Genomic DNA, 57,671 nt, shown 5'->3' with positions numbered 1-57,671 from the left:
ACCTGCTGGGGATCGACACCACTGCGCTGGAGTGCCTCCCTGGCTGCGATGACACCCAGGTCGATAGCTGACACATCGGAGAGTGAACCCTGGAGGACACCCACAGGGGTTCTCGCGCCCGCGATGACATAAATATCTTGCATGTATCACCTCTCTGTGTTTACAAAGCACCATGCTCATCTTTCCTAATGCAAGATCAGGAGACCTCTTGTGTAAGAGAGGGCGTTCCTCATCCTAGTTGAGCACAGGAACGCTGACTCCATTGCACAACAGGTCTCTGGAACTCGCACTAAGTCTAGCACTTGAAGTCAGATACCCCCGGCTGAAACCTGGGGCTTGTGCCTGGATTCCACCGCAATTCAGCATACCGGCGAAGGCGTGCTGCTTTGGCTTCGCTATCCGACACATCAGGGGCAAATGACAACTGCCCCGTGCTCACCCAATCCTGTCGGATGAGCAACGTCCGCATCGCAAGGTTTCTGGCACCCACCAGATCGGCATGCAAGGTGTACTGACAGTTCTGACAGATAAACAACAAACCTTTGTTGGGTCGATTGCCATCGCAGGTATGCCCACACTTGGGGCAGGCTTTGCTCGTGTAATGAGCATCCACCTTGATGGCCATGCTTTTGTGGAGCAAGGCTTTGTAGGCAATCATGGCATGCAACTCGGCAAACGACCACTTGGAGGACGTGGCATTGGCTTTGCGCTGCTTGCGACTGGCTTTCTTGCCATGTTTGCGCCTGGTCCGCTCACGGATATGGGTCAGATCTTCCAGGCCAATCAGGCTACCAGGATGGGTGTGTACGATGCGTTTGGAAACGACATGATTGGCGTCTTGCTTCAACCGTCTCTCTCGTCCGCTGATTCGCACCAGTCGGCGGGTAGCGGAACGAGTGCCTTTGTGTTGAAGGCGCTTTCTCAGCCGTGCGTAATGATGCGACCTGGCCACCAGGCGTTTGCCCGAATGGAAGGTTGCCTCTCCGGTCGACGTCGAGGTGACGGCCAGATAGCGCATCCCAACATCCACGCCCACCACCTGTTTGTGGGTCTCTGGCGTTGGGTCCGCGCTCTCGTGCTCCAAGGAGACCAGCAAATAGAACTGTTTTTGGGGCTTGTCATACCAGAGTTTGGCTGAGCCAATCTCGGCCTCTTTCTGGATGAGAGCGACATGCTGATTATAGCCAGTATACTCAACCACGACACGCCCCTCAAGCGTCAAGATGCTGACCTGCTGCCCTTTCTTGAAGCTGTAGTCCTTGCCATACTGGTAGGTCAGGGTAGGAGATACAAAGGTGGGAGGCTGGTCCAACCCTTTGTAGCGCTTCCTGGTCTTGCCTGCCTGCCGGGCCTGCGCATTCTGCTTGACCTTTGTCCAGAGAGTCTTGTAGGTGGCTCCCACCTGGCGAGGAACGGAGCAGGCCATTTGGGAGGGCAGATGAAAACGGGTACGGATCTCCTGGTAGGTTCCTTCTTGCAAGCGAACAGCGTTGCTCATCTTGCCGTGTGCGAAGGCGTAGCGACTGACGGCATTGAGCGCGTCGCGATAGGAGAGCTGGGTCGCACGCAAGAGCTGAAACTGTGCTGATGTGGTATGAAGTTTGATTTTGGCTATTATCACCGTTTTCATGACTGAAGTATAGCTGGATATTCAGCCACATGTCAAGGAGAGAGAGCGGATGAAGCATACAAGCATGATCCCTGCCTCCCTCCTCACAAAAGGAAGGTGGCATTCCTCCCCGCTGAAAAGACGGGGGCATCATACCACTGGTTTGGTGAATTCTATGCAAGAATGGGCTTCTCAGGAAGGGTAATAGGACACAAAAATTGTGTATACTTACATATGAAGCGTGCCTAGCATTTAAGTATACAAGGAGGGATACGATGAAGGCTGTGACAAGTCTACCGCAGGGATATACCCCGTGTGGTGAGGTGAATTTCGCGAAAGATAAAAAGCTCGCCTGGATACTCAATGGCGTTGGTTTGCTGCTCTTTATCTTGTTCGCCCTGGCTTTTGCCTATATTGCTTTCTTATTTCATCGGGAGAGCTTGGGCCGGAGTGCATCGGTGACGATTGGCGGCTGGCAGTTGTTGGAGGGCATTCTGGCGATGGCATTTACCGTGTTTGGTTGTATGCTTGTGCATGAGTTAATACATGGAATCTTCTTCTGGGTGTTTACGCGAGCCTGGCCACACTTTGGCTTTAAGTGGATCTATGCCTATGCCTCGGCGCCAGAATGGTACATTCCGCGTACGCCGTTTCTCATTATCGGGCTGGCACCTTTTCTCCTCGTCACGCTCATTGGCGTTGCTGTACTGCCTTTTGCCTCACTGGGTCTCAGCCTATTTCTCTGGCTTCTACTGACACTAAATGCGGCGGGCTCTGTCGGCGACTTCTATGTGATTATACGCTTGCTCTTCGCGCCCTCTCCCCTGCTGGTGCATGATTATGGAGATGGCATGACCTGGTATCGTGGTGTCTAAGCACCTCTAGTGCTCTACGCTTGACTTTATTCACCCATTTCGAGTACCATTGCTATAAGCTATTATGCGTAACATGTGTTACGTGTGCCACTCAATGAATGAGGTGTAGCGAGAAAATGCCCGAGCATGATGCGATGCGCTGGTTACAATTGACGTACAAAGTACCGAGCGAGCCGTCCCAGAAGCGAGTGTGGGTATGGCGACGCCTGCAAAACCTGGGCGCATATGCCTTGCAGAACTCGGTGTATCTCTTGCCGCATTCGGAAGAGGTGGAGAAGCATTTTACGCAGCTTGCCCACGACATTCAAGAATTGGGGGGCGAGGCCAGCCTCTTCTCCGTGGTCGCGCTGGATGAAGCCGACGAGCGACGCATCTTGCAGGCCCTCTTAGATGCACGTAACAGTGAATATTCTGCTGTGGTACAGACCTGTAGTCAGTTTTTCTCACATGTGGCGTCTGCGCTACAGGAGCCACAAGAAGAAACTTCCCCTTCACACGAGACCCTGAGCGATCTCCTGGAGAAGGTTCACTCCCTCTTTCGCTCTGCTCGGAGGCATGATCTACTAGGAAATATGACTGCCACCAGGCGCGCCATGGCCGCCGAAGCCTTGATGCTCTGCGAACAACTCTTCCGCGTCTCCCTTGAGCGCGATCATGTCAAAGCTCGGCGTGTGCTGGAGCGCTATCAGGATACGATCTCTCCCTTGCCAGATCCAACTCTGACAAAATTGCCATAATGTAAGTCATCCCGGCATTGCTTTTCCGCCGTCGTTTGGGTACAATTGCTGTAATGTTACAACCGATTACGAGCCTCAATCGTATCATTTGTACAGAGGTTACTTATCACCCTGAATAGATGTTCACTAAGGGGAAAAAGATGCAAAAACAAATACCATCGCGCAAAGCTGGCGCTAAAGCGGTCGCTCTTGATCGCAGCAAAGAACTCAAACGTTACTATACCTATGTGCTTATTGCGACTCTTCTATGCGCAGCATTCGCCCTTAGTCTCTACGCGATCTTTGGTCTTTAAACCGTCTTAAGACTGGTTGCATACAACGCTGGCACTCTGACTGCAAAGAGGGGGTGCCTTTTTCTATGTCCAAAAGTGGGAAGTGTTGTTGGGTGCGTAGACGCTTCTGTGTGCAAGACATCCACCTATGAGATACAATAGGCTATGCATGTATGCACATCTTCTCTAATTAAGTGGAAATGCCTTTAGTCTGGCGAGGAAGCGATGCGTTCACCCAATTCCAGGCCCGGCAACTCAATCAAGGCACGCCCCTCACGTGAGGCTGTACCTCGACGGTTGATTGTAACTGCTGGGGTGGCGGCCTTTGCGGTCTGTGATTGGTCGCTATGGGTCCTCTTGCGTGATGGCCCGTGGGGACCTCCTATGCGCCTGGTGCTGGGGAATGAACTGGTTTCTGATGCTGTAGAGCGAACCCTGGAGGCAGTGTTACTCTGGCCGCAGGATGCTTCGTTAGTACAATTGAAGGCGGATTGGCAGGAGCAGAAGGTGCAGGTGTGGGGAAGCGATGAGCAGGGGGCTGGTATTACGCTGATACATAGTATTTTGCTGCGTGCCAATCGGGATCAGCTACGCCCAAATCTACACCAGCAGCCAGTTCCAAGCCTGCATGTGAGTTGGGTGCCTGTGGTGGAGATTGAGACGGGAGAGCGCGAGCTAGATCCAGAGGTGCGCCCGGGTTTGCTCAGTGCCCTCTATACATTGCGATCCTATGTGCAACGTGAGCCAGAGGTGATCCTGCGTTACCTGGCTGATATGGATAAAATGAGTATAGGGGTATCGCCAGAGGAGTGGTGGCAACAGGAGGGGCGCAAAGTAACTGGCGGTCGCGAGACACTACAACTCAACGTCATTCGCGAGCCGGAGAGTGGGGATGGAATGTTGACCCTTGCCGAGGCCGCTTTGCTCTATCGCGCCTTCTTCCCACCCGACGAACCTATTGACCTCTCAAACCTGCGGCGTCGCTTCCTGGCCACTAACCGCTTGCTCCCAGGGGATGAAGAGCGTCCCGTGCGTGGACGAGAGATGGATTGGCGGCGGGTAAGCCGGGCGTACCGTTATCTTGCGCAAGAAGTTGAAAGAGAAGGATAAGATATGGCGAAAGTAACCACCGGGACAGGCGATGCTGGGTATACCGGCCTATTGGGGGAGCAACGTGTGCCGAAATATGATCCACGTCCTGATACCTTTGGGACCGTCGATGAGGCAACGTCAGCTCTTGGCCTGGCCCGCGCCGTCGCGCAAGATCCACATGTGAAAGCCATTATTTTTCAGGTGCAGCAGGAACTTTATCTCCTGATGGGAGAACTGGCGACGCCTCCGGAGAACTATGAGATCATGGGGCTGAAGATGACGATTGAGCATGTCCAGCGTCTCGAACTGGTTGAAGAGGCGTTGAAGCGCGAGGTCGAGATCCCCAACAAGTTCATCATTCCAGGGGACACGTTGGATGGGGCCGCGCTGGATCTGGCTCGCACGATTATTCGCCGCGCCGAGCGCATGGCGGTCAAACTCCTGCACGATAATGTTATTCAGAATGGCGAGGTGGTGCGCTATCTCAATCGCCTGTCAGATATGATCTTTATCCTGGCGCGCTATATTGAGGTGAAGTCCTCGCTCGCGCAGAAACCTAAAGAGATGAATGATCCCATCGCATAGCCTCCTGTGAGGTTAATGAGAACATAAGTTGAAGCTGGAGAGGGGCTAGACGTGTCTGTTTTACATGCGACGTGGCAAACGGTCGAAGAAGGGAAACTCTTCCTCTGGGGAGAGCGCTCGCAACTCCGGTCAGAGGTGGAGGCGACAAACTCTGATGCCGCACCTCTCCATCCATTTTGCTCATCGGCACAGGAACTGCGTGCCCAATTTGAGATGATTTTATCGCAACGGGGAAGCCTGGAAGCCTCAGATGATGTGATGACTGTGCGTTTGCCTTCGACGAGCAAATACCCTCTTCCTTCGCCCAGGCTTGTGCTAGAAACACCTATTACAAGTAAAAGCAAGCCGCAGTTACGCGACTGGTTGGTAGAGGCGCTCTCTCTTGATGACACTCATGCCTGTGATATGTTGCTTGCCCTGCCCGAGCAGCCTCCCGCCTCTGGCGAGTATCACAGCTATGGCAGCGATTTACGCTTTTGGATGAAAGCGGCCCAACTGGCCCTGGAACTGGTACAACGCCAGAGCTTTTTGCCCTCTCTAAAGGTTCCCGAACCCGCCAGGGCGTCGAGCCGGGATGGTAGTAAGCAGGCTGTAAAGATGAAAGCCGCAGCTTCCTGGTCGCTGGCGCTCATGCCAGAGGATCAGGAGCGCGTGGCGCGCCTGGCACGCGCTATGCCACCTGCCTGCCGCGCGTTTCGCGTGACTGGTACGATGCAGCCAGTAGAGATTGATCCGCAGGAGCTTTTACTCAATTTCTTACAGCGCAGCGTCGACGCGCTAGTACGAACCTCAATGGAAAAGATGGAGGACCAGGGGCGTCTCCCACGGGGAATGTCTCTCTCGGCCCAGTGGGTACAGGCGCTTGCCTCGTCACATGGAGGGGAACTGGCCGCCTCCGAAGAAGACTTGCAGGCTTTTACGGACGCTGTCGTAACCTGGTTGCGGCCCGTGGTGACTCGCGCCGAGTTTCGCCCCTTTCGTACCTGTTTCCGTCTGGAGCAGCCAGGGGAAGAGGGTACGGGCGACCAGGAGACGCAGGAAGGGGAGTCAGACCAGGCGACAGACTCCTGGAAGCTGAGCTTTCATTTACAGGCCAACGATGATCCCAGCCTCTTAGTCTCTGCCGAGCAGGTCTGGCAGGCGCGCGCTGGCTCCTCTACCTTTCTCAACCGCGCCTTTCAGCATCCTCAAGAAGCTTTGCTGACGGATCTGGGGGTTGCCATTCGCCTCTTCCCGCCTTTGGAGCGAGGGCTGCGTTCCGCTCGCCCCACTGAGGTAGCGTTAAGCACGGAAGAAGCCTACCATTTTCTCAGTGATGCGGCCCCTCTCCTGAAACAGAGCGGCTTCGGGGTGCTGGTGCCATCCTGGTGGGGAAGCCGTGGCGCTCGCCTGGCAGCTAAACTGCATGTGAAGGGCAAAGAGTCAACCGCAAAAGAGAGTAGTGGCTTCCTGACGCTGGATAGCTTGTTGCAATATAACTGGCAGATGTCATTAGGGGGAGAGATACTCAGCGAGCAAGAGTTTCTCGAATTAGTAAGCTTAAAGCAGCCTCTGGTCAAGGTGCGGGGTCAATGGATCGAGCTACGGCCAGAGGAGCTGGAGGCGGCGAGTGAATTCTTCGCGAAGAAGCTTATGCGTAAAGAGGAGCTGAGCCTGCGCGACCTGCTGCGCTTAGAGGCCGGGGCCGAAGAGCAGCAGTCCTTTGGCGTATCGCATGTTGAGGTTGAGGTTGAGGGTTGGTTGGATGACACGCTCAAACGCCTACAGGGGAAGGAGCAGTTGGAGGTGGTGGAGATTCCCACCACATTCCAGGGACAACTGCGTCCCTACCAGGTTCGTGGTGTCTCGTGGATGGCCTTCCTCAAGCGCTTGAGCCTGGGTGCTTGCCTGGCGGACGACATGGGCCTGGGAAAAACCGCTTCGCTAATTGGTCTCTTGCTCTACGAGCGGGCGCATCTGCCCCAGGGCGCGCGGGCCTTGCCGACGCTGGTCATCTGTCCTATGTCTATTGTGGGCAACTGGCAGCGTGAGGTCCAGCGCTTTGCTCCTTCGCTCTCCGTGCATGTCCATCATGGAGCTGAGCGGCTCTCTGGCGAGGAATTTGTGCAGGAAGTGCGCCAACATGATGTCGTGTTAACAACCTACGCCCTGGCGTTACGCGACCAGGAATTACTCAACCAGGTAGCGTGGGAGAATACTGTCCTTGACGAGGCGCAGAATATCAAGAACGACGAGGCGAAGCAGACGCAGGCCATCAAGAAGCTGAAGTCGCGCTATCGGCTGGCCTTGACGGGCACGCCCGTAGAGAATCGCCTCTCTGAACTGCGCTCCATCGTTGAATTTCTCAATCCTGGCTACCTTGGCTCGGCGCAGGACTTTCGCCAGCGCTTTGTTCTGCCGATTGAGCGCTATCACGACACGGAGCGTTCGCAAGTGCTCAAGCAACTTGTACAGCCCTTTATCTTGCGCAGGGTCAAGACCGATAAAAGTATTATCCAGGACCTGCCAGAGAAAATGGAGATGAAGGTGCTCTGTAACCTGACGCAGGAGCAAGCCTCGCTCTACGACGCGGTCGTCAAGGAGATGCTAGAGAAAATCGACGATGCTAAAGGCATTGAGCGCAAGGGCATGATCCTTTCGGCCCTGTTACGTTTGAAGCAGGTCTGCAATCATCCCGCGCATTTTATGGGGGACGAGAGTGCTCTGGGCAAGCGTTCGGGCAAAGTATTGCGCCTGGAAGAGATGCTGGATGAGGTGCTGGCGGAAGGCGATAAGGCCCTGATCTTTACGCAATTCGCCGAGATGGGCCAACTATTGCGCCGGCACTTGCAAGAGCAACTGGGGCGTGAAGTCCTCTTCCTTCATGGCGGTACGCCGAAGAAGGTGCGTGATCAACTGGTAACGCGTTTCCAGGATGAGCGCGACGACGCTCCGCTCTTTCTCTTGTCTTTGAAGGCGGGTGGCGTTGGACTGAACCTGACGGCGGCCAATCACGTCTTCCACTTCGACCGCTGGTGGAATCCCGCGGTGGAGAACCAGGCGACGGACCGCGCGTTTCGTATCGGGCAGCAGCGCAATGTCCAGGTACACAAGTTTGTCTGTGTGGGGACGCTGGAGGAGCGTATCGACGCCATGATTGAGAGCAAGAAGGCGTTGGCGGAGAACATTATTGGCAGTGGTGAGAACTGGCTAACGGAGATGTCGACCTCGCAATTGCGTGAATTGTTTGTGCTGGGCCGCGAGGCCGTAGGAGAGTGAGAACTGCTCCAATTTTCGTATGCAAATGTATGCAAGCACACACCCACACAGAATTTCGTTGTTGCTGCTTCATTCGTAGATGCCTCAATGTGACCGGCACATTTTTGGTCTTACCCCGCGTCCACAGCCCAGTTTACGTCTTCGTCCGAGCCAGTACCGGAGACGGCTTGATCAATGAGCCCGATCAAGTGGAGGGCTTCACGCAGGATATTCAAAGCTGCGTTCTGATCTCTATCCTGCCCGAATTGATAATACGCACATGTGGGGTTCTGGCAGAGGAACACACGGTCCGACAATTGCATGGTTTCCCACTTCCAGTCGCAGCAATGGCAGGTTTTACTCGATGGAAAGAAGCGGTCCACTTTGATCACCTGCCCTCCTCGCTGCTCGACCTTGCTGGTCAAAAGCGATAACAGTTTCCCTAATGCAGCATCAGAAAATGACCGAGCCAGCGTGCGATTTTTCAGCAACCCTTTGAGATGAAGATCCTCAATGCCAATGATCCCGTACGAGTTGGCGAGTTTGGTGGTCAGCTTGTGGAGCACATCATCGCGTAAACAGGTAATCCGATAATGGAGCCGTGCTACCTGTCTGCGTGCTTTCTCCCGATTTTTTGATCCCACCTTCCTGCGATGGAGCCGCTTGTTTGCCCGACGGAGTTTCCCCAGAGCCGTTTTGAGGAAAGCTTGGTTCTCGATTCCCTCTCCCGTACTCAAGGTCGCCAGCCGGTTGAGGCCCACGTCGATCCCTATGGCTGCTGGTTTGTTCTCCGGCAGGGTCTCTGGCATTTCGACCTGGATGGACACAAACCACCAATCGGCTGTTTTGGTGATCCGTGCTCCCGTCACTTTGCCCACAAAGCGCAGGTTCTCTGCCATATTCACCCATCCGAGCTTGGGAACCCAGATGCGGTGATCACCGGGTTCAAACTGATCGTTGGCGAGGTAGAAACTCGGCTTACTGCGCTTCTTGCTTTTGAACTTCGGGCGGCGGGCACGACCTTCAAAAAACGCCGTAAATGCCTTGCCCAGATCGAGAAAGGGCTGATCAGAGGCGTTCTTGGTGACCTCCCACGTCCAAGGGAATTGCTCGCGCCGAATCGCATTGAATTGTTTCTTGAGTGTCAGTACCCTACGGCTAAAGCCGAGGGCTTGGAGTTGTGTCTGAACTCCACCGCAATTCAGCATACCTTTTCAGGCGTGCTGCTTTGGCTTCATCGTCCGACACATCAGGGCGTACTGACAAGAGGCCCGTTCCTATCCAGTCTTGCCGGATAAGAAGCGTTCGCATCGCAATATTCCTCGCGCCAACCAGATCGGCATGGAGCGTGTACTGACAATTCTGACAGACGAAGAGCAGGCCCTTGTGTGGACGATTCTCTTTGCAGGTATGCCCACATTTGGGGCAGGCCTGCGAGGTAAAGTTGGCATCCACCTTGATCGCCATACTTCGATGCAAGAGCGCTTTATAGGCGATCATACTGTGCAACTCAGAAAAAGCCCATTTGGAGAAGGTACGATTGGCTTTTCGCTGTTTGGTACTGGCTCGCTTGCCTTTCCGTCGTTTGGTATGCTCGCGAATGTCTGTCAGATGCTCCAGTCCAATCAAGCTTTGAGGATATTGCTTCACAATCCGTTTACTCACGACATGATTGCAGTTTGCTTTCAACCGTCTCTCTCGTCCACTGATGGCAACGAGCTTTCTCGTTGCAGAACGAGTGCCTTTCTTTTGCAGACGCTTTCTCAGTCGTGCATAGTGATGGGATCTAGCAACAATGGAGGGGTCAGCATGGAAGGTGCAATCGCCTTGCATTGTCGCCGTGACGGCAAGGTATCGCATCCCCACATCCACGCCAACGACTTGCTTGTGTGTTTCGGGGGTAGGATCAGCCATCTCAACTTCCAGGGAGACAAGGAGGTAAAATTGCTTCTTGGCTTTGTCATACCAGAGTTTCGATGCACCGATCTCCACACCACGCTGGATCAATGCCACATGCTTATTGTAGCCAGTATAGGGCACAACGATACGTCCATCGAGCGTGAGAAGGCTCACGTGCTGCTCTTTCTTGAACGTGTAGTCCTTCTTATACTGGTAGGTCAACGTGGAAGAGAGAAACGTAGGAGCCTGATCAAGCCCTTTATACCGTTTCTTGGTGATACCTGCCTTACGATGAGCAGCATTGTTCTTCACCTTTGTCCATAAGCCTTTATAGGTGGCACCAACTTGGCGAGGAACAGAACAGGCCATTTGCGAAGGGAGATGAAAACGGAGGCGGATCTCATCGTAGGTGGCATCTTGCAAACGAATAGCATTACTCAACTTGCCATTCGCAAAGGCGTACTGGCTCACATAGTTGAGAGCATCACGATACGCCAGTTGCGTTGTACGTAATGCCTTGAATTGCTCGGGCGTTGTATTCAATTTGAGTTTCGCTGTTAATACCGTTTTCATACTCTGAATTATATCATAGTTTCATCTACCTGTCGATAATACATGAGCAGATGAAAGCATGTCTACGGCGTATTCCACCCAAGCCACCGACAAAGGAACGTCGCATTCCTCCCCATGCCTGAAAGGGCAGGGGCATCCTGCAGCGTGTTTGGTGAAGGCAGTGGGTTTCTCCCCGGCCTCATATTGGCGGTTCCACTCAGCCAACGCCCAGTTCCAGACAAAGCGAGCAACCCCGGCGGCACGAGCAAGGTAGTTGGTCTGCTCAGGTGTGGGATTCAGTCTGATCTTATGGGCGCGAATCATGCGGTTCTGCTCTTTCTCTTACCTAAATATTTTCTTAAGTATAGGACAAACGTTCTCATCTGTCAAGAAGCCCGAATGCGTGGCGTCTTGCCCACGGTTGATCTCTGTTTCCAAAAAAAGTGGGAAACAGTTGCATTCTCTTTTCAAAAAACTCAAATGTATTAAATTCAATCTGCGTTCTAAAAAATAGAGTAGGATTTTCCTTTTCGCCAACAATATCTATCCTGGGCCTACTCTGAAACGAATAATCTGTTCCATTCGTGAAAGAAGTACGCCCCTTCCCGGCGATCGCGATAGAAAGGACCACGAGTCAATGCAAGCACCCGATACCCCATCTTCCCAGGAGGACCCAGGACTTGTTAAAACAATTCTCATTATCGAGGCGGTAAATAACCTAAAGGGTTAGCAGTTTACGTAGCATAGGGCCTGATAGGCCAGCAATTTTCTACTTGGTTTGCTTGATCTGTTGGACGTTCCCAATGTGGCTCGTCAGATGCACACTTTTGATGCTCGTCCCAGCTGCGCCCTTCACCTTTTCCTTCTCCCTTTGGAGAACATCACATTGTCCTGAGCAGCTAGCAGATCTCGTTCTTTGGCCAGATCATTTCCTGTGCTATACTGGGTACTATATGTGATGCAAACACATCCTCGGACGCCCATCTTGCCTCATCATTCCAAAGATCGTCCGTCTTCCATACACCATCTACTACTCGCCAGAGACCGTAGGAGTAGCTAGCTCAGGAGAGCCATACTTATGCATTTGCATCAACCCCTGGAAGAACTAGGTATCTACGAGGCCATCATTGCTTCTTCCAATGATGCCATCGTTAGTAAAACACTTGAAGGTATCATTACCAGCTGGAACCCAGCAGCCGTATCACTCTTTGGCTACACGGCCCAGGAAGCGATTGGACAATCGGTTCTGCTCATCATTCCCGAGGAATTGCACGCTGAAGAAAAGGAAATCCTTGCGACATTGCGTCAGGGCAAGCGCATTGAGCATTTTGAAACCGTTCGGCAGCGCAAAGATGGCACCAGGATCGAAGTTTCTTTGAGTATTTCCCCCGTCAAAGATCGGAACGGTACCATTGTTGGGGCGACAAAAATTGCCCGTGATGTTAGCGAACGCCGCCAGGCAGAACGCGCTCGCCTCCATCTTGCTGCTCTGGTGGAATCAGCCGATACGCCCATCATTGGGAAAACGAGTGAGGGCATTATCACCAGTTGGAATCGAGCGGCGCAGCACCTCTATGGCTATAGCGCTCAGGAGGTGGTGGGCCAATCAATCACCCTTATTTTCCCGGTTGATCGTCAGGATGAATTTATTACGATCATGGAGCGTATTCGCCAGGGAGAACGGGTCGAGCTCTATGAAACGGTCAGGCAATGCAAAGATGGCACGCGTGTGTCGGTCTCCGTCGTTGTTTCTCCTATTTATGACCATGCGGGTCTGCTCATCGGAGCCTCTGACATTGCCCATGACATCACTGAACGCAAGCGCGTCGAGGCCCAGGAGCAGATACTTGCCCAGCTCAGTCAGGTATTGGCCTCCACTCTTGACTACCAGGAAACGCTGACTGCGGTGGCACACCTGGCGGTCCCGCGCCTGGCAGATTGGTGTACCATTGAGCTGGTGAATGCGGCGGGACACCTAGAACTGGCCGAGTTCGCGTCTATCGATCCCGAGCAGGTGCGCTGGGTGCGCACCCTACGCGAGCGCTTCCCCATCGATCCTGATGCGCCACGAGGGGTAGCTCAGGTGCTGCGCAGCGGACACGCAGAACTTTACCCCGAGATCACCGATGACCTGCTGGTAGAAGCGAGGAGGAACGAGGAGGAGTTGGCGCTGGCACGGCAGATTGGTCCTACCTCCGCGATGCTGGTTCCCCTGGTCGCACGAGGGAAGATCACGGGGGTGTTCTCCTTGATAACCACCACATCCGGTAGACACTACAACGCGCTTGACCTCGCTCTGGCGGAAGAAGTGGGACGGCGCATCGGTTTAGCCCTGGAGAATGCACGGCTCTATCGAGAAGTCCAACAGAGCCGCGACCAATTTGACATTATTCTGCAGGGCGTAGCGGACGGCATTATTGTCTACATGCCCGATAATCGCGTCCTCTATGCCAACGAGGTCGCGGCCCAGATGAGTGGGGCGGCCTCGGTCCACGAGCTGCTGGACCAGCCAGACAAGATCCTGCTCACCACCTCCCCACTCATTGATGAGCAAGGACATACATTATCTCCCGAGGCGCTTCCTCACCGCCGAGTTCTGGCCGGAGCACAGGAAGCGCAGGCCACACTCAGGGTTCAAGGAACTGAACGTTGGGTGCAGATCATCTCCCGTCCAGTACGCACACAGAGTGGTGCTGTGGCCATGGTCATTTCCATTTGGCATGATATTACCGAGCGAATGCGGGTTGAGCATCGCAAAGACGAGTTTATTAGTATGACAAGCCATGAACTCAAAACGCCGATCACCAGCTTGAAAGGATTTACCCACGTCCTGCAGCGCCGCCTGACAAAACAGGGAGACGAGCAAGGCCTCTCCTACCTGGCACGCATGGATGCCCAGCTCGATAAGCTTACCAGGCTTATCAGCGACTTGCTCGATATCTCGAGGATGCAGGCTGGCAAGCTTGCATTGCGCATCGAAGCTTTTGAGCTGGATGAACTGCTCAACGAGATCGTGGACAATGTGCAGGCGACCACCACGAGCCATCAGCTACGTATCAAGGGACACACAGGAGCACAGGTGATAGGTGATCCAGATCGTCTGGGGCAAGTGTTCATCAATCTGCTGACCAACGCCATCAAGTATTCTCCAGGGGCTGAGCACATCATCATCCATCGTTTCCACGAGGGGAAGCAGGTCATCATAAGCGTCCAGGATTTTGGCATTGGTATTGACCAGAGCCATCATGATCGCATCTTTGAGCGATTCTATCAGGTAGGCCCTGAAGAGAAAACGTATCCAGGGCTGGGTATTGGCCTCTACCTGGCTCGGGAGATCGTCTCGCGCCATCAGGGTCGCATATGGGTAGAGAGCCGCAAAGGGGCTGGGAGCGCCTTTTTTGTCGCGTTGCCACAGATGGAGCCAAAAGAGCATACGGGGCCAGCAGACTCAACAGAGAGAGAAGAGTAGGAAGTGAACGATGCCACACACAACGCAACGTATTCTCATCGTGGATGATGACCCGGATATTCTCGAGTTCCTCCACATCATCCTGGAAGAGGAGGGCTATGAGGTGGTGACGACAGACGAAGGGGACTTCCTTATGCAACTGCACAACAGCGAATTTCCCCACCTTATTGTCCTGGATGTCTTGCTTTCAGGCAAAGATGGGCGCGATATTGTGCGATGGCTGAAGAGCCAACAGGAGACTCGAAAGATTCCTGTCCTGATGTTCTCAGCGCATCCTAGCGCTGAGCAAACAGTACGACAAGCGGGAGCGGATGATTTCCTGGCCAAGCCCTTCAACATTGAGGCATTCCTGGCAAAAGTCGCTCACCTCACCTGCTGCGCTTAGAGGCCGGGGCCGAAGAGCAACTGATATATGACGCGGGATTTTCGGCAAACTGGCGTTGGAGTTCCTGTGTTGACCCAGAAGCCAGAAGCCAGGTGCCTTCAAAGGCCCAGTAAACGTGTTCTAAGACAAACAGTAGTGCCCAGGCACACGCAGCGTAGCCTGTCCACACGATTCGCCGTGATGGCAAAGAAGAATGACTTAATAACGACATGTTGTCATGTCTGGTTTTTCATATTACGCAGCAGATTTCTTGAGCCTACGCTACGTCTCCAAAAATGGCACGAGCTTTTCCACTAGGAGTGAATTTGTCCTACTTTCATTGAGATATGAAATGCGTGTATACTTGCCATGAGGGAAAAGATGAAAAAGCCAAAAGAGCCTTTACGCCCGCGTACAAACGAGAAGCGCTCGTTGGTAGGGTGGGCGATGGTCCCAGTGCAAGATGAAGCTCTGGTTGAGAATGCCTTGTGGTCTGCGGATGTTTTCATCGCAATCGAAGATGTGGAGACCTCTCAAAACATTTAGAAAGGCAAAGTAAGAACATGCCCAGGCGCAGATCATCTTATGGCAGTAGGCCATACCGCTATGATGACGACGATGAAGGATACTCTGGCTATGGATGGCGTGCTACTACCCCTATACGCAGTGAGCAGGGCATTAAGGCGAAGAGCAAGCGTGGGCAGATCGGGACCCACTGGTGGTCAAAACGCTGGCTTGAGACGCTAGAGGCCCTGGGAATAGGGTCACGCCTGGCTCGTGGGCGCAGCTATGCCCGCTCGGGCCAGGTGCTCGCGCTCGAAGTCAAGGCGGGCTGTGTGACGGCAAGCGTGCAGGGAAGTTCTCCCCGCCCCTATAAAGTGGCGATTTATCTTTCTCCCCTCAGTGACCAGGATTGGGAGCATATTCTCGACATCATGGCGCAAGACGCCTTGCTGGCAGCGCGCCTGCTCTCAGGAGAGATGCCCCAGGAGATCGAGGCGCTTTTTGTACGTGAGCGGATCTCGCTCTTCCCCGAAGTAAGCGATGATCTGAGCACGAGCTGTTCCTGTCCAGACCCGGCCAATCCCTGCAAGCATATCGCGGCGGTCTACTATTTACTGGCAGAGCGGTTTGATAGCGATCCCTTCATGTTGTTTACCCTGCGCGGGCGTAGCAAGGAAGCGGTCGGGGGGGCGTTACAGCAGCGCCGCAGCCAGGTGGAAGAACTCTCTCAGGCTGAGGATTTTCTCCTGGTTGCGCAAGCCACACCACTTCAGCCGCTAGAAGAACGCCTCGATACATTCTGGCAAGAGGGAGAGGAGCTTGAAGATTTCGCGCCCCGTCCAGCTCAATCGCCAGATCCCAGCCCCATGTTGCGCGAGCTGGGAGATGCTCCCTATACCGTCGTGGGCGAGAATCTCACCAACTGGTTTGAACGCATCTATGTGAAGGCTGCTCAGTATGCGCGCGACCGATTGGAGAACGAATAAGCAGGAAAAGAGGGGAGGTGTGATTGGCAAGCGGACGCTTGCCAATCACACCTCCCCCTCTTTTCCTGTGGCAAGCTGAACTAATGAGCCCATTGGCGCGAAATTGTGAAGTAGCTCACTGTAAAAATGTGAAAAATCAGGAATAATAACTCACAGGGTACTTGACCCTGGACTAAATGATGTGGGGAAGGGGCAATTTGGTGTTGGTCTCAATATATGAATAAGCGTCAATATAATTCTTGATTCGAAACAAACATATGGCAACTTGCATTGTAGAAGGTAGAGGCCTAGAGCACAGCATCATCGCTGATGCGCGAGGGACGATGAACGCGGTATTCAATGAGCCTCAACTTGTCGAGGAGGCGTGCCAGGGGTCTATTCCAGCCTTTGAGGCTCTGGTAATGTACTATGAGCCTAAGATTCGGCGGATGCTCTATGGCATGACTCACGATGAGCAATTAACCCAGGATCTCTGTCAGGAGACGTTTTTAGCGGTTTACCGTGCTTTACCACGTATGAGTGGGGCCGATTTACGCTTTGCTCCCTGGTTGTATCGCATTGCGCTCAATCAATTGCGGAGTGAATGGCGGCGTAAGAAGCATGTAACGGTAGTCTCGCTTGCTTCGTCTGTAGATTATGATGAAGAATCTGGTGAGGGGAATCTTGAAGATGCGGCTCTCATGGCTCCTCGTTTTGAGGACAATGTTGTGGAAATGGATATGGTCAGGCGCGTCCTGGCGCGTTTGCCATCCAATTCCGCGCTCTACCTGCTGCTTGATGCTGAGGGCTTCTCCTACAGTGAGATAGCGGATATGATGCAAGATACATTGGCAGCGGTGCGCAGTCGCCTTTCGCGTGCGCGCCATGCTTTTCAACGCCTGTATGCTGGTCTCGATCAGGAAGGAAATCATGAAGGACGGTAGGCCCAGTGTTGTGGATGGGAGTCAGGTGCCTTGCCCCTGGAGTAAGGACTGCGAGCGCCTGGCGGATGTTTTGGATGGAGAATGGATCTCTGAATTTGAATTGGTACATGATGGCGATGTAGATGCGCAGCTTCTGCAGCATCTTCGCGCGCATCTTCCTCATTGTGCCTCCTGTCGCGAAACCCTTAAGCAGGCCCGGCGTACGCGTGAGCTTAGGCGAGGCATGTTGCGCGAATATTTAGCGCGCGCGGAGCAAGAAGTTCCCTCAACGGTTGGCAATATTTTCCAGGCCGTGCGTGCCGAGTCACGACAGCAGGCGAAGGGCGCTCCCATAGCTCAGCCTCCTCATTTATTGCCAGCGAAGTCTGCACAGACAACTATCTCTGATCTCCCCTTTCCTGCTCCTTCCAGGCGTCGATCTTTCAACAAGGCATTAGCCCTGGTTGCGGTTGCCGCCGTGATCATTCTTTCCTTTGGTCTCTTTAGCCGCCTGGCCTGGCTGCGTACGGGAACGCTCCAGAGCACATCCAATACCTTATCCGCTACTCAAACCGCAGACAGCGGTGTGGTATTGCCACCCGCTCCCGCACCCAACTTGAGCTTCTCCAGCGACTGGTCTTCGGCTGTCGCACTTGTAGCACAGAGTGGGAAGCAGCAGATTGCGGTCTTCGACCCGCTCAGTGGCAAACAGCGTGTAATAACGAGCACAAGTTGTGATAATGCTCAGGCAGACGCAATCGCGCATAGCGGCAAGAATATGCTTTATCATTGTTACGATGGGCAATACACTGTCTATCGCCTCTTGACGGGCCAGGCCTATCGGCTTGAAGGAGGGCAGCGCAGTAGTGGTGGTGAGTATAACGCGGTCTGGTCGACGAATGATCGCTACCTTTTCGCTATGACGCCTCACACTCTCATGCGTGTCGATATTGCTCACAACAAAGTCGAACACCTGCCTTATAGCATTAGTGCTACACGTTTGCTTTTCTATTATCAAGATAATCTGTACTTCTCCCTGGTGCAGGGAGGGAGAACGCAACTCAAGCGCATTGACCTGGTGAGCGGCGCGCAACAGGTGGTAGTGCAATCCACTGCGGAGCGGCCACAATTCTGGCTCCGACCAGACGGTCAGGCTATTTACTACACGTCGGCCTCTGCTGGCCGGGTTGGCATATATGCCGTGGGAATTGATGGTGGAAGCAGCTATCTCTTCTCACAGGACCAGGGGCTGGTGGGATTCGACCAGGATAATGCTCCTATGACCATACGCAATATTCAGGGGCAATGGCAACTGGTCAAAATTGACGTTGTCACCCAGCAGGTGAAGGCGCGTATCCAGGATATCGCTCCAGGGGCCAATGCTATTCCATTCGAAAATGTGCTTCTCTCCCCCTATGCGCATTATCTTCTCACCGGCGGCCAGTATGCCAGTAACGCACAGCGTTACTGGCTAAGTGATCTTACCACTGGTGGGGCTCAGGAAGTATTCCCGTGGTCGCAACAGGCCAACACCTCCACAGTGTCTTCCACCTGGCTGGGCTGGAGTAAAATGCAGCCATGAGGTTGAGGTTGCATTCTGCCTCTTAGAATGCCATCTCTTCTGGAACGCGCTGGCGCCAGGTACGGATGGAGGTGATCCCAGCTTCGCGTAAGAGCGGCTCTATATAGTGATGGGCCTGCGTGACCTGCGTGGGATTGTGCGCGTCAGAGCCAACGCTGATGGCGGTATGATGTTTCGCGCAGGCCCGCGCCAGGCGGCGGACAAGATTGATGTAGGTCAAGGTGTCATAGCCATTGATCTCAAGTGCGACATCATACTCTGCTGCGTCAGCGGCCAATTGCTCCAGCTCTTCGTCCAGGTTAGCGGGCAGATAGGGATTGGTGGAGCGCATACGCACGGGATGGCTGACGACACTGAAATAGCCACTTCTGACAGCGGCACGCAGCAAGGTATAGTACCTGGACCAGAGGCGCTCTCCCTCGGCACGTTTGAGGTCGTGAAGGCTCTCAAAGAGGACTCCATCGACTTCATGGACTGAACCGATGAGAAAATCCCAGGGCAGGCCCTGAAGGGTGCTCTGGATAACCTCGTTCTGCTCGGGTATAAAGTCGATTTCCAGGCCCAGGCGCACCTCGACATCCCTGTTTTTCCCGGCAGCCTGGACCTCCTCTACATAGTCTGCATAGGCGAGTATCGGCCCTTCCAGAGGCATATGCAGCAGATGGGGATGGGCTTCGCGCATCTGGAAGACGTGCTCTGAGAGTCCCAGAACGCGTATGTCTTTGTTTCTGGCTGCCTCAACCATCTGTTGAGCTGAGCTACATACAATATGGTTATGAAAATCGCTGGCGATACTCATGCAAACCTGCTACCTTTCTCATACTCGAACATGTGTAAACACTTCCGAGCGGTTAGTTGTTCCTGTTTCTGCGCCGACAGCCATCGCACGAGAACCTTTGGATCAGCCCTCTCGTTTCGGTCTCACACCGGCTCCACAGGCATTTAACGTCACGGTCGTAGCCACTACCCAGGACGGCCAACGTGAGGCTCTGCTCGTTGGCGAAGCATTTCCATTGCGAACCAGGCCAGGTTCAACGCGGCATTGAGATCCCGGTCGATCACCAGTCCACAGATCTGGCACTGATAGGTGCGGTGTTTGAGCGGCATGCGTTTCTTGACATGCCCGCAGCACGAACAGCGTTTGGTGGAAGCAAACCAGCGCGAGGCGATGAAGAGATTGCCCCCGGCGTTGGCGACCTTGGTCTTCAAGAATTGCAACAGTTGCCCCATCGCTGCATCGGCAACGGCTCTGGCGAGCTTCCGGTTGGCCATCATCCCCAGGATGTTGAGGTCTTCGATGCCGATGGCTCCACAGGTGCACGCCAACTCGGTCGTGAACTTGTGCTGGACATCCCGCCGGATGTTGGCGATCTGCTGATGCTTGCGCGCGACCTTGAGCCGTTGCTTCTCATAATTCTTGCTGAACAGGTTTCGCTTGCTTTGAGGGTCTTTCGTCTTCTGTTTCTTACTGAGCTTGCGCTGCAGCTTGCCGAGTTTCTTGAGATGGAGCGCGAACGGCCTTTGGTTCTCAAGCCGTCGTCCATCGCTCACCACAGCAGCTTGCTTTACGCCCACATCCACTCCCACCACTGGTTCGGGCGTTTTGGGGCGTTCCCGTGTGATATCTACTTGAATGGAGACGTACCAATGGCCTGCTTCACAGCAGACCGTCGCCCCCAGGATCTTGACGCGTTCGCACACGACGTGCTTGCGCTTGTTGCGCTGCTTAGTGGGAGTGTTGGCCTTCCCCTTTTCGACGAAGCGCAGCTTTTCTGCCAGGTTGACCGTTCCTAGTTTGCGCAGCAGCTTGCCTCGGTCCTTCTTCGTTTGGCGTTGATTGAGGATGAAGCGCCCTAAGCCAGGAATGGAGATCCAGTGACTGCCAACCGTGAATTTATCGTTGGAGAGGTAGAACGACTCGTGCGACTTCCCCTTTTTCTTGTACTGGGGGTAGTTCGATCTGCCCGCGAAGAAGTTGTCGTAGGCATTTTTGAGGTCATCGAACGCACCTTCTACCACACACTTCGTTACCTGATAGGTCCACGGATATTCTTGCTCCCGGATCTGGTTGAATTGCTTCTTGAGTGCGAGGGCATGTGGCGGTTTGAGCACGCGCAGCTCTTCGGGAACGGTTTCCTGCTCAGTTTTATACGCTTGGTACTGCTTTTCCCACTGCTCCCGTCCCCAGTTGTAGATGAATCGCCTCGTGCCACAGGCTCGTTTGAGGTACTCCACCTGTTCGGGGGTGGGATTCATCCGGATCTTGTGCGCGGTTTTCATCCTTCAGCGCCTTTTCTCCCGCTTTGCGGGAATGCCGCAGGCCAGACAATCTCGACGAAAAACAGTGGAGAATGCTCATCACATCCTGGACAAGCTCTTGCTCTGGAGAGAGCGTCTCCGTGTTCATCACGACCAATTCCGTGTGGTGGGTCTCGCACAGATGCTTGAGCAGAGCAAAGCGCGCCAGCCAATCCTGGTGAGCAATGAGCGCACGCTCCACTTCTCCTGCCACAATGGCATCCACCAGAGCCAGAAACCGTTTGCGCTCAACATCGAGACCCCCACCGATCTCCATCATCCAGTCGTTCACCACCAGCTGCTTGGAGACCGCATCGCTCGAGAGCGCTGCCCGTTGGTTCTGCAAGTCCGGTCGTTGAGCAGGACTCGACACCCGGCAAGAGGCTCTCGTTCGGCGAGCGCTGGCCGCTGAGGAAGGTTGAGCGCCGTGGCCAGATCGGCCTCATGATACTAGCGACGCCCAGAAAGCGTTCGTTTGGCTTTGAGCCTGCCTTCCCGGCCCCAGCGCTGCAACGTTTTCATGCTGACACCCACCTGCTTGGCAAACGGTGCAACTAAGGACACATAATAATTTTAAGGCACTTTCGCACCCTTTTTCAATACCTGGTATATATCTCCTCTTATGCCTCAGGCAGCACAACGGCGATATTGAGCCCATCCGTGTAGTCCTCATCCATGGCAAGCGCGATAGCGCGCAGGCGTGGATGCTTGAGCGTTTGAAGATTATACTGGTAAAGACCAGCCACCCCCTGGTCGTCAAGCGCACTTTCGCTGAGGGCTTGTCCCGCGCGTATGCAGTTATCGGCAACGATGATGCTTCCAGGGCGACTGAGGCGAATGGCCCAGTCCAGATAGTGTGGATAGGAGGGCTTGTCTGCATCGATGAAGACCAGGTCAAAAGGGGCCTCATCTACCAGCTGGGGCAGCGATTCATGGGCGCTGCCAACACGTACCTCGGCTCGGTCGGCGACCCCTGCCTGTTCAAACGAACGCTGGACCACCTTAGCATGCGCGGGACTGACTTCCAATGTAATCAGGCGACCAGTTGGAGGAAGTGCTCGCGCCAGCCAGATGCCGCTGTAGCCAGCCAGGGAACCTATTTCCAGAATTTTCTGAGCGTTGCAGGCTGCTGCTAAAACCTGGAGGAGCTTGCCTTGGAGCGGATTAATGTGAATGGCTGGTAGTCCTGCCTCCTTGGCTGCGGTGATGGTTGTGCGCAGCGCCTCGTCCTCGGGCGCGAAGAGTTGAACAAGATTTTCTTCGACTTCATGTCGTATACGAGCTTGCTGCTGGAGTTCAGTTTCTTGTTGCATTGGGTATAAAAATCCTTTTTATGAAATAGTCACTGGGCGAGAGGTGCATATGTTAATGCACGCTATCGTTATATCACAGAATGTGGTCTTCCTTTCAGGCTGGTTGGGTGGTGGGGCTAGTTATGCTCCTGCATAGGGTGCTCCTTTGGTGTAACTGTATCCATCGCATCTCTGAATGGGCCGACAGTACTGGTATCCCACACCGGCTACACGGGTACCTGGCTTCGTCGTGATGTCGAAGGATCCCGTTGCCCGAGCCTGCACGCGCCCAACATGGGTGCCTGCCGTCTTCAGTGGCTCTGGCACCACTGCCCGGACTAAGTCGCCGGTTTGATAGCCATGATGCACCTTCTGTCGTTGGCGGTGGCGAATCGGGAACCCATGTTTGTCTGTCCCGCACATTTGCCGGTTGCCGTGCCCGCTGGCCTTGATACACAGCGGCACGATCCCTTCTGCATGAATGGTCTCAGGTGTCGATCTGCCCACGCAGGCTGCATCAAGCCAGTGTATTTTCGCCAGCCCTCTCTTCGTTCTATTGAACTTCGTGAGCCCACCGCTGCCACACTCTATCGGCAGGCCGAACGGTTTCAATCGCTCAAAGAGCGCCCATCGCGTTGCATTGACGGCAGTCGCATCTTTGAGCGGTGCCTTCGCCTGAGCCACTATTCTGGCAAGCAGTTCCGGCTTTTTCTTGAGAAACACTGCAATATCCTGCGTGCCCTTTTTCTGATTACATGGCCCGCAGGACAGCGTGAGATTTGAGGCTCTCTCGGTGCCTCCCTTCGCCTTTGGCTGGATGTGTTCTATCTGCAGCGGCACATCGGACCTGCCGCAGTAGGCACACGTGCGGTGCCACTTGTCGAGCAGGTATTCTCTGAGCTCGTATCCTGCCAGCGTTCCCTGCTGATACTCTGCCCCGCACATCTCAGGGTTTTCCATCTGCTGGAGATCGAATTTGACCAGTTCCATGCTGATCGCGCTGACCGGGCACAGCTTTTGGAGGCGGTGTACGAGGCTCTTGATATTGCTGATCCGACTCTGTAACGAGGGCGGGAGCCAGCCCCGTGGTCTGCGCCGATTGCTGAAACGTGGTTTTCTGTATCTGGTCTGGCGGTTCCTGCGTGAGCGGCGCACCCCTCGGCGCGATTGCAGAGCACCCTTGATCGCATGTCCGCGATGAGAGAGGTCGGCGGCAAAAACCACCTGACCGGACTGGTCATTGACCAGGGCGATGCCAGTGGTGTTGCTCCCTGGATCAAGCTTGAGCCTGAGCGGGGTCAATAATGGCTGCTCTACGCTGGTCTTGAGCACAATCGTGAAGGGATAGCGTTTGAGCACGGCAGCTTTGCCCGATGAAAGCAAGATGCGTGCGCGACCTGGATGCACTGGGTTCAAAGGGTGCCGGTCGGTATCGACAACGAAAACGTAGGACATACGATGGACTCCTTTTGCTCGTTCCCGAGCCTCAACGCGGGGCAAGCCCCTTGTTGGTAATGGTGGCCTCGACGATGTTCTCAGGCGGCACATCCGACGAGCACTGGGTATACCCACGCCCTGTTTAACCCGCCGGTTGTAGAGCTGCACGCTGGCCTCGCACGCGCAGGTACGATCTTTGACACTCCCTGAGAACGGAGCCCCATCAACGTTGATGCACGCATCAAGGTTGGTGGCTGGGTCTGGTCATGTTCGGGCCTACAGACACCGGTGAGGATGCCTGCAAGCCCCGGCATGCATGCCGGGGTCCATGACATGGAAGCATTTGCCCAGGGTGGGTAGTCGAAAGGCTGGCTGGGGCGTTATAAGTGCGTATATTCTAGAGACGTTAGTAGTTGCTCGATTGTGAAAAGGTCACGCGTGGCATGGCTGCTGGCAAAGAGGTCTCGGGCCTGGTGAAGAGCGGCCAATGCCTGCTCTGTTGTGCTCTGGGTCAGGCCTGGCTGAGGGGAGCGTTGGAGCAGTGAGAAGCCGTGGCTGGCCAGGGTTCGGGCATAGTCCAGGCGTAGTTGATGCTCCTGACAGAGTTGTAGCGCCTGTGCAAAGTAGTGATCACTCTGGGCATAATTCTGGCGTGTACTCTCGATCTGTCCAAGCAGGCAATAGGCACGCTCAAGAGCGGTCTGGATCTGATTATCCTGGGCCTGTTCTAGTATTGAGTGTGCTAGCCGGGTGGCTGTGCCCCAATCGCCACGCACGAAGTGCAGCTTTGCCAGGAGAAAGTTACCCTCCAGAAGCATTTCACGTTCGATCTCCTCTTGATTCTGGGGGGTGACCGCGCGCTGTAGTGTTTGGGACACCTGGCGTAGCAGGCGTTGTTGTTGTGGCGTAGAGGGTGGTTGTGGCTGCCCTGGGTGAAAGGCGTTGGCCTGATGTAGGCGCAGTTCGCCTAGCTTGAGGAGCGCATAGCGAGCGTTACGTGTACTTTTGATGCCGCGACTGATACGCAGCGCTTGTAGCAGATAGGTACGTGCCCTATCCAGGTCCCCTTTATCGATCTGAATGCCTGCCATTTCAAGCGTAAACCAGCTGAGGTTATCGTCGTTCTTAACTTGCTCGCATGTGGCGATACAGCGGAGCAGCAACTGCTCGGCCTCCAGCAGATCTCCATTCTGATGTGAAAGCTCGCCAAGGTTGCCCAGGCCCAGGGCGACGATGGGCAGCTCTTCAATGCGTTCGGCCAGCTCAACCGCGCGTCGCAAGTACTTACGCGCTTCATTATGCTCACGCCTGAGCATATAGACGGCGCCAATATTGTTGCAGGTGACAGTCTGGTGGGAGACCAGTCCGGCCTGTTCAAAAATCTCAAGCGATTGAAACAGGTGGCACAGGCTTTCCTGAGTATCTCCCATGCATATTTCGACGGTACCCAGCCGCTCATAGGCGTAACCCAGCTCGACTGGATCACCGCTTAGCGCGCGCTCAATGCGGGTCTGTGGTTGCACTATCTGTGGCGCTTCGGAGGCTGTTGAAGGCGAATAGGGATATATACCGGGCAGCCAGTAGCCATCATGCTGCCTCTGCCCCGCCAGTGGAATTGCCGCTGAGAGAATCTCCAGAGCTTCTTGTAGTAAGCGCTGAGCTTCCTCAAAATGTCCGAGTAAGCGTAGCAGGGCCGCGTACTGCGATTGAAGACTTGCCCAGGTTATTCCGCTAATAATGCCTGCTTCTTGCATCACAACGCGTCCTCGAATAAAGGACTCCTGGGCCAGGCGATAATTTCCGGAGGATGACCAGGTATAGCCGATCATGCGCCAGAGGAGGGCGCGAATCTGAGTTTCCTGGTAGGCCTGGTCTGCTTGTGGCATATGGGAGGGATAGGCACGTTGCATAAAACTATAGTCGGTGCGGATCGAGAGCATGCTATGATAGCATGCACGTGCGATCTCATAATTCCCTAAAACCAGATTGCACTCGGCGATACGCTCAAGGACGCGGCACACACGAAGCGGGTCTTCAACCGCTTTCTCCAGAGTGTGCGAGGCGATATGGCCTATCTGGTGCACAATGTCTTCGGTCTCGGCCTCATGAATAGGCATATAGGCAATGGCATAGAGAACCTGGCGATAAAAGTTTTGCGCCTCGGGATAAGCTGCCAGGGCATAGGCGTGATGGCCAGCTAACTCAGCATAATGGCCAATCTGCCTGGTCTCGCCGCCACCACGTATAAGATGGTAGAGAATATCGGCCGCCAACTTCTCCTGGGGGGCCATACTATTGGCGCTCTTAATCGCTTCAACCGCGCGCCGATGAAACTGCGCTCGCCGTGCCGCTGAGAGGCGCTCATAGAGATGATTGATGATAAGCGGATGCCAGAAGTGATAGGTAATATGCGCCCCATTCCCCTCTTCCGTCAACAGTCCCGCCTGCAATGCCTCATCGAGGAGATCTAGAATCATGTCCTCACTGTGCTCGCTTGCCATTGGTAGCAGCAGATTCAGCTCAAAGGAGCCACCAAGCACTGCGGCCCTGTTAAGCAGTGAACGGCAGTTGGTGCTTAGCCTATGGAGGCGGCGTTCAAGGACGGCAGAGATGCCCTCTGGTAGGGCTGAGCTAGCGAGCTCTCCTCTGATGTCCTGTTGCAGCGTAGGCTGCAAGGAGGCTCCTTTGAGGAGGGCGTCTGGTGATCCTGAGAGGGCGTGTTTGCTTATGGGAATAGTTACGAAGCGAGCAAGCTCCTCGGCGAAAAAAGGATTGCCGGCTGCCTGCTGTTGAATCGTATGCACCAGGTCACGAGGCAGGTAGGAGACAAGCGTTCCGATCTGGTCGCTAGAGAGTGGGGCGATCGGGAGATTGACCAGGGCCTGTTCCCGGCAGAGGTCCGCATTCATCGTCCGAATTTTATGCTGGGCGGTGAGCTCTTTGTCGCGACAGGTAGCGATGACGAGGATATGCTGTTGGCGGAAGTGATGAATAAGATATGTGAGCAGGTCCAGGCTACTATCGTCCGCCCAGTGAAGATCATCCAGGACCAGGAGGAGCGGTGCCACCTGGCTTAAGCTCTCAAGGAGGTGTAAGGTGGATTCCCACAGGTGCAGGCGATCCTGTTCAAGTGAAATCGCCGAGGGTGGCGGACTGGGATTGGTGAGAGGCGTAATCTGTGAAAGCTCAGGCAGGAGTGTGCTGAGCTGTTCCAGGTGTAATGAGAGTTTGAGAGGCTCTGAGGTTGCTGGTTCAAGTATATGATAGGGGGAATCTGCATAGATGGGAGCAAGCTCTGGAATGCTTTGCAGGAGTGTGCGGAGCAACTCGATCCAGGGGCGATAGGGAATCGTAATTTCTTGTTCAAAGGAGCGGCTCCAGGCGACGGTCCAGCCCTGAGTGTAGGCTTCCAGGCTTAGCTCCTCTGCCAGGCGGGTCTTCCCAATACCAGCCTCGCCTTGAAGCATGAGGAAATGTGGGACACGCCGTAGTGGTTGAGTCTGTGCGAGAGGAAGGGAGGATGCCTCTACGAAGACTAACTGCGGTTCTGCGCTTGTAATGGCGTGCATAACGTTGCGCAGTATCTCCTGTTCGTGTCCGCGGCCAATTAAGGGACTTCGATTGTGGCGGCTCAGCTGGAAGGATGGGCGCGCAAAATGTAAGGTCGAGGTAGCTGTGAGCGTATGGAGTACATGGGCCATGGTGGCTGGCTCTTGCTGGGGAGCCGCCTCTGGCCTGGGTATGCCTGGTGTAGAGGAAGCAGGTACCGCAGGCATGGGGGGAGGGGTGTTCCCAGCAAGGAGAGGAACTTGCCCCTTGAGAAGGGCCTCATAGAGCTCTGTAGTCTCAGGGAGTGGCTCGCCCTCATATTCATTTTCTAATAATTTAACATGCTGAATATAGGCTTGTAGCGCTTCCCCACGGCGATCCATATGTGTAAGCAAGATCATCAGGCGTTGTAGCGCGATCTCATTGGTCGGTTCGACGGTGCGTAAACGGTCCAGCGCCTCAATGGCATTGATGGGCTTTTCTTCTGCGATATAGAGTTGGGCCAGGCGTAGCAACATACCTACCCAGGTCCGCTGTAAAGCATCCCGCCGCGGCGTGGCCCACTCAGAATAGAGTTCTTCCAGTAAATAGCTCCCTGCATAGAGGTTTGCGGCCTCTTCTAGCCGTTGCAGAGCTATCTCCTGGTCTGTGGCTGCGCTGGCCTCCTTGACGCGCTGCTCAAAGGCCTCGGCATCAACCCAGATGCGCGAGCTATCGGCAAGCTCTAAAATGTCGCGTTCGAGGCGGAGCATACGCGAAGTGGCGGGGCGCTCCAGGTCAGGCTCCAATATCTGGCGTAGCTCATGAACGGCACCATTGAGGCGATTCGCGGCAATCTCAGCCTCCAGGTCAGGCCAGAGATGATATCTGATCTGTTCGCGATGCATTCTACGACCTGGGCTGCTCAGCAGATAGCCTAGCAGGGAGCGTGCGCGTTTACGATGCCAGGTACGGCTCTCTATTGGTTCCCAGGCGTCACCTTGTTTACGCATGATGCGATACTGCCCAAGCAGATATACCCGAAGAACTGGTTCTGCCTGGGATAGATCTAAGGAAGATGGAAGAGCAGGGGTCTCTAGTGGAGCGTCCTTTGCATGTGCGAGCTCTAATGCGATCTCTGGTGGCAGTTTCGCGCCGATATAGCGGCTGACTGTACGCCCTTTTTCACTCCAGTAGGCATACCAGTAGGGGCCGTGACCTGCACCTTCTCGGCATTTCCGGCAGCGTTCTTTTCCACACCGCGTGTACTGTTGACGATATGTCACTTTTCCGCTGGGTTTTCCACTCATAACAAATTGTTCACTTGCGATCTGCCGTAATGGCAAGTAGAGTGATGCAATACAAGGACAGGTGTGTCGCTGTGGGTAAGGGATGCATTAGCTATTATATCCTAAGTCATCCTTTCTCACAACAACGTAGCTAAATATAGCAACAATGCGTATAGGCATAAATGACGCTTTTGTTAGCAGTGTATAAATGTACCTTCTCCTGTGCTAAGATAGGGGTGTAGAAAGAGAAGGATGTTTGTACTGATTGCTTACTCTAGATACCGCAAACCGGCGGGCAATGTGGAATAGGTTTGTATGGCAACGCTTGAAGGGTCTGTAGAAAATATCGTCTTTCGTAACGAAGATAACCACTATATGGTCGCGCGTTTTCGTCTCAACAGCAACAAATTATTTCGGGACGATTTGACAACCATTGTGGGCGTCTTGCCTGGCGTACATGTTGGCGAGTTGTTATCGCTTGAGGGGGAGTGGGAGCACGATCCGCGCTATGGGCGCCAGCTGCGTGTGACGAACTTTACCCAGCGTCTCCCCTCATCGCCTGAGGGTATTCTCCGCTACCTGAGTTCGGGCCTGGTCAAGGGCATCGGGCCAAAGAAGGCGGGCTTGATTGTTGATCACTTTGGCGAGCAGACACTGGCCATCCTTGAGCAGCAGCCAGAGCGTCTCGGCGAGGTGAAGGGTTTGAGCCTGCGTGACCGCAATCAGATTATCCATACCTGGCTGGAGCAGAGCGAGATCAAGGAACTACACCTCTTTTTGCAGTCGCACGAGGTCTCCATCAATCTAGCAACACGTGTGTATAAGCAATATGGCCGCGAAGCGATTCAAGTAATTCGCGCGAATCCTTATCAATTATCTGAGGATGTGTATGGCATCGGGTTCCGCACGGCGGACGAGATCGCCCTGAAACTAGGGCTACCTGCTGATAGTGTCGCGCGCCTCGCCTCGGGCCTGAAATATGTGCTGGCCCAGGCCGCCAATGAGGATGGGCACTGTTTCCTGACCGAGCGTGATTTGCTGTTGCGGGCCTCCGATGAGTTGCGTATTGCGCCAGAAACGCTTGACCATGCTCTACAAGCCTCGCGCGACGACAAGGATCTCTTTCTTGAACCCGCTCACCAGGATCTTCAAGCCGCGAAGCACTCAACAAACCATGAGAGCCTGCTTGAGGAATCATCAGCTTCCCAGGCTCACGTCTATTACGCTCCCTTCTGGTATGCTGAAAATGGCTCTGCGCGCCTGTTGAAGTTTCAGATGCAGGCGCCCAGTCACCTGCCACCGGTCTCCCAGCAACTCTGGGAGAACGTCTTCCAGTTGCTCAAACAGCGGCGCAATATGCTTCTAACGGACACGCAACGCCAGGCGGTACAGCAGGCCTATACACAGAAGGTTTCCATTCTGACTGGTGGCCCTGGTACTGGCAAATCAACCTCTATTCGGGCGCTGCTGATGCTGCTCCGCAATCGAAAAGTTGATGTGGCTCTGGCAGCACCCACGGGCCGGGCTGCCAAGCGCCTGAGCGAGGCGACTGGCACCCAGGGCACAAGTCTTGAGGCCAAGACGCTGCATCGCCTGCTGGAATATACCCCGCATGATAATAGCTATCAGCGCAACGAAGACCATCCCCTGCCACATCAATTTGTGATTGTCGATGAGTTCTCCATGGTCGATATCTTGCTGTTCTACCATCTCCTCAAAGCCTTGCCGCGCAACGCCCATCTCCTGCTTGTTGGTGACGCGGACCAACTACCATCCGTGGGGCCAGGCAACGTGTTGCGCGACCTGCTCAAAAGCGAGGTTATTCCCGTGGTGCGCCTGACGGAACTCTTTCGCCAGGCGCAGCAAAGCAAGATCATTGTAGGCGCTCACCAGATCAACAATGGGCAGATTCCCTCGCTTAAGGTCGAGCCACACAGTGACTTCTTTTTTATGCACGAGGAGGACCCGGCACGTGGTCAGAACCTGCTGATTGACCTGGTAAAGCGCCGTTTGCCTGCGCGCTATAACTTTCACTCCCTGACAGACATCCAGGTGCTCTCTCCCATGTACAAGGGAGCCATGGGCGTCACCTTGCTCAACGAGAAGCTACAGGAGAGCCTGAATCTCAACACGCATGTCCAGGTTGAATGGGGAGATCGCGTCTTTCGTATTGGTGACAAGGTCATGCAGACGCGCAATGACTATGATAAGGGCGTTTTCAATGGCGACGTGGGCTGGATACGCGCCATCGATAAGGAGAACTCCACGGTCAAAGTTGAGTTTGTAGAGGAGGCAGGACCGCTTTTTGTCAGCTATGCCTTTCATGAGTTGGATGAAGTGGTGCTGGCCTACGCGGTGACCGTGCATAAGAGTCAGGGGAGTGAGTATCCCGTGGTGATTTTGCCGCTTTATCGTGAGCATCGTATGCTGCTCCAGCGAAATTTGTTATATACAGCAATTACGCGTGCCAAGCGATTTTGTGTCATCATAGGACAGCCGCAGGCGCTGGAGATGGCAGTCCGTAACGACCGGGTGGCACTACGGAACACCGCTCTGGCCGAACGCCTTGAGCATCTCTTCCGGGGTACACATAACGACTTGTTTAATTCCGAGTTGGATAGTAGAATATAACGAGTGTCCATTTTGTTATCCCTGGTAATGTATGGACGTTATCGGGCATGCTTTGAGACGTTTCATCCTATGGCAACCATTGTATTCTCATGCAGAAACTAACCCCCATTTGGGGGCACGCGCCACTCTCGTGGCTAGCGCTCCGCGCTCAGGGTTTCTGAGAGGAAGCTTGAAGCGTTTGCTATAGATTTTATAGGTATTTTGAGGAAGGGTTTGACATATGTCAGGAACAGAACAGACTAGTGCGGCTGTAAATGCGGCCTCCGGGTACGCGCATCCAGAGGTATTGGTTGAGACAAGTTGGGTTGCTGAGCATCTAGAGGATGACTCAATTCGCATTATCGAGGCTGATGAAGATGTCTTGCTGTACGAGATTGGTCACATTCCAGGGGCGGTGAAGCTTGACTGGCATGTGGATGTGCAGGATAGACTCTCGCGCGATTTTGTTGATCAGCAGGAATTTGAGCGCTTGATGAGCCGCTGGGGCATTACCAATGATACCACGATTGTGCTGTACGGTGACAAGAACAACTGGTATGCCTGCTATTCATTCTGGCTCTTCTCGATGTATGGGCATACGAAGATGAAGATTATGAACGGTGGCCGCACAAAGTGGGAGGCCGAGAAGCGTCCTCAGACCAAAGCGGTGCCGCAGATAACTCCTTCTACCTATCATGCGCAGCCTGCCGATGAGACACTTCGTGCCTATCGCGAAGATGTGCTGGCTGGCCTCAAAAATCCTGGACGTCGCCTGGTGGATGTACGTTCACCACAGGAGTACACGGGCGAACTTATCCACATGGTCAACTATCCCCAGGAGGGAGCGCAGCGTGGTGGACATATCCCTGGTGCGAAGAGCATTCCCTGGGGCACAGCAGCCAACGCCGATGGCACCTTTAAGTCAGCTGAGGAGCTACGCCAGATTTATGGCAGCAAGGATGTCACACCCGATGCCGAGGTCGTGACCTACTGCCGCATCGGTGAGCGCTCCGCCTATACCTGGTTCGTGCTGACCAGGCTGCTGGGCTATCCTCGTGTACGCAACTATGATGGTTCCTGGACCGAGTGGGGAAATCTGGTGCGCTCTCCTATCGAGAAATAGAGCAGTAAGCCGATAACAAGAAGGTATAGGCCATAAATTATTGCAGGGAGTAGCGATAGCCAGCAAAGTGGAGAGGGCCGCGTCTCTCCCCCAGAGGCAGGTATCGCTGCTCTTTGCGTTGCAAGATAGATGCAAGGAGCAGGCAACCCAAAGAGCCTGTTTCAGTCCCAAGGAGGCTTCCTACATGGATCGTCAAGAGGCGATTGAGTTTCTGCTTGATCACTACGAAAATCCGCGCCACAATCATGCTGTAGAGCAACCAGATGTTAGCCTGAGTGGCGGTAATCCTGGTTGTGCCGACGTGATCACTATGCAAGCTCGTTTTGGGCAGGATGGCAAGCTGGAGGATATTGGCTGGGAGGGCGAGGGTTGCACCATCAGTCGGGCCGCAGCCTCGTATGTCACTGAGCTGGTTGAGGGGTTGACCCCTGAAGAGATTGAGGCCCTTAGCTTTGAGGACCTGATGGATCAGCTTGGGCGCGAACTGGTCATGACGCGCCCGACCTGTGCTACTCTGGCGCTAGGAACACTTAAGAAGGGCGTGCATGAGTATCATATGCGCGAGCGGGCGAAAGAGTAGCCTGTTTGCAGCGCACTGCTACAAGCAAGAAGCATAATCAAAAAAGGCACGATTCACTGAGGAGGAGAGGGCGGATGACGAATGTGGATGAGTCGTGCCTTTTGGCGTTAGCTTATAGTTCATACTCTAAGCGCCATTGTGCAAGCAACTGCAATGCCTGTTGGAGGAGTTGCTGGTGCTGGAGATCATTGAGCCAGCGACTCACGCCTGAGGGATGAGGAAGGGGCAAGAAGAGAGTGCCATGATGTTCGCTATAGGTGCCAATGAGATCTTCGAGCTTCGTTTTTCCAAAAAAAGTTTCAATCGCCATGGTTCCCACCAGGAGCACGACGCGTGGCTGAACGAGGCGCAGTTCGGCGTCGAGAAAGGGGCGACAAAGCTCAGTTTCCTGGCGCGAGGGCTTGCGGTCGCCATTGCCACGGGGATTTTTCCCTGGATCACAGTGTGTGAGTGAGCTCAAATACGCATGCTCATAGAGATAGCCCGCGGGGAAGCCTGCTTGCTCTAGCCAGCGTTGGAGAAGAAGACCTGCCGGACCACTCCAGGGTTTATTATTGGCGACTGAGCGGTGTCCAGGAGCCTGTCCAATGACGAAGACCTGGTCGGCTACCCGACCGCTGACGATAGGTTGGGCGCAGGGAATATAGCCTGCCTCCTGGCAGCGTCGACAGGCCTTGATCTGTGTTTGCAGGACCTGGAGTTCCTCTTGCCTGGAATGTAATGTATTAGTTGGATCCATCTTCATGGGCGGTCCCGGTCGTGGTTAGCGTTGGCTTGCGTTGTAGATTTCCAAGATGCCGATATTGCCCTTGATAATAGAGCAGTGGAGATGGATCTGCATGCTGGCTAGAGCCATTCTGCCCATTAGCTATGGCTGCATCATAGTGCTGGTCAAAGCCATCCTCCACGAAGAGTGTGCGCTCGGCCGTTCCCATTGCCGCGACCTGTCCCAGAAAAATGCTGTGATCACCACCAGGATATTCCGCGACGACGCGTGCATCAATGAATGCCAGCGTTTTGTCGAGAATAGGCGCACCTGTTACCGCGGTATGATGCGTCGCGTTACAGAAAAAGTCGAAGCGCTCAGGGCTTGAGGTGGCAAAGCAGTTGGAAAGCTCTTCTTGCTGTTTCGTCAGCATGTTGACAGCAAAGACTTTGCTATCTCGAATCAGGGGGAGTGTTTGACTTTTGAGATCCACACAAATCAGAATCAGGGGTGGCTCAAGCGAGACGGAGCAGAATGCGTTCACGGTTAAGCCGCCCAGAACCTCTTGATGACGCGTCGTGACAACGGTAACGCCAGTGGCAAAGCGACCCATTACCTGTCTAAAAAAAATTTTTTCTAATGCCATTAACTTATCCTCATAAAGCATATATATGTGCTAAGCATGCCTGCTGGCTCTTCATTGAACGCGGGTAGTGGCTCTTCTTCCCTGTCATGAAAGCGATGACGCTGCTCCCTGCTGCCAGGATGGCTACTTCTGACTAGTTGTAGTATCCTGCCTGCCCTGATTCTTGTCAACTGTACCTAAGTTCAGGCTCCCACGTTACTTCCGGGCATGAGACCTCATGCATTGACACAGGTAAAAATGATTGCCTATACTTAATTATTCGTATCAAACCTGGTACTTTCGTAGTTCTCGTCGATATGATCTTATTCCGAAACCCATCCCCATTCGGGGACAAGCCTTCACTGGCGTGTCTAGCGCTTCGTGCTCAGGGTTTTCGGATCAGAAGTATGTGTTGTTGTGCTGTGAAAGGGCGTGTGCCTATGGAAGCAGGCGGCAATGCGCAGGGAAGATGGTGTGAAACCGTCGCAGTCGCGCTACTGTAACTGGTGAGTTGCTCTCCCCTCTTCGTAAGAGGTTATGCCACTGTCTTGCAGATGGGAAGGCAGGTAGAGCCGCGCTATAAGCCAGGAGCCAGGATACCTGTATTCGACCAGGACAGAGAGGTTCCTTCGCGTGTAAAAAGGATCTCATGAAAACGCTTTTTCCTGTCTCTCCTAAAGAGAGCCTGCCTATGCCGCCTCCTGTAGGGCATCGAAGGTCATCGGCATTCGTCTATGGCCTGCTTATCGTCCTTTTGCTAGCTGCAATGTTGCTAGCGGTCAGCCTTGGCTCGACACCTATTCCCCTCGTTACAATTGCACAGGTGATCGTGAATGGAACGGGTCTATTTCATTTTCAGCCCACCTGGGATCCCAGCGTCGAAATTATTATCTGGCAGTTGCGTATGCCCGTGGTGGTGGGAGCGGCCCTGGTGGGAGCCGCGCTCGCGGTCGCAGGCGTCCTTTTTCAGGGGCTCTTGCGTAATCCCCTGGCGGACCCCTTTCTTATCGGTACCTCGTCAGGCGCGGCCCTGGGGGCGACCATCTCCTTTGTCTTGCCGGTCGCGGCGCTCTATGATACCTTCTTTCCCCTCACGGCTATCCTGGCGTTTATAGGGGCGCTTGCGACGGTGCTATTTGTCTATAGTATCGCACGCGTGGGCGGTCGGACTCCTGTAGTGACGTTGCTGTTGGCGGGTGTCGTCGTTAATTCGGTGATGGTGGCGTTGCAGACCTTGCTTTTGACGCTCTTCCCACGCAATGACTTCTCCTTGCAATCGCTGTTTAACTGGCTCTCCGGTGGGATCGCGGTCACTGGCTGGTGGCAAGTTCTGCTGGTGGGGTTGCTGGTCCTCATCGGGTTACTTGTGGCCTCACGCCTGACGAGTGTGCTGGATGTTTTTGCGCTTGGGGAGGAGAGCGCGGCCTTCCTGGGTTTGCATGTCGAGGGCTACAAATTTCTCCTGGTTATGCTGGCCTCACTGATTACCGCTGCCGCGGTCTCTATTAGTGGCCTGATTGGCTTTGTGGGGCTGGTTACTCCGCATGTCATGCGCTTATTACTTGGTCCACGGCATCGCGTTTTGCTGCCCGCCTCAGCGCTGGGGGGCGCGATCTTTCTTGTAATCGCGGATTTGCTGGCGCGGACTCTGATTGCCCCGACCGTGCTCCCTGTGGGCGTCTTTACCGCCCTGGTTGGTGCTCCGTTTTTCCTGTTTCTGTTGCGTAGGCGAAGGAGGGAGTATCAATGGTAGCGTTCGAGAATGGACATCAGCAGCCGCTCCTTGAGGCACGCCATGTCTCCTTTGGCTATAGCGAGCAGGCGTTGTTATATGATGTCTCCCTTGCGGCTTCTTCGGGAGAGATGATTGCTCTTTTAGGTCCTAACGGCGCCGGCAAAACTACTTTATTGCGCTTACTCAGTGGCGTCCTGCGTCCACAGCGTGGAGATGTTCTCCTCCAGGGGCGAGCTGTGCATGCCTGGGGACGGCGAGAGGTTGCGCGCCGCGTGGCAGTGGTACCCCAGGACTTGCAGATGCCCTTTGCCTTTACCGTTGAGCATATGGTAAGCATGGGACGCACCCCCTTTCAATCCACGTTCTTTGCCTCCTCCACCAAAGAGGATGATGCAATCGTGCAGGAGGCAATGGAGACCGCTGGCGTGGGAGATCTGGCCCAGCGCGTCTTTAATGAGCTTAGCGGAGGCGAGCGACAACGGGTGATGATCGCCATGGCCCTGGCTCAGCAGCCATCTGTCTTATTGCTCGATGAGCCAACGGCTCACCTGGATATCAGGTACCAGATCGAGACCTTAGAGCTGGTGCAGCGGTTGCACCAGCAGCGTGGAGTGACAGTGATTGCAGCCATCCATGACCTGAACCTGGCGGCGCGTTATTTCCCACGCTTGCTGCTCTTTCAGCGTGGAATCGTCGCCGATGGCTCTCCAGCGGAGGTGCTGGCACCTGCCCTGCTCAAGAAGGTCTATGGTGTTGCCGTGCAGGTTGGAATTATGCGTGGCTCCGTCCACCTGAGCGTTCTGCCGCCGGGCGAGGAACCCAGAAATCCGCAGAAGGAGGTCAACTCCCGGATCCATGTCATCGCCGGAGGTGGATCAGGTGAGGTGCTGATGCGTGCCCTCGCTGACGAAGACTACGCCTTCAGCGCGGGCGCATTAAATGTTGGCGATAGTGATCATACCCTTGCGCTGCGCCTGGCTGACGAAGTCGTGACCGAGCAACCTTACGCACCGATATCTGAAGCGTCGCTTCAACGGGTCCGTCGCGCCTTGCAGCGCGTCGCGTTGCTGATCCTCTGTCCCGTGCCGATTGGTCCAGGAAACCTGGCTTTAGTGCAAGAGGCTGTGGCGGCAGCCCAGAGCGGTATTCCGGTGCTGTTGCTAGAAGCGCCAGAGTCTCAGGAGAGCGTTTGCGTGTCTCCTACTCCTGGAGATGAACACTCACTATCATGGGCGGCGCGTGACTATACAGGGGGCCAGGGAGCTATGCTGCTTGAAGAACTCAAGCGCCTGGGTGCGGTTACACTTCCTACCGTACAGGATGTGTTGGAGTGGTTACGCCAGCACCTGGCCGGTGAGGCGTTTACAGACGCGGCCGACTCGGCTGCGCTGTAGGGAGAACCTTATTCTGTGGTCGTAGAACAGATTGCTAGAGGGTGTCTCTACTTTTGTAGAGAGATACCCTCCAGCATGTTATATGTGCCCCCCCTTGCATTTCATGCCTTCTCCCCATATACTTGCTGTAAGTTTTTCCAAAAGTGAGCCTGTGTCAAAGGACAATCGGCTTTATTGAGGTACTTCGCCCTGTTGAATGGGTCGGCCGCTCTTCGTGCAAGTACTTCATAAGCGCTATGGATTGTCTCGCTACCTCGTCGCCAGAAATAAGGTCAAAAACAAGGATACATATGTATGGCTGAAGAACAAAGAACGGTCACGTTGCGCCTACCATCTACCTTGAGCGCCTATAGTGGTGGGAAGAGTCAGATTGCCTTGCAAGCGAGCACTGTCGAAGAGCTATTAGCGCAGCTTAAGCAGCACCATCCAAGTATTTGGGAGTGTTTGTGTACAGAGCAGGGACAGGTAAAGCAGCATGTTACTATTTTTGTCAACAACGAAGTGATCCGCGATACTGGTAACCAGCAAATCTCCTTGAAACCGGGCCAGGAAGTTATTGTCCTACCCACGTTTGGCGCCTAAAAAAGCTCTGGGACGCCTTTGGATCCATTCTCTTCCAGATGAGCATGATATACTCTGTATAAAGTATTTGTTCTATGCAAATTTTTGTTTATTTGGGATTGATGCATGAAAAAGGATGGATATCAGGAACCGCTGGCGCGGGTCGCTGTAGAAGCTGAGATAACGACCCGCGGTGTTGCTTTACCCCCTTCAAAGCCCCCTAGTCATTGGAGTGTGCTACGCAATCGTAACTATGCCTTACTGTTTTGGGGACAACTTATCTCCGCTGCGGGCACACAGATGCAGATTGTGGCTGTTTCCTGGCAGGTGTATCTGTTGACGCACTCCGCGATTGCGCTTGGTATTATTGGCTTACTACAAGCGATTCCTCGCTTACTCTTTTCGCTGGTGGGAGGTGTGCTGGCTGACATCATTGATCGTCGGAAGATGCTGTTGGTAATTGAAATAAGTATGGCCAGTATGTCAACGCTCCTGGCGCTGTTTACGCTCTCGGGGGCCATTAATGTCTACCTGGTCTATGTGATTGTCCTCATCTCGGCCTCGGTCTCAGCCTTCGAATTTCCCGCTCGTCAGGCGGTGGTACCAACGCTTGTGCCTCGTGAACAGATCGCCAGCGCAGTCTCGCTTAACTCGGTCATGATGCAGCTTACCTTTGTCATTGGTTCCGCCTTTGGTGGCTATGTCATAGGCTGGCTGGGCGTTGTGGCTACGTACTGGCTAGATGTTGCCACATACTTTGTGGTGATTGGCACTTTGCTTCTCATGCATATTCCACGCGTGGCCGTGGAGAAGCGTCCTCAATCTGGCTGGAAGGCTCTTGGCGATGGGATACAATTCCTGCGCGCCCATCCCATTATCTTAAGTGTGCTCTCGATTGATTTCTTTGCCACGTTCTTTGGCTCTCCCAAGGCCTTGCTTCCCGTCTATGCCAACGATATTCTGCATGTGGGCGCGCAGGGGCTTGGCGTACTGGTAGCGGCGACCTCGCTTGGCGCGGTGGCCCTGACGCCACTGACGGGGATCATCAACCGTATTCCACGGCAGGGGTTAGGCGTCGTGGTCGCAGTGTTGGGCTGGGGACTCTGCATTGTAGGGTTTGGTTTCGCTCCCGGCCCACTCTGGCTTTCGACGCTTTTGCTGGCTGGCGCTGGCGCGGCCGACATGGTCAGTATGATCCTGCGCGGCTTAATTGTACAGCTTATAACACCGGATGAGTTTCGGGGGCGTATCAGCGCGGTCAACGCCATGTTTGTCATTGGCGGACCTATGTTAGGGCAGTTTGAGTCGGGTGTCGTCGCGGGCGTCGCCTCGCCGCAACTCTCCGTCATCAGTGGTGGTGTGGCCTGTATTGTGGCAACGCTGGTAATTGCCTGGCTGGTGCCCTCCCTTTTACGTGTCAAAGTCGAGTGATATAGTTGCACCTATTTTGGCTTGTGGGGGCTTGGGGAAGGAGGAACTGCTCTGTGCATACAGTATCTTAAAATGATGACCCATACGCCTATGAGTCATCCGTTCAGACGGCCAGCCGTCTGGGGAGAACTGCGGCTCCCGCTACTCCTCGCCCCACTTGCAAAGGGTCGGAGCTACTTTTGCGTAAAATGTTGTAGCTGCCGTTAATATCGGCATGAATGAGGCGTCCATCCCTGGCGCGATACCAACTGCGAGCCACACGCTTGCCTGAAAACGCCGGCTTCTCAGCTGCGTTGGCCTCATAGGTTGGGATGGGGTCGCCGTCCAGAAAACTGGCCTTGCTGGTGTAGCTTTCTTCCTGAAGGATGACCCTGATCCCAACCAGGTGCGCTTTGTAGGTCAACTGCTCAAGGAAACGGGCATGGGGAATCTGCACAAACTGCTGGTTGTTCTTGCACCCCATGCTCACCTCTTGTTTCCACAAGGGGTTCTTGCCAATCACCAGCGTTCCGATGCCTTCGCTCACCAACAGATCAATGATCCGACGGCTGGCCGTGTGCAGATACGCATCCACACGGCGATTGCGCTTCGTCGTCACACGATCCAGGTGACGGGAGGTGTATCGGTTCTCATGCGCGAGGCGTTGCTGCTGCTTGGCGCGCTCTTTATTGTAGCACTGATTGAGGCTTTTGAGGGGTTTGCCACTCACCAGACGAGGCACAAAACCAGGTTTGTCGCTGGTGATGGCTGCCAGCACATTGACGCCTACATCCACGGCGGCTCGAAGCTGGGGATTGACCGCAGTTGGTTGGATCTCCTGCTCATAGACGACCTCCACCATGTAGCCATCGGCGCGCGAAACGATGCGCACCTGCCTGATGGCTTCCCAGGTGATCTGGGTCGCGATCTCGATGGGGAGTCCCGATGGCACGAGCTTGCCTGTGCGCTTGAATGCCCTCTTGCCCAGGGCTTTTTTCTCGTAGATGAGCAGGAAACGGCCCTTGGTTTTGTCGAGATAGCCAGGAATCTTGGGGCGTCCCGTGAAGGCAGAGGGGTCTTCGCGGTAAGCCTCCATGCCTTCAAAAAAGCCGCTCCAATTGTGGTGGATTTGAATGAGGATGGCGTTACTGACTTTGCGAGGCAGAGCTTGATAGGCTTCATGCTGTTTTAAGCGATGAAAGATGGAGGCGTAGGGGAGATAGGTTCCCTCGTGAATGAAGGCCTGCCGAACGTGGTAATTGGCCTGGTTATAGAGGTTTTTGGAGGCAAAGGCCGCCTGGTCAATGGCGGCAAAGCGTGCATCATGATGACGAATGAGATGTCGTTCAACCAACTGCATCTGGTGGCCTCCTGCCTTTCCAACACCACGTCCTTCGAGTCGATGTGCCAATCTTTTGTCGTTTTAGAGAAGAACATTCTTTCCAACTAAACTCTACCAGAGACGTTTCCATTTGTCAACATCGGGCATCATTGCTTGGAAACGTTTTTAACATCTGTTTAGCAGTATACTCTGGTATTCATCTCCTTCCCTATTTTTATGGCCTGTGAAAAACGAAGTCGCACTTTTTATAGCCTATTTTGCTGGTATGCTTGTGTTTTGTGTGTGCTTCGTAGATAATTGGATGTAGATGTGTATGTTGAGGAAGGATGTGTTTTATGCTGGCGATGGCTCGAAGTTGTTCGGTTGTTGGTCTGGATGGTGCATTGATTGAAGTCGAAGTGGATGTCTCCAATGGGCTGACTGCTTTCTTGATTGTAGGTCTGCCGGATGCGGCGGTAAATGAGGCCAGGGAGAGGGTGCGTTCCGCGATCAAAAATAGCGGGTATATGTTTCCTATGAAGCGCCTGGTGGTCAACCTCGCCCCGGCGGATCTCCGCAAAGAAGGCCCCTCGTTTGACCTCCCCATCGCGATCTCGATCCTGTATGCGAACGGGCAAATTGATCCTGTGAGTGGGCATGGCGATCTATCCCCCTATTTGTTCCTGGGAGAACTCTCGCTTGATGGAACGGTTCGCCACACGAATGGGATTCTGCCCATGGTGGCCCTGGCACGTGAAAAGAATATACAAGCGGTCTTTGTGCCCGCTGTAGACGCGAAAGAGGCTGCGTTAGTCGAGAATATTACCGTCTATCCGGTTGAGAAATTGGCACAAGTGATTGCTCATCTCAATGGGCAGAAGCTTATCGAACCCTATGCCTATGATATCTCCTTGCTCAGACAGGCAAACGATGTTGAGTATGCACAGGACATGGCCGCCGTACGTGGACAGGAGCATGTCAAGCGCGCGCTGGAGGTCGCAGCCAGTGGCGGACACAATATCCTGCTGAGTGGCCCTCCAGGATCAGGAAAAACGCTCCTGGCGCGTTCTGCCCCCTCTATCCTGCCCCGAATGACGACTGAAGAGGCCCTCGATGTCACGCGCATCTATAGCGTGAGTGGTATGCTGCCCTCAGATATGCCCCTGGTGCTGCAACGTCCCTTTCGTTCTCCCCATCATACCGTGAGCCACGCAGGTCTTGTGGGTGGTGGTCGTCTTCCACGCCCGGGCGAGATCAGCCTGGCGCATCGTGGTGTGCTCTTCCTTGATGAACTGCCCGAATTTGGCCAGAATGTTCTGGAGGTGCTTCGCCAGCCCCTGGAAGATAAAGTGGTAACCATCTCGCGCGCCCAGGGTACCATCACCTATCCCGCCAACTTTATGTTGATTGCAGCTATGAACCCGTGCCCGTGCGGATTCTTCAGTGACCCTATCAAAGAGTGCGTCTGTTCGCCGACGGCAATTGCGCGCTATCAGAAGCGCATGAGCGGTCCCCTATTGGATCGCATTGATATTCATGTTGAGGTGCCACGCGTCGACTACGAGAAGCTCTCCGAGAAGCGCAGTGTGGAATCTTCTGCTGTCATTCGCGCACGTGTCCAGGAGGCACGCGAGCGTCAATTAAGACGCTTCGCAGGTTCAAGTTTTACCTGTAACGCGGAGATGGGACCAGCCGAGGTGCGTGCCTTCTGCGAACATGATGAGGCGGCTGAGCGCTTGATTAAAGCTGCGATGCAGCAGCTTCATCTCTCGGCTCGCGCCTATCACCGTGTCTTAAAACTGGCGCGTAGTATCGCCGACCTGGCTGGCAGTGACATCATTAGCGCAACCCATATCGCTGAGGCCATTCAGTATCGCCCCAAGGTGGGGCGCTAGCATTTGCCCGCCTCATTACAGAGGAATAAGTTTATAGATTGTTCCTTTGGAGGGGCTTTTTTACAAAGCATTCTGGTCGCTGCTCGAAGCCAATGGCTTCATAGAAAGGGATGGCTGGCTTTTCCGCGATCAAGTTGATAATCGTAGTTGGATAGAGGAGATGGCATGCCTCGATAAGCAGGCGACCGATTCCTGATCCTCGGTAATTGGCATCAACAATCAGGTCCGCAATGTGCATAATGACCGATTCATCAGTTAAACCTCGTACATAGCCAACTACTCGCACATCCTTTTCCGCGACGAGTGTAGGGCATGAATGGCGCCATACCTCTTCCGGATTCGGATAGAGAGGCCAGCCTTGAAGTTCTAATAGGTGATTTATCGCTGGCATATCATCCTCTCTCCAGTAGCGAATTTGAAGAGCAGGGGGAAGGTTCAGTGTGCTGAGAACAGCGTCAAGGCGTTCCTGCTGTGAAATAAATTTAGTCATGAGAGCGTTTCCCTTTCGCGCGCCTACACGATATGTAAAACATATCCCGATGTCTCCCTGCGTGAACACCTGGGAGCCATCAGGATATGTGTCAGCATTTTTCTTGGTATTCTATCACTGTTTCGCTAGGCATTCCTGGGCGAAGAGGCGGAGCGAAGTGAGTTGAGCGGCGTCTTGCAGGAAGATGATCAACTCCTGGGCCCCAGCCTGCTCAATCTCGACCAGGCGCTTACGAATGGCATCAGGAGTGCCTACAAGAGCCTGCTCACGTAAACGTCCCGAGGGAATGTTGCGTTTGTAGTACTCAGATTTGGCGAGCGCCTCCTCGTCGGTTTCAGCAATGGCACAGTTGAAGAGAACAGTGCGGCGAATTTCATTGTGGTCGCGCCCCACCTCTTCACAGTGATCTTTGATGATCGCAAACTTGCGGGCCAGCCCTTCATTATCCAGGTGGCCAATATTGCAGGCGTCGGCGTATTGCGCGACGAGCTTGAGCGTGACCTTTTCGCCACCGCCGCCGATCAACAAAGGAATATGGGGCTTTTGAGCTCCCTTGGGCTGATTGATGGCTCCGCGAACCTGGTGAAATTTACCCTCAAATACGGCTTCTTCATCCGTCCACATGCTTTTGATGATGCGCACCGCGTCACGAAGCTGGCGTAGGCGCGTTGGCCCATCAGGGAAGGGATAGCCATAGGCATTGTACTCTTGCTCATACCAGCCCGCGCCGATGCCAAAGTCCAGGCGTCCATGGCTCAGGACATCAACGGTGCTCGCCATCTTCGCCAGGAGGGCTGGATTGCGATAGCTATTGCAGGAGACCATCTGTCCAATACGAACGCGCTTGGTATCGCGTGCCAGGGCTGCTGTGCTGGTCCAGCATTCAAAGGTCGGCTCTTGCGTTGGCGTCGGGACGGTGTGAAAATGATCAAAGAGCCAGATCGAATCAAAGCCTAGCGCCTCAGCCTCCTGGGCGACGCGCGTCATAGTTTCATATGCCTCAACGGGGTCCGCGATACCAACCAGGTCCATGCGCCACCCCTGTGGAACGATTACACCTACCTTGAGAGCCATACGTCTCCTCCTTTGGAACGAACTATTTGCTGAACGCTTGTATATTCTCCTTCTCCTATCTTATGCTTTTCTCTTGCCCAGCAGCAAATGGAATTGGTCAGGTTTTTTTATTTTGCTTTGCCGTATCTGCTTTCGCGCTTGCGGCGCTCAAGGGTAGTGTGTATGGGCGTGTGGCATGGGCAAAAGCTCATGCCACACGCCCATACACACTACAAGAGGCGAGCTTGCGAGCCGAGACAGAAGAGGATAGAGGACTTTCGAGAGGCCCTGATGAAATGGCAATTTTTGCTTGCGTCTATAATGGTCTTATGGTAAAATGGTTTTATACTTCATTTTCTCGGAGGTGTACATATGGCGCAAGTAATTCTCTTCTCAGTTTCCAGCAGCAAGGTGGCAATCGTTTAACTAATACCTGTTGCGCGCTGAAAAAAGCATAGGATCACTTTTGGTCGTGTGTGCATGGCTTCTTCATGAATAGCCTCCGCACCCCCTCTTTTATGCAGTTATGTTGGTATGCATGGCTGTCTCTCCTATGGCTCTCAAACTACAGCGTAGATGTTCTATGGTTCCCACCTCGTTATGCTATAGAGCAGGTTGAATTTGTGGTTTAAGAGGGCGAATTTCACCCTTCCCTGAAGCCAATACTCGTATTCCTTGCAGACAAACACTTGGGGCGAACTATGCCCTCTCCATGGTGTTTTCATACCTGCATCCTGCTGCTGGACACTCCCACCCCTTTTCTTCCTGCCATTCATTATGCCGCAGGACTTCTTATAGACATACCCACAAGGAGTACGTGTGTACGAGAACAACGATGAGTTCGATTTTGAAGAGAATAGCTCTTCATTCGTCAAGATGAAAAACAAGTACCGCACCAGGCACCAGCCCAAGCCTACGCGTAAGACAAGCTATGAAAGCAATAAAGATGTCCAGCTCTGGCTTAAGGAGCAGGCCGCAGATGCCAGTGCATCCAAGGAATTTCACCCAACGATGCTCTCTTCGCAGCGCGATGGACCCTGGATTCAATCCTCGCTCTCGCAGTTCTATGAAGAGGACCTGATCTCTGATGTGCTCTATATCGCCAAAAGCGGGAAAGAGGCATCCGTCTTCTGCTGCGTTGCTCACCCTTCCAGTGGATATGATGTGCTGGCGGCGAAAGTGTATCGCCCGCGTATGTTTAGAAGCCTGCGCAATGATGCCGTCTATCGTCAGAGTCGTGTGGTGGTTGATGAGCATAAAAAGGCGATGAGCAATTCCCGGGCTAAGCGAGTCATGTCGCGTAAGAATACCAAGGCGCGTGCCTTGCAGGTCTCTTCATGGATCAGCTATGAGTATGAGACGCAGATGCAGCTCTATGAAGCAGGCGTCCATACACCAAAGCCTCTCTCGCACATTGGTAATGCCGTCCTGATGGAGTACCTGGGTGATCGTGAGCACCAGGCTCCGCTCTTGCGTGAAGTGACACTGGAACCTGAAGAGGCCAGGCCACTCTTCACACAGATTCTTACCGACATAGAGTTGATGTTTTCATGCAACCGGGTGCATGGCGACCTCTCGGAGTACAACATTCTCTACTGGGAAGGGAAGGTGATCATTATCGATTTTGCCCAGGCCGTTGATCCACGCCATAGCCCGGCGGTTCTGGAACTGCTGCAACGCGACATTGAGCGCGTATGCACCTTTTTCGCGCCATATGGAATTGAGGCGAACGCGCTAGAGCTTGCGTATGAGATCTGGCTACGCTATATGGGGCCATTGCCTGAGTAAGCGTTTGGCATTTGTGGGCATAGAGAGCGATTGCTCTCTATGCTCTTTTGTGCTGCGCTCACGTCACTTGTTATTGTTGTGCAGCAAGTTTTTTGCGTGGAGCAGACAAAAGTTGGCCTGGCATCTTCACACGCAAATTCTGAAAAGAGCCTGATTTCAATCAGCTCATCATTCATACAAATTGGGGGAGAGCCATTTCATTCCGTGCTTTACACTGAAGCGGTTGAACAAGCAGGATTCTCTCCAACAGAAAGGGTTCCCTGAATGCCTCTTACAAAAGAAGTTACCACTGTTGCTTCTGTTCCTGCCCTTCTCTACTTCCACACTTCCAGAGAGACATGTGCCGAGCGGGGAACGGTGTTGTTCTACCACGGCTTTGGCGGAAATAAAGAGAAGATCGAAGCTCACGCGATTAGTCTCGCACAGGCCGGATTTCTAGCGATCAGCCTGGATGCTGTAAATTTTGGAATTATGTGAGCGAAAATGTGGTAATTCCGTGGTCGATTCGGTTTCTTTGACGAAAGGTTCATAGCACCTGGCAGGGGAAGAGTTTTCTGCCGGGTGCTATGAACCTTTCGTCAAAAAGGCTGAACCGCTCACCGAATTGTCAAAATACCCGCTCACATAATTTCAAAATTTACGTGCGCCCTCTAACGAGCGGAAGTGTTGTCCATGAGGACTCCATTTGGATAGCGATGGAAGGGTGAAGCGGCATGCGTCCAAGAGCGGCACTCTTGGAGGTGTGAAGCCCGCTGACAATGTATCGATGATCTGGAACCGACCGGAGAAGTCGGGCTAACCCTGCGACCTATGCTGACGCGAGGAACCTCTGTTGGAAGCGTCGTTATGGAAAAGAAGTGAAATCGGTTGAGACACTTCAGCCAAAAGGCGATGATGTTGGTCTCATCTGCTGTAAATTCAGATGGGAGATTATCCCAACGTGGATACGAACTTGGTGTACAAGAGAGTAGGCCACAAAACATCCGGCGTATAGGAGGCAGCTACGGGTTGCTAGAACACTTCTGAACGGAATTGGGGACTTCTGAAACCGCTTGACCCGAAAGGGGTGCGAGAATGCCAGCACGCGGGACAGAACGCGGAGGCGGCATAGTAGCCAAATGCCAGTTTGTAATGGACTGGACATGACGAAGGCCCGCCAGGAAAGTTACCGATCCAAGTAGATCTTTAGATACCAAAACGTCGGTGGGAAACCACTTGAGCGTGGTCTACCAGTAAGACAGGGCTTCGGCCTTGCATGGAAAGGGTCCAAAACGGATCACAGGAACGAGTACGGAAAGCGGAGTGCGGGGAAACTCGCCTGCTCCGTTTGGAACGGGGGAAAGGCCGAGAGGCCCTACCTATCGTTACAACATGTGTGTAAAGATACTTTCTATTTTGAAACAAAAATAGAACGACAATGAAAGACAGAAAGCCCATTCCTTCGAGAATGAAGCGAGAATATGCTTCCTCCTTGGGCTGTCTGCTTCTGCAAAAACATGTAGGGATGGTACGTACAATTGCCTCAACAGTACACTGATGGGCAATTGTACGTACCATCTGCTCCTTTCAAAAGCAAACACTGCATCGTCGAAGATGGAAGGCAATCCATTGCCATTCGAGATGGACGGGTGGCAGTCAAAGAGCAGAAAGAGAAGAGGGGAACAGGAATACTAAGGGAAGTAGTAACCCGAAGGGGAAAAGCAATGCACCAGTTATGCACACATGTTGTGTGCTGTTGCTCACATGCAGTATGAGCGTTTCTCATCCAGGAAAATGTCAAGCGGCGCCGATGGCGGTGACGCCGTTGCACTCTCACAGGATCGATAGAGAGGCATTGCTCAAAATGAGCGCCTGAAGCGCTGTAAGCAAGTAGAGGCAAGGCAGCCCTTCTCTTTCCAAATAGACAAAAGGCTCATAGGGATACACACATTGTGTTACAAAGTTATTGGCACCACTCAAGTAACACAAGAGCAGTAAAATAAATATAACATAAAAGAAGCAAGCTTATCAATATAACTGAGAGCAAACTGAAAATATGAAATGCGATGAAGCAGAAAAAGGAATTATGAAGCACTAGGAAATTATAAAATTTAATAGAATATTTATACTCTGCTATCAATCTGGTTTTTGCAATCCGTATAAAGTACCTGTTGCTTGATTAACTTCGTCGTTCCTGGTATATATTCGATATATTTACAATTGCCTACTAAAAAGATGGCTGAGTCTCAAGGTTTGCCAGGCAAAGATGTACGATAAAGAACTGTATTTTAATTAAGTAGGAAGACATGGATACAATACAACCACCACACACTACCTCTCACTCTTTTGAGGGAAACGAACGTGCTTCTGTTTCGATGGCTCGCGAAACGGATCAAGCCGCATCACCTGCAATACTTTCTCCAACGTTTCCAGACCTACCCACAATCCCAGTGCCTACTGTAACAAAGACGCGTGCAAAAACATGGAAACATGCTCTCGGACAGGCTGCATTTGTGTATGGGCTCATACATCTGGTCTATCTCTTCATAACCTACCTGGCAACATTATTTAAAATAGATAACTTTTCCGCTAAGACATTTCCGCTCAGGACATTACTCGAAAACTGGAACCGTTGGGACACTGGTCACTTTACAACTATCGCAACCCATGGCTATGACGCCCCCTGGCGAACCGCCTTCTTCCCTCTGTATCCGCTCCTGGAGCGCGGATTATCCTTCATTGTGCAAGATCCCTACATCGCTGGATTGGTTATTGCCAATCTCGCCAACTTTGGCGCACTCGCACTGCTTTACAAACTGGTTGAGGAGGACTTCGATCAAGAACGTGCAGCACGCACTATCCTCTATCTTTCGCTGTATCCAGCAGCCTTTTTTCTGTCAGCGGCATATAATGAATCGCTCTTCCTATTGTGCGTACTTGGGTGTTTCTACTGTTTTCGTCGTGGCAACTGGTGGCTGGCTGGATTATGTGGTCTGCTGGCAAGCTTAACCCGTTCAGCAGGTGTGCTCCTGGTCATCCCTTTCTGCTACGAATATCTGCGCCAGCGGCAATTTCAATGGAGAAAGATGCTAAGCTTTGATATCCTTAGCATCGCCTTGATTCCGCTAGGAGTGGTCATCTTTGCCGCCTACTGCTGGTTTCAGTTTCATGATCCTCTGACATTCTCACATGCCCAGAGTGTCTGGGGACGTCAGTTACGCATTCCCCCGCTTGGTTTTTTGTCTTCGTTAAAGCTCATCTGGCATCTTCCTATACTATCATTTACCTCCATGCATAATGTCATTGACTTGGGTGCAGGTCTCGTTATCCTGGCGCTCGTTGTGCTTGGTTTTGTTGGCCCCTGGAAATTTCGCCAGCAGACCATAGTGTATGCCTTATATGGAGCGACCGCCTACCTCTTTGTCATCTTCTTCCCATCTCACGATAGTGAGCCGCTCCAGTCGCAAATGCGCCTGGTGATGGAGACCTTTCCCGCCTTCATGATATTAGCAGCTATGGGCAAGGAACAGAAGCTCCACCAGGCTTATGTCATCATCTCCAACGCACTCATGATCTTCTTCCTCCTCCAGTTCCTGACTGGCTTCTGGATGGTGTGAGACAAGTACGTGCTTAACCGGGCAAGAAGGTTGCATTGCGGCCTTCTTGCTTTTCCTTTAAATGAAAGGATTTTCTTCTGTGATAAGTAGCATCAGTAGTACAACTGAGACCAGCGCTCCACTGGAAAAACCAGTAGACAAACCACAGCGACCATCATTGAGTCAACGTATTACCTCGCTCCTCGATGATGGGAAACAGAAAAATGCAATTCCCGCACTCGATGGTTTCCGTGCAATTGCATGTCTTCTGGTTGTCGTTTTCCATCTAAATTTTCTTGCGCGTGAATCAGGTATCTGGCATCCAATTCATGATCTGGGCACAGCCTTTGGCATTGTTGCTTTGGGCGGAGACTCCGGTGTTCTTCTTTTCTTTGTCCTATCCGGTTTCCTGCTCTTCCTTCCTTATGCAAAAGCGCTCTTATTTGAGCAAAAGCTCCCCTCGGCTCGCTCTTTTTACTTGCGGCGTGTTTTTCGTATTTTGCCAGCCTATTACGTTGCCCTCATTCTTCTCGTGCTCTTGAGAGAACAAACATATCTTCAACCAAATAACTGGGGACAACTGGGACTGTTCTTCACCTTTTTAATGGATCTCCACATCACTTATCAGAAACTGAACGGACCATTCTGGACGCTAGCCGTTGAATTTCAGTTTTATGCGTGGTTGCCTGTTTTGGCCTGGATGATGAGTCTGGTGGTGCAGCGTGGCACAGTACGCAGACGTCTCATCTCCTTGTTCGGCTGCCTCCTGGCTATGATTATCTGGGGACTTGGTACACGCTATTGGGGCAATAAAATTGTTACTCAGTCGCCATTAGATTACCTACAGATGCCCAGGACAATTATCGATGTACTACGTCCGATTATTTTTGGTAGCAGTGGGAAGTATTTTGAAGCATTTGGGACCGGAATGCTCATGTGCATGCTCTATATTTATATACAGTCTTTGCCTATAAACAGTTTCATACATAAAATTGCACGCCGCCTCAGCCCCTTCTTTTTTATTCTGGGTTTATCTGTTTTAAGTGTAATGGCTGTCTGGCACTTCTATATGTGGTACTTTAATTATGCGCTCCATCCACTGGACCCTTTTCGTCAGTTCTTGGTAGATAACTGGGGGGAGTGGCAGGCGTTTTGCTATAGTGTGGGCTTTAGCCTTTGTATCTTTGGCATACTCTATGCACCTGCTCTTTTAAAACGTCCTTTTGAGTGGGGGCCATTGCGATGGATAGGGTTGATTTCCTATGGTATGTACATCTGGCATCTACCGTTACAGGTTTTTTTCATACAAATGATTCTTCCTCCGTTGAAAGGGGAAGGGATGCTCCATCGTATTACCGATTATGGAATCTTCTGCATCTGGAACGTACTTATTGTGGTAGGTGTGTCACTTGCTTCGTACCTTGTGATTGAAAAACCTTTCATCAAAATAGGTGAACGGTTGCGCCGCAAGAGAAATGATCCTCAGATGCTCCTTGCAAAAGGACGATGATCATGCCAATCTCTCTTGGCATCCTCCCCACGGCTCAAGCTGTGGGATTCCACGAGTTGCCTCGAGGGGCAAAATCGCGCATAACGATGATCCATGGGTGTAAATTTTGGAATTATGTGAGCGGGTATTTTGACAATTCGGTGAGCGGTTCAGTCTTTTTGACGAAAGGTTCATAGCACCCGGCAGAAAACTCTTCCCCTGCCAGGTGCTATGAACCTTTCGTCAAAGAAACCGAATCGACCACGGAATTACCACATTTTCGCTCACATAATTCCAAAATTTACATGTTGGCCTGGACGCGGACATCGCCGTGGCTGTGGGGCAGCTCAAGAAATATCCTCTGATGAGCGGTGCCCGCCTCTACTATACCGCTGCCTTGAAGCAGTTCCTCCTTGGTTACCGGCACTGTCCCTGGTTGATCTTTAGTATTGATGGGGTTGAGATTGTTCCCGAGAAACAACAATTTGTCCTGCTAGCGGTCTCCAATGGTCCAGCCTATGGCGCGGGCTTTCGTGTGAACCCGCAAGCCGACTACCGCGATGGTTATTTTGATGTCTGCGCCTTCTCATATACTCCGTTGCTGCGTGCACTCAAGCTGTTACCAGTGCTTCAAAGAGGTGAACATAGTAGTGAGCCAGAAGTCAAATTCTATCGGGCCAAATCGGTGCGAGTGAGTAGTGCGTTGCCAGCCAATATGCAGTGTGATGGCGAGACCCTGCGTGCCTCTAGGTTTGAGTCCCAGGTGCTGCCAGGAGCCCTCATTGTGCGCATATAGCTTTTATATCTTATCCTCTAGGCCTGACTGGCTGTCTGTGCTTTTTGTGGGTAGGGACGCTGAAGGGCAGAGCATGGCCAGGGTACATTGTGTGCAAAGTGGCTTGCGGGCGTCACAAATAGCGCGTCCATGAAAGATCAGCAGGTGCGAGAGGTCCAGCCAGTCTTGCTGAGGAATGATGCGCATGAGCTCTTGCTCTACTTTTACCGGATTGGTCTGCTGGGTCCAGCCCAGGCGGCGCGAGAGGCGACCTACATGCGTATCAACCACAAAGCCCTCTACGATCCCAAAGGCATTCCCCAGTACCACATTGGCCGTTTTACGTGCCACCCCCGCTAAGCTCAATAATCCCTCCATAGTGCAGGGGACCTCGCCGTGGTACTCGCTTAGAATTCGTTGGCAGGCCGAGCGAAGATTGCGTGCTTTATTGCGATAAAAGCCTGTTGAGCGAATATCCTGCTCAAGCTCCTCCTGGCTGGCGCTGGCGTAATCCTCAACGCTGCGATATTTCTTGAAGAGCCTGGCGGTAACAATGTTGACGCGTTCATCTGTGCATTGGGCGGAGAGCTGCGTTGCTACCATCAGCTCAAGCGGATTAGAAAAATTGAGCGAGCACATCGCCTCTGGATAGAGCCGGCGCAATTCAGCGATAATCGCGTGTACCTGCGTTGGCGAGCCAGGCTCTGGCCCTGCATATGTTGGGATAACTGTCTGTTCCATAAAACGCATCGTACCTTTTTCTGGCTAGCTCACATGAGTATATAGCTTGCTACTCTTTTAATCTTATTGTATCGTGTGGTGTAGTTTGACAGCCATTAGCTGTCAAACTACACCACACGATACAATAAAGCGAGCGCCGCAGGCGCGAGAAGTCAAGCCAACAGCTTAACCAGATTGCTGTAGAAACACAAGTATCTTGTCGATAATAAAGAGAGGTTTCCCACAAAAAAACGGCTTCAACATTGAAGCCGATTATTACAAACATGTTGATGAATTGTCAAGTCCTTACAAGTGCTTTAAGAATGAAGAAAAAAGGATCTAACTAAAGACCTTTTCCATAGTGTTCTCGTTGTGAGCGAAGCAACACCCGCAATGCATCCGCCTGGCCACGGTTCCAGGCGGCAGAGTGGACCTCGCGCCCTACGATAGGTAGAGAGCTTTTTTCACGGATCTGTGCAGCGCGCTCACGTTGCATGATTTCATGCACAATCTGACGGTCGCTGAGCTTCCAACCCTGAAGTTTGGCCTGTTCTGCGAACCACATGACACGCGAGAAGCCAGCATGATATTCCTGCTCTGTTTGTTCATTGCACAAGGGGGTATCTCGCATTATGGTGCCTCTCATTTACAAAAAATATGCAAGATGAATGTAAGAGTTTATGTTACGATTATGTCAGAAAAAGGAGCTAGACGTCAAGCATTACCTTCCGATTCACTATGCTCATAGGCGTAAAAACTTGTAGTGTTTGTTGAACTCTTGATTTTGCGAATGCGTCTTCTCTGAATTTGTTTCATGTCAACCAACTAAGATTTAACCTGCTCAAGCGGCTATACGTATATATTTGTGTTCTGGCTTTTGCCTAGCTATACTGATTAGAAGAGGTAAATACCTACTTTTGATCATTGCTTAATAAAGTCCATTGAAGTTCTGTAAATTTTTACTTGATATTCTCTCATAGTAGGTAAGCAAGTGCGATAGGCTCGTCTCCAACAAGCGTGAGCTATCCGTGTAATAGATATCGTTTGCTCTTGACGGATTGGACGAATTGGATGGATTGTAAATTACATACTAATCGTTATAATCACAAGCATGTGTTGGCACATGCCTGAACTTATACTGATGGGCGAAGCGTTTTTTGCGCGACCATATCAGGGAAGGAAGAATGAGCGTGGCAAAGCCGAAATATTCAGCAGGCGATGAGAAACAGCGTAAAGATCTGGGGAAGAAGCTGACCGACAGTGTCTGGCGTCAGAGTAATCGTCCGGGATCCATTAAGGATCTGGGCGTTAGCGCACTCAAGAATCTTCCCGCGAATATCGGCATGGTCCAGGGCTTAATGAAGGCCATCAACTGGAATCAGGCCCAGCAGGATGTAATACAGGGATTAAGCAATACGGTTGCGATTGTGGGTATGCCGAACACAGGCAAGAGCACACTCTTCAATCAGATGAAGGGACAGACGCTCTCGCCCGTTTCCGCCCAGGTAGGGACCACGCGTACTCTCGTGCGTACAGACTTTGGTCCCTTTACGCTGATTGACACTCCTGGACACTTACCTGATGTCATGGAGAGTGGCATGGAACAGGCAAGTGTGGTAGTATTCTTGCTTGATGCAGCCAGGGGATTGCAGGCTGAGGATCGCGAGCTGTACAACAGTATCCGCAAGCTCGAAAAGCCAACTATCATTGCCGTCAACAAAGTTGATACCTTGCGTGGCGGTGAGAAGGGTGATCAGATTGCGACAGAGATGGCAGTCTTGCTAGGTTCCCCAGGCATTATTCCCATTTCGGCCAAGAATGGTAGAAATGTGGCTGAAGAGCTTATTCCAGCTATCATTGATGCCAGTCCAGAGGCCGCGCTCGCCATTGGTCGCGAGTTGCCAGCCTATCGGCGCCAGGCTGCGCAACGCATTATCCGTAACGCTACCCTGGTGAGCCTGGCGGCAGGCATTGAGCCAATTCCTTTTGTGGATATTCCGATTCTCCTTGGCACGCAGGCGCGCCTGGTGCTTCGCCTGGCGGCATTATATGGTGAGCCAATGGATAATACCGAGGCCATCAAGCACGCTCGTGAACTTATCACAACCATGGTAGGTGGCCTGGCGTTCCGTTACCTGGCTGAGCAGGCGGCCAAGCTCGTACCCTTTGGTGGTGATTTTGTGGCAGGCGCGATTGCTGGTGCGGCTACATGGTCAATTGGCGAAGTTGCGCTGGAGTACTATGAAAATGGGAAGCGTCTGAGCCCGAGCCGGTTGCAGCAGATCTACAAAACTGCCTATCTCCGTTTTCGTAAGGAGAAGACCTCGGATGAGTTGCTTGCGGAGGCCAGGAGCGAGAGTACCCTGGGGGAAAAAGATCCGCTGGCAGCCTTAGATGAGGCAAAAGAAGCGTAAGCAAAAATACAAGAGAAGAAGGGACAGTATGAGCGAGTCAATGCTCTTTCCCTATGAAAAATATATGACCCTGTCCGAGTCTGTACCGGTATATTATCCTGCCGGTGACGAGACTCGGGCTAAACAGGTATTTCAAATTCTGACCAGGGCAACTGAGCAATTAGAGCAGTTGTTTGGTCAGAAGCGCCCGGAGCTTGAGATTCTCCTCCTGGCGCCTGAGGATTTTCAGATAGCTCCGCATGATGAGATGGAAGAAGTGGGTATGCCACATCCTTATTGGACGGATGTGACATCTCCTCCCACAATTGTCGTACCAGCTGAAGTGGACTTGATCTTTGGCGAGGTAACGCCTGCAAAGTTTTCTTTCATGCTCTATCACGCCCTTGTCCTGGCCTTTCTCGAGAACGATCCACGCCCTTGGCCGGAAGATAATCCCCTCTGGGCCGATGAATGGCAAATCAAGTTTGGGGCCCTCTGGCTCTCGCAGACGCTGGATGGTGAAAAAGGGGTTATCAATACAGATCTGTTCGCAGAATATGACGATATTTTTGAGGTAGAGCCTGACGGCAAAACCCCCAATACGGTGCGCGGCTTTGATTGGTATGAGGATACCTCGCCTGAGGACTATCTATGCTATCAACTCCTGTTAGAGCAGATGGCCGCTGACCTGTTGCAAAAATACCCGGCAGGCATTCTTCCGCGTTTTCTGGCTTTATATCGCGTGGAGCGTGATGTGTGGCTTAGTGATGAAGTAACTTCTCTCCTGGCTTCGGTACTTGGTCCGGGTGGTGAGGAGTGGCTGGAGGACCTTGTCTACTTCTAGCGCGCTCTAGTAACGTCACGAGCTAGCAATCTGTACATGTCGGTATGCTTTTAGGCATACCGGCTTGTGTTTTTTCATATCTTAATTTGGGAAGAGGCGATGCTATGTTTAGTCGTGTAGCAATTGTGGGTCTGGGCCTGATAGGAGGATCTATTGGCCTGGCTTTGCGTCGATCTAAAGCCGCGCAAGAGGTAGCTGGTTATGACCTGGGAAAGGGTGTCTGCCAGCAGGCTCGCAGGGTAGGAGCTATAGATGCGGCTTATGAATCGCTAGAGGATACCGTGCGAGGGGCAGATCTTGTCATTTTAGCGACCCCTGTTGGCGCGATTCGGGCGTTACTGCAAGCCCTTGGTCCTGTATTAACGCCTGGGACTGTGATCACCGATGTGGCAAGCACCAAGGCACAGGTAATTAGCTGGGCGGAGGAGTTTCTACCCGAAACTGTGGCGTTTGTGGGAGGCCACCCCATGGCTGGTAAAGAAGTAACTGGCGTTGAAGCCGCAGATGCAGACCTCTTTCGTAATCGTGTCTACTGCCTAACACCCACGGTTCGCACGCGCTCAGGTGCCATCAATAAAGTAGTAGCGCTGGCGGAAGTGTTAGGTGCCCGCATACGTTTTCTGGAGCCGGCTGAACATGATGGCCAGGTTGCGACTGTTAGCCATCTACCCTTTCTAGCCTCGGTAGCGCTCATGGAGACGGCCGGAGAGAGCGCTTCCTGGCGAGATGCGTCGCTACTGGCAGCTAGTGGCTTTCGCGATGCTACCCGTCTGGCCGCTGGAAGTCCCGAGATGTATCGTGATATTTGTTTAACTAATCGAGATGCCGTAAGTCGTGGTCTGGATGAATATATAGCGGCTTTACAAGAGCTACGCAGATTGATCGTAGATCATGATACGAGTATAGTTGAGCACTTCTCAGAGGCTCAACAGATGCGCCTAAAATGGCAAGCTACTTACGAAGAATAAGGACCAGGTTTTTTGAAGCACTAAATTTAGTGGGTTGCAAAAAAAAATGCCAAAAAGGGTTGACAAAGTAGCAATGTTGTGGCATACTTACCTTCGCTCCAACGACAACGGCTAAATCACTGCTATGTGTCGTGTTGATTGTACCACGCTAAAGTGGTTCTACACGGGATCCTAACTCTTCCCCGCGGTAATGGCGTACAGCATGCGCCTTGCTTCGGCGTGTCTGCTAAAGCTTACCGCTTCCTGGCGACGCAAGAGTAAAAAAACGGATTTCGCAAAGATCACAAAAAGGGGTTGACAAACCCCAAGCGATGTGCGATACTACCGGAGCAGTCGACGAGCGAACAAAAACAGCGAAAACGCTGCAAGAGTTCGAAACGCCCGACACACAAGAGGCAAGCCCACGAGGCCTGCCGGGTTGCGGTTCATCACGCAAAAGAAGAACGAACCAGAGTACCCTGAACAACTGAAGAGTGGAATGCAGAAGTACAACGGAACTTCGTTGATTGAGCATCTTTCAATCGCGAAGAACACCGTTCCTGTCAATTCTGCGAACAAAGCAATGAAGTAACGACAACGTGCTTCTAGCCTGGACGCAAACTACATGATCATTACAGATACCTGTTGGTATCTGTGAGATACATTCATCACTTGAATGGCGAGTTTGATCCTGGCTCAGGATAAACGCTGGCGGCGTGCCTAACACATGCAAGTCGAACGCCCTCTCGCAAGAGAGGGAGTGGCGGACGGGTGAGTAACACATGGGTACCTGCCCCGAGGTGAGGAATACCGGCGAGAAATCGCCGACAATACCGCATACGTTCCTCCGGGAACAAAGCTCGCAAGGGCGCCTTGGGATGGGCCTGTGGCCGATTAGCTTGTTGGTGAGGTAAGAGCTCACCAAGGCCACGATCGGTAGCTGGTCTGAGAGGATGGTCAGCCACACTGGGATTGAGAACGGCCCAGACTCCTACGGGGGGCAGCAGTGAGGAATTTTCGTCAATGGGGGCAACCCTGAACGAGCAACGCCGCGTGCAGGAGGACGCTTTTCGGAGTGTAAACTGCTTTTCTTGGGGACGAGAACGGACGGTACCCAAGGAACAAGCC

At 53.0% G+C, this 57,671-nt stretch carries 45 protein-coding genes, 1 rRNA gene, 1 pseudogene and 1 riboswitch (2 of these 48 only partly in view); of the genes and pseudogenes, 28 read left to right on the top strand and 19 right to left on the bottom strand.

The features are described from left to right. On the bottom strand, positions 1-143 hold the start of the coding sequence (locus KTE_RS04370) for an acetyl-CoA C-acetyltransferase (protein ID WP_201378917.1). The gene continues 1,042 nt to the left of window position 1, outside the view; the window shows 143 of its 1,185 coding nt (coding positions 1-143); it begins with the start codon at positions 141-143; its stop codon lies beyond the left edge, outside the window. A gap of 152 nt (positions 144-295) precedes the next feature. Beyond that, complete coding sequence (locus KTE_RS04365; protein WP_201378914.1) at positions 296-1,630, bottom strand: RNA-guided endonuclease TnpB family protein; 1,335 nt, start codon at positions 1,628-1,630, stop codon at positions 296-298. 254 nt (positions 1,631-1,884) lie between these two features. Here KTE_RS04365 and KTE_RS04360 point away from each other — a divergent pair, with 254 nt between their 5' ends. The 6 genes from KTE_RS04360 to KTE_RS04335 all read left to right on the top strand — a co-directional run bounded on the left by KTE_RS04360 (position 1,885) and on the right by KTE_RS04335 (position 8,428). Further along, positions 1,885-2,484: a DUF3267 domain-containing protein gene (locus KTE_RS04360; RefSeq protein ID WP_201378912.1), complete on the top strand. Its 600-nt coding sequence runs from the start codon at positions 1,885-1,887 to the stop codon at positions 2,482-2,484. A 116-nt stretch (positions 2,485-2,600) separates the two neighbouring features. Then, complete coding sequence (locus tag KTE_RS04355) at positions 2,601-3,221, top strand: Chromate resistance protein ChrB (RefSeq protein ID WP_201378911.1); 621 nt, start codon at positions 2,601-2,603, stop codon at positions 3,219-3,221. Positions 3,222-3,361: 140 nt separating this feature from the next. Beyond that, on the top strand, positions 3,362-3,514 hold the full coding sequence (locus KTE_RS04350) for a hypothetical protein (RefSeq protein WP_201371858.1): 153 nt from the start codon (positions 3,362-3,364) through the stop codon (positions 3,512-3,514). A 204-nt stretch (positions 3,515-3,718) separates the two neighbouring features. Continuing rightward, the gene (locus KTE_RS04345) at positions 3,719-4,603 is read left to right on the top strand and encodes a hypothetical protein (protein WP_201378909.1); all 885 of its coding nucleotides are present in this window, start codon (positions 3,719-3,721) and stop codon (positions 4,601-4,603) included. A 3-nt stretch (positions 4,604-4,606) separates the two neighbouring features. Continuing rightward, positions 4,607-5,170 (top strand): cob(I)yrinic acid a,c-diamide adenosyltransferase, encoded by a 564-nt coding sequence (locus tag KTE_RS04340; RefSeq protein WP_201378907.1) that lies wholly within the window; start codon positions 4,607-4,609, stop codon positions 5,168-5,170. A gap of 51 nt (positions 5,171-5,221) precedes the next feature. Next, a complete protein-coding gene (locus KTE_RS04335; RefSeq protein ID WP_201378899.1) occupies positions 5,222-8,428 on the top strand; it encodes a DEAD/DEAH box helicase in 3,207 nt (1,068 codons plus the stop codon). 110 nt (positions 8,429-8,538) lie between these two features. Here the strand turns inward: KTE_RS04335 and KTE_RS04330 are convergent, their stop codons facing one another. The 3 genes and pseudogenes from KTE_RS04330 to KTE_RS04320 all read right to left on the bottom strand — a co-directional run. Beyond that, entirely contained in the window at positions 8,539-9,615 is a 1,077-nt protein-coding gene (locus tag KTE_RS04330) for a transposase (protein WP_236600282.1), read from the bottom strand. Continuing rightward, positions 9,566-10,879: an RNA-guided endonuclease TnpB family protein gene (locus KTE_RS04325; RefSeq protein WP_201378897.1), complete on the bottom strand. Its 1,314-nt coding sequence runs from the start codon at positions 10,877-10,879 to the stop codon at positions 9,566-9,568. Before KTE_RS04325 ends, KTE_RS04330 begins: the two co-directional genes overlap by 50 nt. 153 nt (positions 10,880-11,032) lie before the next feature. After that, positions 11,033-11,182: pseudogene (locus tag KTE_RS04320) on the bottom strand (helix-turn-helix domain-containing protein); the annotation flags it as partial. A gap of 754 nt (positions 11,183-11,936) precedes the next feature. Between KTE_RS04320 and KTE_RS04315 the strand changes: the two are divergent. From KTE_RS04315 to KTE_RS04295, 5 genes are all read left to right on the top strand, one after another. Then, a complete protein-coding gene (locus KTE_RS04315) occupies positions 11,937-14,327 on the top strand; it encodes a PAS domain S-box protein (protein WP_201378895.1) in 2,391 nt (796 codons plus the stop codon). A gap of 10 nt (positions 14,328-14,337) precedes the next feature. Then, positions 14,338-14,712: a PleD family two-component system response regulator gene (locus KTE_RS04310; protein ID WP_201378893.1), complete on the top strand. Its 375-nt coding sequence runs from the start codon at positions 14,338-14,340 to the stop codon at positions 14,710-14,712. A 542-nt stretch (positions 14,713-15,254) separates the two neighbouring features. Continuing rightward, the gene (locus KTE_RS04305) at positions 15,255-16,181 is read left to right on the top strand and encodes an SWIM zinc finger family protein (protein WP_201378891.1); all 927 of its coding nucleotides are present in this window, start codon (positions 15,255-15,257) and stop codon (positions 16,179-16,181) included. Positions 16,182-16,504: 323 nt separating this feature from the next. After that, positions 16,505-17,104, top strand: a complete 600-nt coding sequence (locus KTE_RS04300; protein ID WP_201378889.1) for an RNA polymerase sigma factor — start codon at positions 16,505-16,507, stop codon at positions 17,102-17,104. Further along, positions 17,091-18,665: a hypothetical protein gene (locus tag KTE_RS04295; RefSeq protein WP_201378887.1), complete on the top strand. Its 1,575-nt coding sequence runs from the start codon at positions 17,091-17,093 to the stop codon at positions 18,663-18,665. The genes KTE_RS04300 and KTE_RS04295 overlap by 14 nt, the downstream gene beginning before the upstream one ends. Before the next feature lie 22 nt (positions 18,666-18,687). On the opposite strand, the gene KTE_RS04290 is transcribed toward KTE_RS04295, so the two are convergent. The 7 genes from KTE_RS04290 to KTE_RS04265 form a co-directional block, all read right to left on the bottom strand. After that, positions 18,688-19,464, bottom strand: coding sequence for a PHP domain-containing protein (locus KTE_RS04290; RefSeq protein ID WP_201378885.1), 777 nt, complete (start codon positions 19,462-19,464; stop codon positions 18,688-18,690). Between the two features lie 164 nt (positions 19,465-19,628). Continuing rightward, positions 19,629-20,921: a transposase gene (locus KTE_RS04285; protein ID WP_236600640.1), complete on the bottom strand. Its 1,293-nt coding sequence runs from the start codon at positions 20,919-20,921 to the stop codon at positions 19,629-19,631. Further along, positions 20,812-21,336 (bottom strand): recombinase family protein, encoded by a 525-nt coding sequence (locus KTE_RS04280; RefSeq protein WP_236600281.1) that lies wholly within the window; start codon positions 21,334-21,336, stop codon positions 20,812-20,814. The genes KTE_RS04285 and KTE_RS04280 overlap by 110 nt, the downstream gene beginning before the upstream one ends. A gap of 77 nt (positions 21,337-21,413) precedes the next feature. Beyond that, a complete protein-coding gene (locus KTE_RS49445; RefSeq protein ID WP_374226797.1) occupies positions 21,414-21,485 on the bottom strand; it encodes a hypothetical protein in 72 nt (23 codons plus the stop codon). Positions 21,486-21,583: 98 nt separating this feature from the next. Continuing rightward, the gene (locus KTE_RS04275) at positions 21,584-22,276 is read right to left on the bottom strand and encodes an O-methyltransferase (RefSeq protein WP_201378881.1); all 693 of its coding nucleotides are present in this window, start codon (positions 22,274-22,276) and stop codon (positions 21,584-21,586) included. A 120-nt stretch (positions 22,277-22,396) separates the two neighbouring features. Beyond that, positions 22,397-23,710 carry an RNA-guided endonuclease IscB gene (gene iscB, locus KTE_RS04270; RefSeq protein WP_201378879.1) on the bottom strand — a complete coding sequence of 438 codons (1,314 nt, stop codon included), beginning with the start codon at positions 23,708-23,710 and terminating at the stop codon, positions 22,397-22,399. A 362-nt stretch (positions 23,711-24,072) separates the two neighbouring features. Continuing rightward, the gene (locus KTE_RS04265) at positions 24,073-28,530 is read right to left on the bottom strand and encodes a DUF6788 family protein (protein ID WP_201378877.1); all 4,458 of its coding nucleotides are present in this window, start codon (positions 28,528-28,530) and stop codon (positions 24,073-24,075) included. A 294-nt stretch (positions 28,531-28,824) separates the two neighbouring features. Here KTE_RS04265 and KTE_RS04260 point away from each other — a divergent pair, with 294 nt between their 5' ends. The 3 genes from KTE_RS04260 to KTE_RS04250 all read left to right on the top strand — a co-directional run bounded on the left by KTE_RS04260 (position 28,825) and on the right by KTE_RS04250 (position 32,822). Beyond that, complete coding sequence (locus tag KTE_RS04260) at positions 28,825-31,140, top strand: ATP-dependent RecD-like DNA helicase (RefSeq protein ID WP_201378875.1); 2,316 nt, start codon at positions 28,825-28,827, stop codon at positions 31,138-31,140. Positions 31,141-31,360: 220 nt separating this feature from the next. Beyond that, positions 31,361-32,242 (top strand): sulfurtransferase, encoded by an 882-nt coding sequence (locus tag KTE_RS04255; protein WP_201378873.1) that lies wholly within the window; start codon positions 31,361-31,363, stop codon positions 32,240-32,242. 184 nt (positions 32,243-32,426) lie between these two features. Further along, the gene (locus tag KTE_RS04250) at positions 32,427-32,822 is read left to right on the top strand and encodes an iron-sulfur cluster assembly scaffold protein (protein ID WP_201371875.1); all 396 of its coding nucleotides are present in this window, start codon (positions 32,427-32,429) and stop codon (positions 32,820-32,822) included. Positions 32,823-32,934: 112 nt separating this feature from the next. Here the strand turns inward: KTE_RS04250 and KTE_RS04245 are convergent, their stop codons facing one another. Together KTE_RS04245 and KTE_RS04240 are read right to left on the bottom strand one after the other, a co-directional pair. Then, a complete protein-coding gene (locus KTE_RS04245) occupies positions 32,935-33,567 on the bottom strand; it encodes a uracil-DNA glycosylase family protein (protein WP_201378871.1) in 633 nt (210 codons plus the stop codon). After that, on the bottom strand, positions 33,548-34,174 hold the full coding sequence (locus tag KTE_RS04240) for a flavin reductase family protein (RefSeq protein WP_201378869.1): 627 nt from the start codon (positions 34,172-34,174) through the stop codon (positions 33,548-33,550). Before KTE_RS04240 ends, KTE_RS04245 begins: the two co-directional genes overlap by 20 nt. A 441-nt stretch (positions 34,175-34,615) precedes the next feature. Beyond that, positions 34,616-34,755: riboswitch (cobalamin riboswitch) on the top strand. A gap of 47 nt (positions 34,756-34,802) precedes the next feature. On the opposite strand from KTE_RS04240, the gene KTE_RS04235 reads away from it, so the two are divergent. From KTE_RS04235 to KTE_RS04220, 4 genes are all read left to right on the top strand, one after another. Then, on the top strand, positions 34,803-35,906 hold the full coding sequence (locus KTE_RS04235; protein WP_201378867.1) for an iron ABC transporter permease: 1,104 nt from the start codon (positions 34,803-34,805) through the stop codon (positions 35,904-35,906). Beyond that, positions 35,900-37,282, top strand: coding sequence for a heme ABC transporter ATP-binding protein (locus KTE_RS04230; protein ID WP_201378865.1), 1,383 nt, complete (start codon positions 35,900-35,902; stop codon positions 37,280-37,282). The genes KTE_RS04235 and KTE_RS04230 overlap by 7 nt, the downstream gene beginning before the upstream one ends. Before the next feature lie 294 nt (positions 37,283-37,576). Next, positions 37,577-37,864 (top strand): MoaD/ThiS family protein, encoded by a 288-nt coding sequence (locus tag KTE_RS04225; RefSeq protein WP_201371880.1) that lies wholly within the window; start codon positions 37,577-37,579, stop codon positions 37,862-37,864. A gap of 105 nt (positions 37,865-37,969) precedes the next feature. Continuing rightward, complete coding sequence (locus KTE_RS04220; protein ID WP_201378863.1) at positions 37,970-39,274, top strand: MFS transporter; 1,305 nt, start codon at positions 37,970-37,972, stop codon at positions 39,272-39,274. A 103-nt stretch (positions 39,275-39,377) separates the two neighbouring features. On the opposite strand, the gene KTE_RS04215 is transcribed toward KTE_RS04220, so the two are convergent. After that, positions 39,378-40,613 carry an RNA-guided endonuclease TnpB family protein gene (locus KTE_RS04215; RefSeq protein ID WP_201378861.1) on the bottom strand — a complete coding sequence of 412 codons (1,236 nt, stop codon included), beginning with the start codon at positions 40,611-40,613 and terminating at the stop codon, positions 39,378-39,380. A 317-nt stretch (positions 40,614-40,930) separates the two neighbouring features. Here KTE_RS04215 and KTE_RS04210 point away from each other — a divergent pair, with 317 nt between their 5' ends. Further along, on the top strand, positions 40,931-42,469 hold the full coding sequence (locus tag KTE_RS04210; protein ID WP_201378859.1) for a YifB family Mg chelatase-like AAA ATPase: 1,539 nt from the start codon (positions 40,931-40,933) through the stop codon (positions 42,467-42,469). Positions 42,470-42,500: 31 nt separating this feature from the next. On the opposite strand, the gene KTE_RS04205 is transcribed toward KTE_RS04210, so the two are convergent. Further along, positions 42,501-42,959 (bottom strand): GNAT family N-acetyltransferase, encoded by a 459-nt coding sequence (locus KTE_RS04205; RefSeq protein WP_201378856.1) that lies wholly within the window; start codon positions 42,957-42,959, stop codon positions 42,501-42,503. 114 nt (positions 42,960-43,073) lie between these two features. Further along, positions 43,074-44,033 (bottom strand): LLM class F420-dependent oxidoreductase, encoded by a 960-nt coding sequence (locus KTE_RS04200; protein ID WP_201378854.1) that lies wholly within the window; start codon positions 44,031-44,033, stop codon positions 43,074-43,076. 798 nt (positions 44,034-44,831) lie between these two features. On the opposite strand from KTE_RS04200, the gene KTE_RS04195 reads away from it, so the two are divergent. The 5 genes from KTE_RS04195 (at position 44,832) to KTE_RS04175 (ending at position 51,660) form a co-directional block, all read left to right on the top strand. Next, complete coding sequence (locus KTE_RS04195) at positions 44,832-45,800, top strand: RIO1 family regulatory kinase/ATPase (protein WP_201378852.1); 969 nt, start codon at positions 44,832-44,834, stop codon at positions 45,798-45,800. Between the two features lie 264 nt (positions 45,801-46,064). Further along, a complete protein-coding gene (locus tag KTE_RS04190; protein ID WP_236600280.1) occupies positions 46,065-46,277 on the top strand; it encodes a hypothetical protein in 213 nt (70 codons plus the stop codon). A 2,015-nt stretch (positions 46,278-48,292) separates the two neighbouring features. Continuing rightward, positions 48,293-49,396 (top strand): mannosyltransferase family protein, encoded by a 1,104-nt coding sequence (locus KTE_RS04185; RefSeq protein ID WP_201378847.1) that lies wholly within the window; start codon positions 48,293-48,295, stop codon positions 49,394-49,396. A 79-nt stretch (positions 49,397-49,475) separates the two neighbouring features. Continuing rightward, positions 49,476-50,885, top strand: coding sequence for an acyltransferase (locus KTE_RS04180; RefSeq protein ID WP_201378845.1), 1,410 nt, complete (start codon positions 49,476-49,478; stop codon positions 50,883-50,885). A gap of 292 nt (positions 50,886-51,177) precedes the next feature. Next, positions 51,178-51,660: a diacylglycerol kinase family protein gene (locus KTE_RS04175; RefSeq protein ID WP_255552968.1), complete on the top strand. Its 483-nt coding sequence runs from the start codon at positions 51,178-51,180 to the stop codon at positions 51,658-51,660. 3 nt (positions 51,661-51,663) lie between these two features. On the opposite strand, the gene nth is transcribed toward KTE_RS04175, so the two are convergent. Beyond that, complete coding sequence (gene nth, locus KTE_RS04170) at positions 51,664-52,380, bottom strand: endonuclease III (protein WP_201378841.1); 717 nt, start codon at positions 52,378-52,380, stop codon at positions 51,664-51,666. Positions 52,381-52,702: 322 nt separating this feature from the next. Then, entirely contained in the window at positions 52,703-52,990 is a 288-nt protein-coding gene (locus tag KTE_RS04165; RefSeq protein WP_007904990.1) for a hypothetical protein, read from the bottom strand. 559 nt (positions 52,991-53,549) lie between these two features. Between KTE_RS04165 and KTE_RS04160 the strand changes: the two genes are divergently transcribed. From KTE_RS04160 to KTE_RS04145, 4 genes are all read left to right on the top strand, one after another. Then, complete coding sequence (locus KTE_RS04160) at positions 53,550-54,773, top strand: GTP-binding protein (RefSeq protein ID WP_201378839.1); 1,224 nt, start codon at positions 53,550-53,552, stop codon at positions 54,771-54,773. A 28-nt stretch (positions 54,774-54,801) separates the two neighbouring features. Further along, positions 54,802-55,596, top strand: coding sequence for a hypothetical protein (locus KTE_RS04155; protein WP_201378837.1), 795 nt, complete (start codon positions 54,802-54,804; stop codon positions 55,594-55,596). A gap of 104 nt (positions 55,597-55,700) precedes the next feature. Further along, positions 55,701-56,564, top strand: coding sequence for a prephenate dehydrogenase (locus tag KTE_RS04150; protein WP_201378835.1), 864 nt, complete (start codon positions 55,701-55,703; stop codon positions 56,562-56,564). Between the two features lie 652 nt (positions 56,565-57,216). After that, positions 57,217-57,671: ribosomal RNA gene (locus KTE_RS04145) — 16S ribosomal RNA — on the top strand; it runs 1,023 nt beyond the window's last position.

Source organism: Ktedonobacter sp. SOSP1-85 (genome assembly GCF_016587415.1).
In the GTDB taxonomy this organism is placed as follows: domain Bacteria; phylum Chloroflexota; class Ktedonobacteria; order Ktedonobacterales; family Ktedonobacteraceae; genus Ktedonobacter.
This window is presented reverse-complemented; position numbering and strand designations above follow the sequence as displayed.

Coding starts and splice junctions, on each gene's coding strand:
- KTE_RS04200 (WP_201378854.1), bottom strand. CDS start 44,033: ATGGCTCTCAAGGTAGGTGTAATCGTTCCACAGGGGTGGCGCATGGAC.
- KTE_RS04165 (WP_007904990.1), bottom strand. CDS start 52,990: ATGCGAGATACCCCCTTGTGCAATGAACAAACAGAGCAGGAATATCAT.
- KTE_RS04360 (WP_201378912.1), top strand. CDS start 1,885: ATGAAGGCTGTGACAAGTCTACCGCAGGGATATACCCCGTGTGGTGAG.
- KTE_RS04255 (WP_201378873.1), top strand. CDS start 31,361: ATGTCAGGAACAGAACAGACTAGTGCGGCTGTAAATGCGGCCTCCGGG.
- KTE_RS04355 (WP_201378911.1), top strand. CDS start 2,601: ATGCCCGAGCATGATGCGATGCGCTGGTTACAATTGACGTACAAAGTA.
- KTE_RS04215 (WP_201378861.1), bottom strand. CDS start 40,613: ATGCAGTTGGTTGAACGACATCTCATTCGTCATCATGATGCACGCTTT.
- KTE_RS04340 (WP_201378907.1), top strand. CDS start 4,607: ATGGCGAAAGTAACCACCGGGACAGGCGATGCTGGGTATACCGGCCTA.
- KTE_RS04225 (WP_201371880.1), top strand. CDS start 37,577: ATGGCTGAAGAACAAAGAACGGTCACGTTGCGCCTACCATCTACCTTG.
- KTE_RS04365 (WP_201378914.1), bottom strand. CDS start 1,630: ATGAAAACGGTGATAATAGCCAAAATCAAACTTCATACCACATCAGCA.
- KTE_RS04205 (WP_201378856.1), bottom strand. CDS start 42,959: ATGACTAAATTTATTTCACAGCAGGAACGCCTTGACGCTGTTCTCAGC.
- KTE_RS04345 (WP_201378909.1), top strand. CDS start 3,719: ATGCGTTCACCCAATTCCAGGCCCGGCAACTCAATCAAGGCACGCCCC.
- KTE_RS04250 (WP_201371875.1), top strand. CDS start 32,427: ATGGATCGTCAAGAGGCGATTGAGTTTCTGCTTGATCACTACGAAAAT.
- KTE_RS04300 (WP_201378889.1), top strand. CDS start 16,505: ATGAACGCGGTATTCAATGAGCCTCAACTTGTCGAGGAGGCGTGCCAG.
- KTE_RS04325 (WP_201378897.1), bottom strand. CDS start 10,879: ATGAAAACGGTATTAACAGCGAAACTCAAATTGAATACAACGCCCGAG.
- KTE_RS04295 (WP_201378887.1), top strand. CDS start 17,091: ATGAAGGACGGTAGGCCCAGTGTTGTGGATGGGAGTCAGGTGCCTTGC.
- KTE_RS04155 (WP_201378837.1), top strand. CDS start 54,802: ATGAGCGAGTCAATGCTCTTTCCCTATGAAAAATATATGACCCTGTCC.
- KTE_RS04285 (WP_236600640.1), bottom strand. CDS start 20,921: ATGAATCCCACCCCCGAACAGGTGGAGTACCTCAAACGAGCCTGTGGC.
- KTE_RS04240 (WP_201378869.1), bottom strand. CDS start 34,174: ATGGCATTAGAAAAAATTTTTTTTAGACAGGTAATGGGTCGCTTTGCC.
- KTE_RS04290 (WP_201378885.1), bottom strand. CDS start 19,464: ATGAGTATCGCCAGCGATTTTCATAACCATATTGTATGTAGCTCAGCT.
- KTE_RS04245 (WP_201378871.1), bottom strand. CDS start 33,567: ATGAAGATGGATCCAACTAATACATTACATTCCAGGCAAGAGGAACTC.
- KTE_RS04275 (WP_201378881.1), bottom strand. CDS start 22,276: ATGCAACAAGAAACTGAACTCCAGCAGCAAGCTCGTATACGACATGAA.
- KTE_RS04230 (WP_201378865.1), top strand. CDS start 35,900: ATGGTAGCGTTCGAGAATGGACATCAGCAGCCGCTCCTTGAGGCACGC.
- KTE_RS04260 (WP_201378875.1), top strand. CDS start 28,825: ATGGCAACGCTTGAAGGGTCTGTAGAAAATATCGTCTTTCGTAACGAA.
- KTE_RS04220 (WP_201378863.1), top strand. CDS start 37,970: ATGAAAAAGGATGGATATCAGGAACCGCTGGCGCGGGTCGCTGTAGAA.
- KTE_RS04305 (WP_201378891.1), top strand. CDS start 15,255: ATGCCCAGGCGCAGATCATCTTATGGCAGTAGGCCATACCGCTATGAT.
- KTE_RS04330 (WP_236600282.1), bottom strand. CDS start 9,615: ATGCTGAATTGCGGTGGAGTTCAGACACAACTCCAAGCCCTCGGCTTT.
- KTE_RS04315 (WP_201378895.1), top strand. CDS start 11,937: ATGCATTTGCATCAACCCCTGGAAGAACTAGGTATCTACGAGGCCATC.
- KTE_RS04310 (WP_201378893.1), top strand. CDS start 14,338: ATGCCACACACAACGCAACGTATTCTCATCGTGGATGATGACCCGGAT.
- KTE_RS04150 (WP_201378835.1), top strand. CDS start 55,701: ATGTTTAGTCGTGTAGCAATTGTGGGTCTGGGCCTGATAGGAGGATCT.
- KTE_RS04235 (WP_201378867.1), top strand. CDS start 34,803: ATGAAAACGCTTTTTCCTGTCTCTCCTAAAGAGAGCCTGCCTATGCCG.
- KTE_RS04265 (WP_201378877.1), bottom strand. CDS start 28,530: ATGAGTGGAAAACCCAGCGGAAAAGTGACATATCGTCAACAGTACACG.
- nth (WP_201378841.1), bottom strand. CDS start 52,380: ATGGAACAGACAGTTATCCCAACATATGCAGGGCCAGAGCCTGGCTCG.
- KTE_RS04190 (WP_236600280.1), top strand. CDS start 46,065: ATGCCTCTTACAAAAGAAGTTACCACTGTTGCTTCTGTTCCTGCCCTT.
- KTE_RS04350 (WP_201371858.1), top strand. CDS start 3,362: ATGCAAAAACAAATACCATCGCGCAAAGCTGGCGCTAAAGCGGTCGCT.
- KTE_RS04210 (WP_201378859.1), top strand. CDS start 40,931: ATGCTGGCGATGGCTCGAAGTTGTTCGGTTGTTGGTCTGGATGGTGCA.
- iscB (WP_201378879.1), bottom strand. CDS start 23,710: ATGTCCTACGTTTTCGTTGTCGATACCGACCGGCACCCTTTGAACCCA.